The organism is Burkholderia sp. BCC1998, from assembly GCF_905339875.1.
Taxonomy (GTDB): domain Bacteria; phylum Pseudomonadota; class Gammaproteobacteria; order Burkholderiales; family Burkholderiaceae; genus Burkholderia.
The window spans coordinates 173015-230173 of sequence record NZ_CAJPHE010000009.1 but is presented as its reverse complement, the minus strand read 5'-3'; the positions used below and the strand labels follow the sequence as shown (position 1 = coordinate 230173).

General features: G+C 67.8%; 51 protein-coding genes and 1 pseudogene (2 of these 52 only partly in view). 25 read left to right on the top strand and 27 right to left on the bottom strand.

Annotation, left to right across the window (positions count from 1 at the left end):
* Window positions 1-1523, bottom strand: partial view of a methyl-accepting chemotaxis protein gene (locus tag U5A56_RS18310; RefSeq protein ID WP_321923898.1) — the 5' portion only. The gene continues 16 nt to the left of window position 1, outside the view; only the first 1523 of its 1539 coding nucleotides appear in the window; the start codon lies at window positions 1521-1523; the stop codon falls past the left edge of the window.
* A 212-nt stretch (window positions 1524-1735) separates the two neighbouring features.
* Entirely contained in the window at window positions 1736-2404 is a 669-nt protein-coding gene (locus U5A56_RS18305) for a haloacid dehalogenase type II (RefSeq protein ID WP_044844272.1), read from the bottom strand.
* A gap of 470 nt (window positions 2405-2874) precedes the next feature.
* On the opposite strand from U5A56_RS18305, the gene U5A56_RS18300 reads away from it, so the two are divergent.
* The 11 genes from U5A56_RS18300 (at window position 2875) to U5A56_RS18250 (ending at window position 14437) form a co-directional block, all read left to right on the top strand.
* A complete protein-coding gene (locus tag U5A56_RS18300; protein ID WP_321801968.1) occupies window positions 2875-3735 on the top strand; it encodes a GNAT family N-acetyltransferase in 861 nt (286 codons plus the stop codon).
* A 12-nt stretch (window positions 3736-3747) separates the two neighbouring features.
* Window positions 3748-4674 (top strand): 2-hydroxyacid dehydrogenase, encoded by a 927-nt coding sequence (locus U5A56_RS18295; RefSeq protein WP_257774280.1) that lies wholly within the window; start codon window positions 3748-3750, stop codon window positions 4672-4674.
* Between the two features lie 160 nt (window positions 4675-4834).
* The gene (locus U5A56_RS18290; protein ID WP_321923837.1) at window positions 4835-6235 is read left to right on the top strand and encodes an aspartate aminotransferase family protein; all 1401 of its coding nucleotides are present in this window, start codon (window positions 4835-4837) and stop codon (window positions 6233-6235) included.
* Between the two features lie 86 nt (window positions 6236-6321).
* Complete coding sequence (locus U5A56_RS18285; RefSeq protein ID WP_006749694.1) at window positions 6322-6813, top strand: Lrp/AsnC family transcriptional regulator; 492 nt, start codon at window positions 6322-6324, stop codon at window positions 6811-6813.
* A gap of 98 nt (window positions 6814-6911) precedes the next feature.
* Window positions 6912-8384 (top strand): NAD-dependent succinate-semialdehyde dehydrogenase, encoded by a 1473-nt coding sequence (locus tag U5A56_RS18280; RefSeq protein ID WP_321923835.1) that lies wholly within the window; start codon window positions 6912-6914, stop codon window positions 8382-8384.
* 201 nt (window positions 8385-8585) lie between these two features.
* Window positions 8586-10106, top strand: coding sequence for a GGDEF domain-containing protein (locus U5A56_RS18275; RefSeq protein ID WP_321923833.1), 1521 nt, complete (start codon window positions 8586-8588; stop codon window positions 10104-10106).
* Between the two features lie 237 nt (window positions 10107-10343).
* Entirely contained in the window at window positions 10344-12302 is a 1959-nt protein-coding gene (locus U5A56_RS18270; RefSeq protein WP_321923831.1) for a phosphatase PAP2 family protein, read from the top strand.
* Between the two features lie 297 nt (window positions 12303-12599).
* Entirely contained in the window at window positions 12600-12890 is a 291-nt protein-coding gene (locus tag U5A56_RS18265; RefSeq protein ID WP_321923829.1) for a hypothetical protein, read from the top strand.
* Between the two features lie 193 nt (window positions 12891-13083).
* The gene (locus U5A56_RS18260; protein ID WP_321923827.1) at window positions 13084-13935 is read left to right on the top strand and encodes an alpha/beta fold hydrolase; all 852 of its coding nucleotides are present in this window, start codon (window positions 13084-13086) and stop codon (window positions 13933-13935) included.
* Window positions 13936-14107: 172 nt separating this feature from the next.
* Complete coding sequence (locus U5A56_RS18255) at window positions 14108-14278, top strand: hypothetical protein (protein WP_185640854.1); 171 nt, start codon at window positions 14108-14110, stop codon at window positions 14276-14278.
* A 24-nt stretch (window positions 14279-14302) separates the two neighbouring features.
* Window positions 14303-14437 carry a hypothetical protein gene (locus U5A56_RS18250; protein ID WP_321923825.1) on the top strand — a complete coding sequence of 45 codons (135 nt, stop codon included), beginning with the start codon at window positions 14303-14305 and terminating at the stop codon, window positions 14435-14437.
* Between the two features lie 9 nt (window positions 14438-14446).
* Here the strand turns inward: U5A56_RS18250 and U5A56_RS18245 are convergent, their stop codons facing one another.
* The 5 genes from U5A56_RS18245 to xylA form a co-directional block, all read right to left on the bottom strand.
* Window positions 14447-15646 carry a sugar ABC transporter permease gene (locus tag U5A56_RS18245; protein ID WP_321923824.1) on the bottom strand — a complete coding sequence of 400 codons (1200 nt, stop codon included), beginning with the start codon at window positions 15644-15646 and terminating at the stop codon, window positions 14447-14449.
* On the bottom strand, window positions 15643-17202 hold the full coding sequence (gene xylG / locus U5A56_RS18240; protein WP_321923822.1) for a D-xylose ABC transporter ATP-binding protein: 1560 nt from the start codon (window positions 17200-17202) through the stop codon (window positions 15643-15645). Before xylG ends, U5A56_RS18245 begins: the two co-directional genes overlap by 4 nt.
* A gap of 84 nt (window positions 17203-17286) precedes the next feature.
* Window positions 17287-18315, bottom strand: coding sequence for a D-xylose ABC transporter substrate-binding protein (gene xylF, locus U5A56_RS18235; protein ID WP_044844281.1), 1029 nt, complete (start codon window positions 18313-18315; stop codon window positions 17287-17289).
* A gap of 133 nt (window positions 18316-18448) precedes the next feature.
* The gene (xylB, locus tag U5A56_RS18230; RefSeq protein WP_321923820.1) at window positions 18449-19927 is read right to left on the bottom strand and encodes a xylulokinase; all 1479 of its coding nucleotides are present in this window, start codon (window positions 19925-19927) and stop codon (window positions 18449-18451) included.
* Between the two features lie 4 nt (window positions 19928-19931).
* Window positions 19932-21254 (bottom strand): xylose isomerase, encoded by a 1323-nt coding sequence (gene xylA, locus U5A56_RS18225; RefSeq protein WP_321923817.1) that lies wholly within the window; start codon window positions 21252-21254, stop codon window positions 19932-19934.
* A gap of 266 nt (window positions 21255-21520) precedes the next feature.
* Here xylA and U5A56_RS18220 point away from each other — a divergent pair, with 266 nt between their 5' ends.
* The 4 genes from U5A56_RS18220 (at window position 21521) to U5A56_RS18205 (ending at window position 26312) form a co-directional block, all read left to right on the top strand.
* On the top strand, window positions 21521-22714 hold the full coding sequence (locus U5A56_RS18220; RefSeq protein WP_044844283.1) for a XylR family transcriptional regulator: 1194 nt from the start codon (window positions 21521-21523) through the stop codon (window positions 22712-22714).
* A gap of 27 nt (window positions 22715-22741) precedes the next feature.
* Window positions 22742-23830 carry an aldose epimerase family protein gene (locus U5A56_RS18215; RefSeq protein ID WP_321923815.1) on the top strand — a complete coding sequence of 363 codons (1089 nt, stop codon included), beginning with the start codon at window positions 22742-22744 and terminating at the stop codon, window positions 23828-23830.
* A 342-nt stretch (window positions 23831-24172) separates the two neighbouring features.
* A complete protein-coding gene (locus U5A56_RS18210) occupies window positions 24173-24751 on the top strand; it encodes a DUF4337 domain-containing protein (protein ID WP_124646205.1) in 579 nt (192 codons plus the stop codon).
* 394 nt (window positions 24752-25145) lie between these two features.
* Complete coding sequence (locus tag U5A56_RS18205) at window positions 25146-26312, top strand: arabinogalactan endo-1,4-beta-galactosidase (RefSeq protein WP_321923813.1); 1167 nt, start codon at window positions 25146-25148, stop codon at window positions 26310-26312.
* 126 nt (window positions 26313-26438) lie between these two features.
* Here U5A56_RS18205 and U5A56_RS18200 read toward each other — a convergent pair whose 3' ends face one another.
* The 6 genes from U5A56_RS18200 to U5A56_RS18175 all read right to left on the bottom strand — a co-directional run bounded on the left by U5A56_RS18200 (window position 26439) and on the right by U5A56_RS18175 (window position 34050).
* A complete protein-coding gene (locus U5A56_RS18200) occupies window positions 26439-27704 on the bottom strand; it encodes a sugar efflux transporter (RefSeq protein ID WP_321923811.1) in 1266 nt (421 codons plus the stop codon).
* Between the two features lie 4 nt (window positions 27705-27708).
* Window positions 27709-29679: a beta-galactosidase gene (locus tag U5A56_RS18195; RefSeq protein ID WP_321923809.1), complete on the bottom strand. Its 1971-nt coding sequence runs from the start codon at window positions 29677-29679 to the stop codon at window positions 27709-27711.
* 36 nt (window positions 29680-29715) lie between these two features.
* Entirely contained in the window at window positions 29716-30567 is an 852-nt protein-coding gene (locus U5A56_RS18190; protein ID WP_321923807.1) for a carbohydrate ABC transporter permease, read from the bottom strand.
* Window positions 30568-30578: 11 nt separating this feature from the next.
* Window positions 30579-31496: a sugar ABC transporter permease gene (locus tag U5A56_RS18185; RefSeq protein ID WP_321923805.1), complete on the bottom strand. Its 918-nt coding sequence runs from the start codon at window positions 31494-31496 to the stop codon at window positions 30579-30581.
* Window positions 31497-31593: 97 nt separating this feature from the next.
* Window positions 31594-32832 carry an ABC transporter substrate-binding protein gene (locus U5A56_RS18180; RefSeq protein WP_321923803.1) on the bottom strand — a complete coding sequence of 413 codons (1239 nt, stop codon included), beginning with the start codon at window positions 32830-32832 and terminating at the stop codon, window positions 31594-31596.
* Between the two features lie 63 nt (window positions 32833-32895).
* Window positions 32896-34050, bottom strand: a complete 1155-nt coding sequence (locus U5A56_RS18175) for a sn-glycerol-3-phosphate ABC transporter ATP-binding protein UgpC (RefSeq protein WP_321923802.1) — start codon at window positions 34048-34050, stop codon at window positions 32896-32898.
* Window positions 34051-34282: 232 nt separating this feature from the next.
* On the opposite strand from U5A56_RS18175, the gene U5A56_RS18170 reads away from it, so the two are divergent.
* Window positions 34283-35296, top strand: a complete 1014-nt coding sequence (locus U5A56_RS18170; protein WP_321923800.1) for a LacI family DNA-binding transcriptional regulator — start codon at window positions 34283-34285, stop codon at window positions 35294-35296.
* A gap of 120 nt (window positions 35297-35416) precedes the next feature.
* Here the strand turns inward: U5A56_RS18170 and U5A56_RS18165 are convergent.
* The 4 genes and pseudogenes from U5A56_RS18165 to U5A56_RS18150 all read right to left on the bottom strand — a co-directional run.
* Window positions 35417-35830: pseudogene (locus U5A56_RS18165) on the bottom strand (ShlB/FhaC/HecB family hemolysin secretion/activation protein); the annotation flags it as partial.
* A 40-nt stretch (window positions 35831-35870) separates the two neighbouring features.
* Window positions 35871-37055, bottom strand: coding sequence for a porin (locus tag U5A56_RS18160; RefSeq protein ID WP_321923798.1), 1185 nt, complete (start codon window positions 37053-37055; stop codon window positions 35871-35873).
* Window positions 37056-37110: 55 nt separating this feature from the next.
* A complete protein-coding gene (locus tag U5A56_RS18155; RefSeq protein WP_044844287.1) occupies window positions 37111-37905 on the bottom strand; it encodes an ABC transporter substrate-binding protein in 795 nt (264 codons plus the stop codon).
* 53 nt (window positions 37906-37958) lie between these two features.
* Complete coding sequence (locus tag U5A56_RS18150; protein ID WP_321923796.1) at window positions 37959-39128, bottom strand: M20 aminoacylase family protein; 1170 nt, start codon at window positions 39126-39128, stop codon at window positions 37959-37961.
* Between the two features lie 157 nt (window positions 39129-39285).
* Between U5A56_RS18150 and U5A56_RS18145 the strand changes: the two genes are divergently transcribed.
* The 3 genes from U5A56_RS18145 to U5A56_RS18135 all read left to right on the top strand — a co-directional run bounded on the left by U5A56_RS18145 (window position 39286) and on the right by U5A56_RS18135 (window position 41816).
* Entirely contained in the window at window positions 39286-40248 is a 963-nt protein-coding gene (locus tag U5A56_RS18145) for a LysR substrate-binding domain-containing protein (RefSeq protein WP_044844289.1), read from the top strand.
* Between the two features lie 125 nt (window positions 40249-40373).
* Window positions 40374-40649 carry a formaldehyde-responsive transcriptional repressor FrmR gene (gene frmR / locus U5A56_RS18140; RefSeq protein WP_044844290.1) on the top strand — a complete coding sequence of 92 codons (276 nt, stop codon included), beginning with the start codon at window positions 40374-40376 and terminating at the stop codon, window positions 40647-40649.
* Window positions 40650-40706: 57 nt separating this feature from the next.
* Window positions 40707-41816 carry an S-(hydroxymethyl)glutathione dehydrogenase/class III alcohol dehydrogenase gene (locus tag U5A56_RS18135; protein ID WP_124487304.1) on the top strand — a complete coding sequence of 370 codons (1110 nt, stop codon included), beginning with the start codon at window positions 40707-40709 and terminating at the stop codon, window positions 41814-41816.
* A 192-nt stretch (window positions 41817-42008) separates the two neighbouring features.
* On the opposite strand, the gene U5A56_RS18130 is transcribed toward U5A56_RS18135, so the two are convergent.
* On the bottom strand, window positions 42009-43034 hold the full coding sequence (locus tag U5A56_RS18130) for an AraC family transcriptional regulator (protein ID WP_321801942.1): 1026 nt from the start codon (window positions 43032-43034) through the stop codon (window positions 42009-42011).
* A 353-nt stretch (window positions 43035-43387) separates the two neighbouring features.
* On the opposite strand from U5A56_RS18130, the gene U5A56_RS18125 reads away from it, so the two are divergent.
* The 6 genes from U5A56_RS18125 (at window position 43388) to U5A56_RS18100 (ending at window position 49701) form a co-directional block, all read left to right on the top strand.
* A complete protein-coding gene (locus U5A56_RS18125; protein WP_321801941.1) occupies window positions 43388-44617 on the top strand; it encodes a dienelactone hydrolase family protein in 1230 nt (409 codons plus the stop codon).
* Window positions 44618-44684: 67 nt separating this feature from the next.
* Window positions 44685-45473, top strand: a complete 789-nt coding sequence (locus U5A56_RS18120; protein WP_321923793.1) for an SDR family oxidoreductase — start codon at window positions 44685-44687, stop codon at window positions 45471-45473.
* 64 nt (window positions 45474-45537) lie between these two features.
* Window positions 45538-46776 (top strand): styrene monooxygenase/indole monooxygenase family protein, encoded by a 1239-nt coding sequence (locus U5A56_RS18115; protein WP_321923791.1) that lies wholly within the window; start codon window positions 45538-45540, stop codon window positions 46774-46776.
* A 5-nt stretch (window positions 46777-46781) separates the two neighbouring features.
* Window positions 46782-47309, top strand: a complete 528-nt coding sequence (locus U5A56_RS18110; protein WP_321923790.1) for a flavin reductase family protein — start codon at window positions 46782-46784, stop codon at window positions 47307-47309.
* Window positions 47310-47342: 33 nt separating this feature from the next.
* Entirely contained in the window at window positions 47343-48302 is a 960-nt protein-coding gene (locus tag U5A56_RS18105) for a transporter (protein ID WP_321923787.1), read from the top strand.
* Between the two features lie 136 nt (window positions 48303-48438).
* Window positions 48439-49701: a serine hydrolase domain-containing protein gene (locus tag U5A56_RS18100; protein WP_321923785.1), complete on the top strand. Its 1263-nt coding sequence runs from the start codon at window positions 48439-48441 to the stop codon at window positions 49699-49701.
* Window positions 49702-49913: 212 nt separating this feature from the next.
* Here U5A56_RS18100 and U5A56_RS18095 read toward each other — a convergent pair whose 3' ends face one another.
* The 9 genes in view from U5A56_RS18095 to U5A56_RS18055 are tightly spaced (at most 38 nt apart) and all read right to left on the bottom strand, a layout consistent with a single transcriptional unit that may run on beyond the window.
* The gene (locus U5A56_RS18095; protein ID WP_044844343.1) at window positions 49914-50888 is read right to left on the bottom strand and encodes a type II secretion system F family protein; all 975 of its coding nucleotides are present in this window, start codon (window positions 50886-50888) and stop codon (window positions 49914-49916) included.
* Window positions 50889-50926: 38 nt separating this feature from the next.
* Window positions 50927-51904 carry a type II secretion system F family protein gene (locus U5A56_RS18090; RefSeq protein ID WP_321821371.1) on the bottom strand — a complete coding sequence of 326 codons (978 nt, stop codon included), beginning with the start codon at window positions 51902-51904 and terminating at the stop codon, window positions 50927-50929.
* Window positions 51905-51937: 33 nt separating this feature from the next.
* On the bottom strand, window positions 51938-53305 hold the full coding sequence (locus tag U5A56_RS18085) for a CpaF family protein (protein WP_321923783.1): 1368 nt from the start codon (window positions 53303-53305) through the stop codon (window positions 51938-51940).
* Between the two features lie 19 nt (window positions 53306-53324).
* Complete coding sequence (locus U5A56_RS18080; protein WP_321923781.1) at window positions 53325-54533, bottom strand: AAA family ATPase; 1209 nt, start codon at window positions 54531-54533, stop codon at window positions 53325-53327.
* A 21-nt stretch (window positions 54534-54554) separates the two neighbouring features.
* Window positions 54555-54998, bottom strand: a complete 444-nt coding sequence (locus tag U5A56_RS18075) for a TadE/TadG family type IV pilus assembly protein (protein WP_321923779.1) — start codon at window positions 54996-54998, stop codon at window positions 54555-54557.
* Window positions 54995-55528, bottom strand: a complete 534-nt coding sequence (locus U5A56_RS18070) for a TadE/TadG family type IV pilus assembly protein (protein WP_124487327.1) — start codon at window positions 55526-55528, stop codon at window positions 54995-54997. Before U5A56_RS18070 ends, U5A56_RS18075 begins: the two co-directional genes overlap by 4 nt.
* A 13-nt stretch (window positions 55529-55541) precedes the next feature.
* Entirely contained in the window at window positions 55542-56813 is a 1272-nt protein-coding gene (locus tag U5A56_RS18065; protein WP_321923777.1) for a pilus assembly protein TadG-related protein, read from the bottom strand.
* A 27-nt stretch (window positions 56814-56840) separates the two neighbouring features.
* A complete protein-coding gene (locus U5A56_RS18060) occupies window positions 56841-57137 on the bottom strand; it encodes a hypothetical protein (RefSeq protein ID WP_321923775.1) in 297 nt (98 codons plus the stop codon).
* 20 nt (window positions 57138-57157) lie between these two features.
* Window positions 57158-57159 carry a 2-nt sliver of a type II and III secretion system protein family protein gene (locus tag U5A56_RS18055; RefSeq protein ID WP_321923773.1) on the bottom strand. The gene runs 1993 nt beyond the window's last position, so a 2-nt sliver of its 1995-nt coding sequence is all that appears in the window; its start codon lies beyond the right edge, outside the window; its stop codon straddles the right edge of the window (only 2 of its three bases are visible, at window positions 57158-57159).

Below are 57159 nucleotides of genomic sequence, written 5' to 3'. Positions count from 1 at the left end.
AACACCGACACGGCGGTCCTCAACCGTGCCGCCTGTTCATCCAGCGAGGACGCGGCCGCGGCGGCCTGCTCCACCAGCGCGGCATTCTGCTGGGTCACTTCGTCCATCTGCGCGACCGCCAGGCCGATCTGCTCGATGCCGGTGCTTTGCTCGGCGGATGCCGCGGTAATCTCGCCCATGATGTCGGCGACCCGGTCGATCGACCGGACGATCTCCGTCATGCGCGCGCCGGCCGTCTCGACGAGCCGGCTGCCGCTGCCGACCCGCTCGACCGACGCCTCGATCAATCCCTTGATGTCTTTCGCGGCCGCCGCGCTGCGTTGCGCGAGCGAGCGGACCTCCGCGGCCACGACCGCGAACCCGCGCCCTTCCTCGCCGGCCCGCGCGGCTTCGACCGCGGCATTGAGCGCGAGAATGTTGGTCTGGAACGCGATGCTCTCGATCACGACGGTAATGTCGGCGATCCGCACCGATCCGTCCGAAATCTGCCGCATCGTTTCGACGACTTCCCGCACGGCCGCGCCGCCGAGTTCGGTAGCCTCCTTCGCGTGGGTCACGAGCGCATTCGCCTGACGTGCATTGTCGGCATTCTGTTTGACCGTCGACGTGATCTGTTCCATGCTGGCGGCCGTTTGCTGCAGCGACGCGGCCTGTTCCTCCGTGCGCTGGGACAGGTCCAGGTTGCCTTGCGCGATCTCGCCGGTGCCGACGGCAATCGAGCGGGTCGTGGTCTGGATGTCGGCGATGGTTTCGGTGAGTCGCGCCTTCATGTCGCCGAGCGCGACGAGCAGGCTGCCCGGCGCGGCGTGCGCCGTATCGAACTGCACGTCCAGTTCGCCGGCGGCGATGCGGGCCGCGATCCCGGCCGCCTGCGCGGGCTCGCCGCCCAGCGTCCGCCGGACGCTGCGCAACACACCCCACGCGATCGCCGCGAGCGCCGCGGCGATGACGAGCGTGATGGCGCCGAGCACCTGCGCGAGCCGCGCAAACGCCGCGTTGATGTCGTCGTAGAAGAATCCGGTGCCGATCCACCAGTCCCAGTCCGGAACGGCGACCACGCCCTGCAGTTTCGGCTCCACGTCCGCGTCCGGGCTGCGCTTGATCAGCACGTCGACGAGCGCGAAATGCGCCTGGGCCATTCCGGCGCGGTACGCCTCGCTGTCGGTCAGGCCGCTGGTCGTGCGGTTGCCCTTCGCGCGGGTGCCGATGAACTTCGCGTTCGGATGCACGAGGTTGACGCCGTCGGACGTCGTCACCCAGTAGTAGCTCTTCGAATTCGCATTGAGCGCGGACAACGCGGCCTTGGCCTGCTGCTGAGCCTGCTCCCGGGTGAGCGTTCCGCTCGCCTGCATCGCGCGATACGAGTCGACCAGATGCTCGGCTTTGGTCAGCAGAATGACGATCTCGTCACGACGGCTGTCGATCAGCGCGTCGCGCAGCGTGTGCAGCGACATCGCGGCGAGCAATGCAACGCCGAGCAGCGCCGCGACGACGAGCATCAGCAGTTTCGTGGACAACTTCATGCGGGGGCCTCGCGATATTAACCGTTCGGTACAGATATCGGCTCGGACGGCCCCGCCTTGAATGGCGCCGTATCGGTAATTACCCTTGGTTCGTGCGGTGAGCGAACGCGTAAAGCGGCAAGGCCGTCGCGCCCCCTCATGGCCGATCTCGACGGGCATGCCGGGACGGCCGCGCACGCAGCGCACGCCGCCGCCCGCCGGCGCGGCGGCGCTTACAGCCCGAGCTGCGTCGCGAGGTGGCCGATGTCCGACACCTCGTAATAGTTGTAGAACGGCGTGCCCGGCTCGTGCCCGCGATTGACGAACGCCTTGTGCTTGATGCCGAGATCCTCGGCCGTCATCAGGTCGTAGCGCAGGCTCGACGACACGTGCAGCACGTCCTCGGGCTTGCAGCCGAGCTTGCCGAACATGTATTCGAAGCCCTGCATGCGCGGCTTGTACGATTGCGCCTGCTGAGCGGTGAACACCGCATGGAACGGCGCGCCGAGCTTGTCGACGTTGCTCATGATCTGCTCGTCCATGGCGTTCGACAGGATCACGAGCTTGTACTTCTGCGCGAGCCGCGACAGGCCGGCCGGCACGTCCGGATGCGGGCCCCACGTCGGCACCGCATGATAGAAGCGCTCGGCCTCGGCTTCGTCGAACGGCGTGCCGATGCGCGCGCAGGTGCGCCGGATCGCGTTGACGACGACGTCGCGGTACGGCTTCCACGCCCCGAGCACCTCGTCGAGCCGATAGGCGGCGAACGCGCGCACGAAATCCTCCATCGCGACCGGCGACAGCCGGTCCGCGTAGATCTCGCGCGCCAGGTCCGCCATCTGGAAGCGGGTCAGCGTGCCGTAGCAGTCGAACGTGATGAACTTCGGTTCAAATTGGATCATGGTGAGGTCCTGTCGGTATGAAACCCCGGCAGGGCCGGGGACGGGCTGGGTTCAACGCAATTGAATCAGGGCAAAAAATCCGTCGCGCATCGTTCGACGCCGGTCGAAACGCAGATTCGCCGCGTGTTGCGGGCCGCGGGCAGCACGATCTGCGGCACGGCCGCGCGCGGCGCCGCGGGCCGCCCGGCATGCTTCGCGCAACCGCGGCGCGCCAACTACCCGGCGGCCCCGGCGCGGCTCGCCCGGGCGGCGCCGCTGCAGTTCCATCGTAGTGTCATTCCCACAGCAGAAGCTGTCGGATTGGCGTGCCGCGCCGGCATGAAGCGCGCGTTCGCGCGCGCCGATCGCGCCGGTTTGCGTCGATCTCGCCCGGCCGCCCGCCGTCGCCGGAAAACAGGCGAATCGTCCTATCCGCGCCGCGGTGTCGCTGGCAGAGTCGATATGTCATTCCTACCCATCCGGAGTCCGGCGTGTCCGATCTCAACCCTTCCAGCACGCTCATCTATCGTCCGTTCACCGACACCGACCTGCCCGCCGCGCATCGTCTGTCGGAAGCGGTCAAGTGGCCGCACCGTCTCGACGACTGGCGCTTCGCGCTCCAGCTCGGCCACGGCTTCGTCGCCGAAGACGAAGGCGGCATCGTCGGCACCGCGCTCGGCTGGCGCTTCGGCGACGCGCACGCATCGCTCGGCATGGTGATCGTGTCGCCCGAGCGCCAGAGCCGCGGCATCGGCCGCGAACTGCTCGCGCGCGTCGTCGACAGCCTCGGCGCACGCACGATCTTCCTGCATGCGACGCCGTCCGGCGAACCGCTCTACGTGAAATTCGGCTTCGAGGCGATCGGCACGATCGACCAGCACCAGGGTGCCGCGTTCCAGCCGCCGCTGATCTCGCTGCCGCCGGGCGAGCGCCTGCGCCCGCTCGGCACCAACGACGGCCCGCGCCTCGCGGCGCTCGCCTCGCGCGCGGCAGGTTATCCGCGCGACGCGGTGATCGATGCGCTGCTCGGCGTCGCGAACGGGATCGCGCTCGATCGCGACGGCGAACTGCTCGGCTTCGCGCTGTTCCGCCGCTTCGGCCGCGGCCATGTGATCGGCCCGGTGATCGCGCCCGACGCGCTGCGCGCGCAGGCGCTGATCAGCCACTGGCTCGCGCTGCACGAAGGGATGTTCGTGCGGCTCGACGTGCCGGGCGACAGCGGGCTGTCGGACTGGCTGCAGGGGCTCGGGCTGCCGCGCGTCGACACGGTCGTCGCGATGGCGCGCGGCGCGGCGCCCGCGCGCGACCCGGCGCTGCGCACGTTCGCGATCGTCAACCAGGCGCTCGGCTGAGCGGCACGCGCGATGAGCTTTCTCTACAAGGCCGACCCGGTGCGCGGCGCGCAATGGGCGCAGCGCTTCGCGCAACAGGCGCCCGACCTCCCGTTCCGGATCTGGCCGGACCTCGGCGACCCTGAAACCGTCCGCTATCTCGCCGCCTGGCAGCCGCCCGACGATCCGGCCGCGCTGCTGCCGAATCTCGAGGTCGTGTTCTCCGTCGGCGCCGGCATCGACCAGTTCGACCTGTCGCGCGTGCCCGCGCACATCCCGGTCGTGCGGATGATCGAGCCGGGCATCGTCGAAGGGATGGTCGAGTACGTGACGCAGGCGGTGCTGACGATCCACCGCGACCTGTTCGACTACGCGGCGCAGCAGCGCGCGCAGGTGTGGCGCGAGCGGCCGGTGCGCGCGGCCGCGTCGCGGCGCGTCGGCGTGCTCGGGCTCGGCACGCTCGGCCAAGCCGTGCTCGACACGCTGCGGCGCTTCGGCTTCCCGTGCGCCGGCTGGAGCCGCACGCCGCGCACGCTCGACGGCATCGACTGCTACGCGGGCGACGCGGCACTCGACGCGTTCCTCGCGCGCACCGACATCCTGATCTGCCTGCTCCCGCTCACCGACGGCACGCGCGGGCTGCTCGGCGCACGCGTGTTCGACGCGCTGCCGGCCGGCGCGTCGCTCGTGCAGGTCGGGCGCGGCCCGCAGCTCGACGAGGCCGCGTTGCTCGCGGCGCTCGCGAGCGGCCGGCTCGACAGCGCGATCCTCGACGTGACGGACCCCGAGCCGTTGCCGGCCGGCCACCCGTTCTGGACCCACGCGCGTATCCGGATCACGCCGCACATCGCGAGCGCGACGCGGCCCGATACCGCGGTCGACGCCGTGCTCGCGAACCTCGCGCGCCACCGCGCGGGCCAGCCGATGATCGGCGTCGTCGATCGCGCGCGCGGCTACTGACGCGCGCGCCCGGCCCGGCGGGGCGCGCAGCAGAAAATGCCGAAGCGTCCCGTGCAAACACCGTTTTCATACGTTTCAGGGCGCAAATTGAAGACACGTGCGGATTTCTCGCCCGGTAGCATGAACTCACGCTGACACCCGACGAGAGTCCCTCCCCGCCATGAACCAAGCCGCGCTGATCGAAGCCGATCGTCAACACCTGATCCACCCCGTCGTCAATTACCGCGTGCACGAGGCGCGCGGCGTCACCGTGCTCGACTCCGCGAGCGGCGTGTTCCTGCGCGACGCCGACGGCCATACGCTGCTCGATGCGTTCTCGGGCCTGTGGTGCGTGAACGTCGGCTACGGCCGCGACAGCATCGTGAAGGCCGCCGCCGACCAGATGGCGAAGCTGCCCTACGCGACCGGCTATTTCCATTTCGGCTCGCAACCGGCGATCGAGCTGGCCGAGCGGCTCGCCGCGCTCGCGCCGCCTTCGCTGAACCGCGTGTACTTCACGCTCGGCGGCTCGGACGCGGTCGACTCCGCGGTGCGCTTCATCACGCACTATTTCAACGCGACCGGCCGCCCGTCGAAGAAGCACATGATCGCGCTCGAGCGCGGCTATCACGGCTCGTCGTCGATCGGCGCCGGCCTGACCGCGCTGCCGGCGTTCCACCGTCATTTCGACCTGCCGCGCGCGGACCAGCACCACATCCCGTCGCCCTACCCGTACCGCCATCCGCTCGGCGACGATCCGCAGGCGCTGATCGGCGCGTCGGTCGCCGCGCTGGAAGCGAAAGTCGCCGAACTCGGCGCGGACAACGTCGCCGCGTTCTTCTGCGAACCGGTGCAGGGTTCCGGCGGCGTGATCGTGCCGCCGGCCGGCTGGCTGAAGGCAATGCGCGACGCGTGCCGGCGCCTCGGCATCCTGTTCGTCGCCGACGAGGTGATCACCGGCTTCGGCCGCACGGGGCCGCTGTTCGCGTGCGAGACCGAACAGGTCGACCCGGACCTGATGACCGTCGCGAAGGGCCTGACCGCCGGCTACGCGCCGATGGGCGCGGTGCTGATGTCCGACGAAATCTACGAAGGCATCGCGGGCAGCCGCGCGGAGTCTGCCGCGGTCGGTCACGGGCATACGTATTCCGCGCATCCGGTCAGCGCGGCGATCGGCCTCGAAGTGCTGAAGCTCTATCACGAAGGCGGGCTGCTCGCGAACGGCCAGGCGCTGGCGCCGCGCTTCGCGGCGGGGCTCGATGCGCTGCGCGCGCATCCGCTCGTCGGCGACGCGCGTTCGGCCGGCCTGCTCGGCGCGCTCGAGCTGGTGGCCGACAAGGCGCACAAGACGCGCTTCGACCCGGCGCTGAACGTGCCGGACAAGATCGCGGCGGCCGCGTACGCGAACGGCGTGGTGTTTCGCGCGTTCGGCGACGGCGTGCTCGGTTTCGCGCCGGCGCTGAGCTTCACCGCGGACGAGTTCGACCTGATGTTCGAACGCGTGCGCAAGACGCTCGACGACGTGCTGGCCGACCCGGGCGTGCAGCGCGCGCTCGACGTCGCGCACGCGCAGCCGGCCTGACGGGCCGAGGGAAAGCCGGGCTTGTGGCGGCCATCGTTCGACTCTAAAGTAACCGGACATTCCATTTTTTCCCCTCTCACGTAACCATGACGGACAGCAAGCTGGATCGCATCGACCTGCGCATCCTCTCCCAGTTGCAGAAGCGCGGCCGCATGACCAACGTCGAGCTGGCCGATGCGGTCGGGCTGTCGCCGAGCCCGTGCCTGATTCGCGTGAAGCGGCTCGAGAAGGCCGGCTACATCGGCGGCTACGGCGCGCACATCCAGCTCGAGAAGCTCGGCGACGTGCAGGTCGTGTTCACCGAGGTCACGCTGGCCGACCACCGGCGCGAGGACTTCGACCGCTTCGTCGCGGCGATCCGCAACGTCGACGAGATCGTCGAATGCCACCTCGCGAGCGGCGGCTACGACTATCTGCTGAAGTTCATCACGCGCAGCGTGAGCCATTACCAGACGATCGTCGAAGGGCTGCTCGAGCAGAACATCGGCATCGAGAAGTATTTCAGTTACGTGATCATCAAGTCGCCGTTCGTCAAACGGCACTACCCGCTCGAATCGCTGTTCGGCGAACGGCACTGACCGCAGCACGCGGCACCCTTGAACGCGGCAGCCCGCTGTCCGCGCGGGGTCGTCGCGCGCCGGCGTCGCCGCCGAACCGCCTCACCCAAGGACCTGTCATGCCGCTTACGCTGTCCCGCACCGAACTCGTTCGCACCGCCAACCTGATCGACGGCACCTGGCGCGACGCGCTCGACGGCCGTCGCTTCGACGTCACCGATCCGGCGACGCTCGACCTCGTTGCCCACGCACCCGACAGCGGCACCGCCGACGCGCGCGCCGCGACCGACGCGGCCGCACGCGCGCTGCCCGGCTGGCGCGCGACGCCCGCGCGCGAACGCGCCGCGATCCTGCGCGCGTGGCACGCGGCGATCGTCGCGCACACCGACGATCTCGCGAAGCTGATGTCGCGCGAACAGGGCAAGCCGCTCGCCGAAGCGCGCGGCGAAGTCGCCTATGGCGCGTCGTACGTGCTGTGGTTCGCCGAGGAAGCGACGCGCACGTATGGCGACCTGATTCCGCAGCAGCAGCGCGGCAAGCGGTTGAGTGCGGTGAAGGAGCCGATCGGCATCGTCGCCGCGATCACGCCGTGGAATTTCCCGCTCGCGATGATCGCGCGCAAGATCGCGCCCGCGCTCGCGGCCGGCTGCACGGTCGTCGCGAAGCCGGCGGAGGACACGCCGCTCACCGCGCTCGCGCTGGCCTTCCTCGCGCAGGAAGCCGGCGTGCCGCCCGGCGTGCTGAACCTGATCGCTGCGTCGCGCGAACGCGGCATCGACGCGGTGGCCGACTGGCTCGCCGACGGCCGCGTGCGCAAGATCACGTTCACCGGCTCGACGCCCGTCGGCAAGCTGCTCGCGCGCGAGTCGGCCGCGACGCTGAAGAAGCTGTCGCTGGAGCTCGGCGGCAATGCGCCGTTCATCGTGTTCGACGATGCCGAGCTCGACGCCGCGGTCGACGGGCTGATGGCCGCCAAGTTCCGCAACGGCGGCCAGACCTGCGTGTCGCCGAACCGCGTGTACGTGCAGGCCGGCGTCTACGAGGCTTTCGCCGCAAAGCTCGCCGCGCGCGTTGCCGCGCTGAAGGTTGCGCCTGCAACCGACCCGGCCGCGCAGATCGGCCCGATGATCAACGCGCGCGCGGTCGACAAGATCGCGCGCCACGTCGGCGACGCGATCGAGCGTGGCGCGCGCGTGCTGACGGGCGGCACGCGCCTGACCGAACTCGGGCCGCACTACTACGCGCCGACGGTGCTCGCCGACGCCACCGCCGACATGCAGCTGACCTGCGAGGAAACCTTCGGCCCGGTCGCCGCGCTGTTCCGGTTCGATACCGAGGACGAAGCCGTCGATGCCGCGAACGACACGCCGTTCGGGCTTGCCGCGTATTTCTACACGCAGGACGTGCGGCGCATCGCGCGCGTGTCGGCGCGGCTCGAAACCGGCATCGTCGGGATCAACGAAGGCGCGCTCGCGAGCGAGGCCGCACCGTTCGGCGGCGTGAAGGAATCGGGCTACGGCCGCGAAGGCTCGCGCTACGGGCTCGACGACTACCTGTCGATCAAGTACCTGTGCCAGGGCGGGCTCGACTGATCCCGCGTCGGCGCGTGCAGCCGCCCGGCGCTGCCGCGGCTGCATGCCCGTTGCGCGGTGCGCCGCTGCCGCACACGTTTGCGGCGCCGGGTGCGGTGATCGCGGCGCGAATCGGCCTCGATTTCCGGGCATACTTGCCGTTAACCCGGATTTGACCCGCGCCGCTGCTGACGCAGCGAGCTTCCCGCACGAGCGCCAGCCATGCCTGCACCCACTTCGATCGAGAAAATTGCCGACTGGGCCGGCCGCAATTACTTGATCGTCGGCGTGCTGGGCACGCTGATGTCGCTCGCGGCGCTCGGCATCAGCGCGGCCACGCTGTGGGCCGCACGCAGCGAAGTGGTCGAACATGCGCACGAGACGTCGCGCAACGTCGCCGCCGTCCTGGTCAGCGAGATCGGGCGCACCGTCGAAACGTCCAACAATGCGCTCGTCGCACTCGCCGCCAACCTCCGCAACCCCGCGGTCGCGCGCATCGACACCGGGCTGCGTCACGACGTGCTGTTCGAGCGCACGACCGCGCAATACATGACCGGCATGGGCGTGACGAACCGCGACGGCCGGCAGATCGACGGATGCTGCGGCCCGCTCCACAACTGGGATTTCAGCGATCGCGACTACTTCAAGGTCCATCGCGATGCGCACAACGTCGGCCTCTACGTGTCCGAGGCGTATAGCGCGCGTTCGCGCGGCGGCACGAGATCCATCGCGCTGTCGCGGCGCATCGAACGGCCGGATCACTCGTTCGACGGAATCGTGGTGGTCGCGATCGACCTCGCCTACTTCGATCACCTGCTGTCGCGCCTGAACGTCGGACCGCATGGCGTCAGCGCGATCCTGCGCGCGGACGGCACGATCCTCGCGAGAAACCCGCCGTTGAGCGATCAGCAGATCAGCCGGCTGCGCCGCACGAAGTCGTTCGTGCAGATGCTGAGCCGCGACTCGGGCTTCTATGCGGCGCGCTCGAGCATCGACGGCGTCGCGCGGCTTTATACGTACCAGCACGTGCCCGGCACGCCGTTGATCGCGGTCGTCGCCCCGGCCGAGGGCGACGTGCTGGCCGGCATCACGCGCCTGACGTGGACGGTCGGCGTGTCGGCGTCCGTCATCGGCGCGCTGTTCTGCGCGGTGGTGTGGCTGCTCGCGTTCGCGCTGCGCGACAACCTGCGCAAGCAGACGCTGCTCACCGACCAGACGCGCACCGATCCGCTGACGGGCCTGCACAACCGCCGCGCGCTCGATGCGGCGCTCGCCGACGAATGGGAGCGGCTGCAGCGCGGCAGCGGCGGCAGCCTGTCGGTGCTGTTCATCGACGCCGACCACTTCAAGCAGTACAACGACCGCTACGGCCATGCGCAAGGCGACACGGCGCTGCGCTTTCTCGCCGAATGCATCCGTGCGAACGTGCGGCGGCGCGGCGACATCGCGGCACGCTACGGCGGCGAGGAATTCGTCGCGGTGCTGCCCGATACGGACGAAAGCGGCGCCGCGGAAGTCGCGGAAGCGATCCGGCGCGCCGTCGAACACAGCCGGCTCGACGGCTTCGATGCAACGATTCCGCCGTTCACGGTCAGCATCGGCTGCGCGACCGGCCATCGCGCGCACCCGCGGACCGTGCATGCGCTGTCGCATCAGGCGGACCTCGCGCTCTATGCGGCCAAGCGGCACGGCAGAAACCGCGTGTGCCGCGCCGACGCGGATTCGGCCGCCGAGGCGGCGTGATCGCGCCGGTTATCGTCGTCGTTCCGGGGAACACCAGTCCGGCCGGACGCACGCATGGCCGGCGCGTTGCGATGCGCTGCCGATGGCCCGCTCGCCTCCCATCACGTTCAGTATCACGAATTCACCAAATAGTGAGCATTCGCGTGCTTCGACCGCGCCGCGCAACAAATCCTTAACGGCTGCGTCACGATCGCCCACGACAATCCGCCATCTTCAACACACCGGATGGAGTTTTGCATGTTTGCGTCACGAAGCCGTTTCCCGCTGCACGTCGCAGCGCTGTCGAGTGCGATCGTTCTCGCCGCGTGCGGCGGCGGCGACGATGTCGCGTCGACCACCCCGACCAGCGCGGCCATGCCGGCGCCGCCGGCCGACCCCGGCTTCGTCGACAGCGCACCCGTGCCGAGCGTGCCGGCCTTCGTCGACAACATCGCGACCAACCAGCGCGGCGACGCGCGCTATGCGACGCTGTCGACCAACGCCGCGGTACGCGTGGTGAGCCGCTTCCTCGACCTGTGGCAGCCGTCGACGATGCTCGTCGACGCGGGCGTGACCGCGGCCGCGAACGGCGCGTTTCCGGCGATCTCGCCGTCGACCTGCTCGGGCCTGCCCGGCAGCGGCACGCCGTGCGGCACGATCCTGAACGACACGGTGCTGGCGGCCAATGTTCAATACGTGATCAACGCAACGACCGCGCGCACGCAACAGCAGGCCGATGCCGCCTACTTCGACGACCGGCGCGGCAAGGGCTACAGCGTGACCGACGGCATGGGCCCGCTCACCGACGCGTGGCGCACGGCCGCGCAGCAGACGACCAGCATCACCAGCGTGCCCGCCGACGCCACCACGGTGCTGTACAACGACAGCGGCAACAACGTCGGCGTCGGCAGCAGCGCCAACGCGAACTTCGGGAAAGTCGTCGACCTGCTCAACGAAATGGGCAACAACGCGTCGACCGAACCGTCGAAGCGCTTCTACAAGTACGCACGGCCGTACCGCTGGAGCGCGAGCGTGGTCGTCGCGCCGACGCTCGTGCCGGCGGAAAGCACGACGCCCGCGACCGACGGCGGCTTCATCAGCGGCCACACGGCCGAAGCGATGCGCGACGCGATGACGATGGCGTGGCTCGTGCCGGAGCGCTTCCAGGAGATGGTCAGCCGCGGCCTCGAACTGGGCGAGAACCGGATCCTCGCCGGCATGCACTCGCCGCTCGACGTGATCGGCGGCCGCATGCTCGCGCTGGCCATCAGCGCGGCGAACCTCACCGCGTACGCGAGCGACGCGCAGGCCGCGTACGGTCAGGCTCACCAGGCGCTTCAGCAACTCACGGGGACGACCGGCGCAACCTTCGCCGCGTTCGCGCATTCGGGCACGACGGCCACCGACCGGTTCGCCGATTACGCGACCAACAAGGCCGCTTTCACGCGCCGCATGACGTTCGGCTTCGGCGCGATCGAATCGGCCGATGCACCGGCCGTCGTGCCGAAGGGCGCGGAGGTTCTGCTGCAGACGCGCTTCCCGTACCTGAGCGCCGACCAGCGGCGCGTCGTGCTGAAGACCACCGAAGTGCAGTCCGGCTATCCGGTGATGGACGATGCGGAAGGCTGGGGCCGCCTGAACCTGTTCGCCGCGGGCGACGGCTACGGCGCGTTCAACGGCAACGTGATCGTGTCGATGGATGCGTCGCAGGGCGGGCTCAATGCGGCCGACCAGTGGCGCAACGACATCGCGGGCGCGGGCAAGCTGACGCTGCAAGGCACCGGCACGCTGACGCTGGCGGGCGACAACCGCTATACGGGCGGCACGCAGGTCAGCGGCGGCACGCTCGCCGCGGCATCGGCAAGCGCGTTCGGCACCGGCGACGTGTACGTCGGCGCCGGCGGCAGCGTGAAGATCGCGGCCAGCGCACCCGTCACGATCGCGACGCGCTACACGCAGCTCGACAACACGACGCTCGAACTCGACATCGACGGCAACGGCGGCGGACGCCTGCGCGTGGGCGGCCCGCTCACCGTCGCCGGCGGCACGCTGCACGTGAAGTTCGTGAACGGCTATGCGCCGAAGGCCGGCGACACGATCGCGCTGATCGACGGCGCGGCGGCTTCCGCGAAGTTCTCGACCGTGACGGTCGACGGGTTCAAGGCGACGCCGGTTTATACGGCGACGGGGGTGTCGGTCAGGTTGTCGGCATCGTAACCGGCAGCGGCCGTCGGGTCACGCCGGGCGCACCGCGTAGCCTGTTTGCGTCGATCACTAACGCGTTTCAGTTCGATTCGGTTTGCCGTCGGCCGTCCCGTCGGCGGCAAACCGCCATTCTGCTTCGAAGGTCTCGGTTCTCGGTCGTCATGGTCCGACTGCATGTGTCCACCCGGACACTCATCATGAGCTTTCGCACAGATAATGACAAATTTCACATACTTTTATCGCAGCAGATTCGCTAGGATCATTTCCCTGCTTTTCCGATCCATATTTTCTCGCAGGGAATGGCGAAAAATGAAGAAACCTGTCCGACGCGCAATCATGGCATTTGCGCTTTTGATAAATGCGCAGCTTTCGAACGCGCAAGCCATTGCGGTTGACACGCCGCAATCCAATGGCGCTCTGCCCGTGACGCTACCTCAACCGGATTACGCTTCGCAGCGCGTGAAAGTCGGTTTGTCGAGCGCAGAAACGACGCTCGTCCTTCCGTGGTTCGTGGAGGAACTGATCGCGACAATCGACACCAGCCATTCACTGAATGAAGCAGCCAGTGATTATGCAGGGCGTTTAAAGCGTGGTCTTTAATCAATAGTCCGTCACCAAACCTGACGGTAACCAGACGCCAGAACGCCCGCTGCGCCGCATCGGGCATTTTCTGTTTCAGCGCGTACGACGGACATCCGTCATATTTTGAATTGTCGACGGAGCCTATAAGCCATTAACCGTCGGCATGATTGCCCGGCGTTGATGCCGGCACCTTTTCATCAGGAGGTAGCGCATGAACCGCATACCGGACGAATCGACCGCGTTCCGGATCGGTGCTCGTCGCGTTCGAACGATGCAGCTGGACGGCGGCATCCTGGCCGCACAGGTGGGTAGCGAACCACCCGCGGTCATCGTACTGAACGGCGGACAAGCCTTCGTCTCGAAGACGACCAAGCGCCGGCTGCGGCGCGACCTGCTCCGCGTCGCCGGTATCTTGCCGCCCGACACGCCATTCGTCCTGCTCGGGTATCCTGACAAGCCCGGTGCGCAATACCGAATCGCCGACATCGTCGAGCATCTCGCGCGCGGCATCGCCGCGCATTGGCAGTGCACGACGCTCATCGGCATCTCGTTCGGCGGCGTCGTGGCGGCGCGCCTCGCGGCCGCCCACCCGGAACGCGTCTCGCGACTCGGGCTGGTGTCGAGCGCGCATCGCCTCGCCCCGAAAGGCTACCGGCTCATCGAGCAGCAAATCGTGCATACGACCCGCTCCGATTTCGTCCGTCTGCTCGAAACGATGTCCGGATGCTTCCGCGCCAGCTGGCGCAACATGCTCCTGCGCGCGGCGCTGTTCAGTCGACGCCGCCACGTCGCGTCATCGGTCAACGAACGACACGTCATCGTCCGCACGCTGCGCGCATTGCGTGACGATGCACGCGACGATTCGCCGTGGCCGCGGCGGATCCGCGCGGATACGTTGATCGTCGGCGGCGCCGACGACCCGATCTTCGCCGACGCGGCGCTCGAAACTTCCGCGTGGGTGCCGTCGGTGACCCATCATGCGCTGCCAGGCGAAGGGCACATGGTGATGATCGAGCGCAGGAAGCAGGTTGCGCGACTCGTTCGGACTTGGCTCGCCGCGTGATCCTGATGTTCGCGTCCGAATAGACGCCTGCGCACAATCGATCCCTGAGATCTGGCGCACGACGCGGCCGCACCGGGTACGAAATATGCGCACATCCCGGGTTGCCGGTTGCCCGGCAGATATTGCAACGCAGGCAACCGGCGTCATGACCCACAATTACAGGAGAAAAGTGATGACCCTGCTTATCTACCTGCTCGGATGGATCGTTTTCATCGCCGGCGTGGCATGGGGCCTGATGACGCTGCATGTGTCGCAGCACATCATCGAGATCGTCGCCGTCATTCTGTTCGGCATCGCGGTAATCACGGGCGCGACGCGCGCGCGCCATCGCGACCGCACGTAGTCGCGGAACGGGCGCCGGATTTCGATGCATTCAGGCGTCGCGCAGGTCAACGGCCCGTCGCCGGACGCCCGCGCGGGTTATCCGTACTACCCGCGGCGGCGCTTCGTGCCGCCGCCGCCGCGGGCGTGCGTCGATTTCATCGAGGCGCAGGCGCGGTAGAACGCCGCCTCAGCGCCGGTTCGAGCGCGACACCACGTCGATCCACACGGCCAGCACCAGCACCGCGCCCTTGACGATCATCTGCCAGTACGCGTCGACGTCGAGCATCGACATCCCGTTGTCGAGGCTCGCCATCACGAGCGCGCCGATCAGCGCGCCGTAGACGGTGCCCGACCCGCCGCGCATCGACGTGCCGCCGATGAAGCACGCGGCGATCGCGTCGAGCTCGCCCATCGTGCCGGCCGACGGCGAGCCGGCCGCGAGCCGCGCGGTGTTGACGATGCCCGCGAACGCGCACATCAGCCCCATCAGCGCGAAGATCGCGAGCTTCACGCGATCGGTGTCGACGCCCGACAGCCGCGTCGCCTCCAGGTTCGAACCCACTGCATAGATGCGCCGGCCGAACACGGTCTGCGTCGCAATCCACGAGAACGCGCCGAGCAGCGCGAGCAGCAGCAGCACGGGCACCGGAATGCCGCCGTAGCGGTCGAGCGTCGCGACGAACGCGAACAGCACGGCCCCAGCGCCGACGACCTTCGCGACGTCCTGCCACAGCGGCGCGACGGCGAGCCGGTAGCGGTGCCGCGTGGCGCGCTGCCGCAGCACCAGCAGCGCGACGAGCGCGAACAGCAGCACCGCGAGGCCGTCGCCGGCCGCGCGCGGCAGATAGCCCTGGCCGATGAACACGAAGCCGTCGGACACCGGCGCGATCGTCGAGCCGCCCGTCACGCCGAGCAGGATCCCGCGAAACGCGAGCATCCCGCCCAGCCCGACGATGAACGACGGCACGCGCCGGTAGGTCGACCACCAGCCGTTGAACAGCCCGGCCAGCACGCCGAGCGCGAGCACAGCCGGCACCGTCACGGCGACCGGCCAGTGCCGATTGACGTCGAGGATCGCCGCGACACCGCCGAGCAGCCCGAGCAGCGAGCCGACCGACAGGTCGATCTCGCCCGCGATGATCACGAACACCATGCCGCACGCGAGCATCCCGGTGATCGACATCTGCCGCAGCAGGTTCGACACGTTGCGCGGCGTGACGAACGCGCCGTCGGTCAGCACCGAGAAGAACACCCAGATCGCCGCGACCGCGAACAGCAACGCGAGGACCTTGTAGCGCACGAACACCTGGCGCAGCGGATGGCCGTGCGTGCGACGCGCGTCGGCGCCCGGCGGCACGGCGGGAGAAGAAGACAGTTCGGTATTCATGGCGCACTCGCTGCAATGGGTTCGGACGGCTGCCGCGCGGGTTTCAGCGCGGCGCCGAGGATCTGTTCCTGCGTGAGACCGTCATTGACGAAATCGCCGCGCAGCTCGCCTTCGCCGATCACCAGCACACGATCGGCGAGCCCGAGCACTTCCGGCAGCTCCGACGACACGACGATCAGCGCGACGCCGCGTTTCGCGAGCGCGAAGATCAGCCGGTAGATCTCGGCCTTCGCGCCGACGTCGACGCCGCGCGTCGGTTCGTCGAGGATCAGCACCTGCGGGTCGGCCAGCAGCATCCGCGCGAGCACGGCCTTCTGCTGGTTGCCGCCGGACAGGCTCGCGATCGGCAGGAACGGGTGTGCCGCGCGCACCGACAGCCGCTGCATCTCGGTGTGGATCGCATCGAGCTCGGCGGCCGCGTCGATCCTCCCGCGCGCGGCGAACCGGCGCAGCACCGACAGCGTAATGTTGTGGCCGACCCCGAGTTGCGGCACGATCCCGTGGCGCTTGCGGTCCTCCGGCACCATCGCGATGCCCGCGCGGATCGCATCGGCCGGCGAGCGGATCGCGAGCGGCTGGCCGTTCATCCGCACGGTCGCCGTGCTCGCGCCCGGATACGCGCCGAAGATCGCCTGCATCAACTCGGTGCGGCCCGCGCCGACGAGCCCGGCGACGCCGAGGATCTCGCCGCGCCGCACACTGAACGACACGTCGTCCACGCGCTTGCGTCGCGGGTTCGCCACGTCGTGACAGGTCACGTTGCGCGCCTCCAGCACGACGTCGCCGATCTCGTGCGGCTCGCGCGGATACAGGTTGCGGATCTCGCGGCCGACCATCATCGCGATGATCCGGTCGGTGGTCAGCGCACGCATCGGCTCGGTCGCGACATGGCGGCCGTCGCGGATCACGGTCACCGTGTCGCACACTGCGTCGACTTCGTCGAGCTTGTGCGAGATGTATACGCACGCGACGCCGCGGCGCTTCAGGTCGCGCACGATGTCGAGCAGGATGCGCGTCTCGGCGGCACTCAGCGACGACGACGGCTCGTCGAGAATCAGCAGCTTCGCGCGCTTGTTCAGCGCCTTCGCGATCTCGATCAGCTGCTGATGGCCGCCGCCGTAGTTCATCACCGGCTGCGCGACGTTGATCGCGTCGATCCGCAGCTCGCGCAGCAGCGCTTCCGAACGCCGCACCATCTCCGCATAGTGCATGCGCCCGCCGGGCAGCGTGATCTCGTTGCCGAGGAAGATGTTCTCGGCGACCGACAGCTCGGGCACCAGCATCAGTTCCTGGTGGATGATCACGATGCCCGCGCGTTCGGTGTCACGCACGCCGGACGCAACGAGCGGCGCGCCTTCCCAGCGGATCTCGCCGTCCCACGTGCCGTGCGGGTAGACGCCCGACAGCACTTTCATCAGCGTCGACTTGCCGGCGCCGTTCTCGCCGCACAGGCCGACGCACTCGCCGGGGCGCACGGTCAGGTCGATGCCGTCGAGCGCCTTCACGCCGTCGAATGCCTTGACGATGCCGCGCATCGTCAGCAAGGGTTCGGTCATACGTTCATTGCCTCGCAGTGCGCACGCGGCCGGACCATGTGCGGCCGCACCTCGCCGGCCACGTGCATCATGCCCATCGAGCGGTTACTGGCTCGCGAGCTGGGCCTGGGTGTAGAAGCCGTCCTTCACGACGACGTCGACGTTGCGTTTGGTCAGCAGCGTCGGCTGCAGCAGCACCGTGTCGACCTTCATCTTGCCGTTGTCGTATTGCGCGTTGAACGCGGGCTTCGTACCCTTCGCGAGATCGACCGCGAGCTTCGCGGCTTCGCTCGCGATCAGCTTCAGCGGCTTGTAGACGGTCATCGTCTGCGTGCCGGCGATCACGCGCTTGACGGCCGCGAGGTCCGCATCCTGCCCGGACACCGGCACCTTGCCGGCCAGATGCTGCGCGGCGAGCGCCTGGATCGCGCCACCCGCGGTGCCGTCGTTCGACGCGACGATCGCATCGATCTTGTTGTTGTTCGCGGTCAGCGCATCCTCGACGATCCGCAGCGCGGTCGATGCGCTCCACTCCGGCACCCACTGCTGGCCGACGACCTTGATGTCGCCGCGCTCGATCGCCGGCTTCAGCACCTTCAGCTGGCCCTCGCGCAGCATCTTCGCGTTGTTGTCGGTCGGCGCGCCGCCGAGCAGGAAATAATTGCCCTTCGGCTTCGCGTCGAACACGCCCTGCGCCTGCAGCTCGCCGACCTTCTGGTTGTCGAACGAGATGTACGCGTCGACGTCCGCGTCGAGGATCAGGCGGTCGTACGACACGACCTTGATGCCGGCCTTGCGCGCTTCGGCGACGACGTTGCCGAGCGTCTTCGAATTGAACGGCACGATCACGATCACGTCGACGCCGCGCGAGATCAGGTTCTCGATCTGCGAGATCTGCCGCGCCTCGCTCGCGTCGGCCGACTGTACGGATACCTTGGCGCCGAGCTTCGTCGCGGCCGCGACGAAATAGTCGCGATCGCGCGACCAGCGCTCGACGCGCAGGTCGTCGATGCAGAAGCCGATCTCGGGCTTGTCCTTGCTCGCATGCGCGAGCGGCGCGCCCAGCGCGAACATCGCCAGCGCAGCGGCGCCGGCAAGCGAACTCAATACGGTACGACGCGTCACGGATTTCATTGTCTCCACTCCTTGTTATCGAACTTGTCGAACTACCTCACGAACATCGGGCAGGCGCGTGAGTGCGCCGCCCGCATCGAGTCCTCGCAACGCGCGGCATCGTGCGATGCGAACCGCGCGCGCCATCCACGCGTCACGCACCCGTCGCGAACACCGGTTCGAGCGCGCGATAAAGCGCACGAAACGTCGGCCGCCGCATGTCGCGATACCACGCGTGCCGCGCGAGATCGGGCTCGCGCACCGCGACGACCGGCGGTCGCGGGCACACGTCGCCGAGCGGCGTATCCGGTTCGAGCGCGAGGCGAGCAAGGCGCGCGGCACCGAGCGCCGGACCGACCTCGCCACCCGCGCGCAGCGTCAGCGCGCGTCCGCTCAGGTCGGCGAGCATCTGCGTCCAGTAAGCGCTGCGCGAGCCGCCGCCGATCACCGTGATGCCGGCGGGCTCGAGCCCGGCCGCATGCAGCGCGTCGATGCCGTCGAGCAGCGCGAAGCCGACGCCTTCGAGCGTCGCGTTCGCGAGATCCGCGCGCCGGGTATCGGGTGTCAGCCCGTAAAAGACGCCCTTCGCATTCACGTCGTTGTGCGGCGTGCGCTCGCCGCTCAGGTACGGCAGGAACCACGGACGGGTCGCGCGCGCGTTCGCCTCGGCATCGGCGAGCAGCGCCGCGACGCCGTCGTAACCGGTCAGTTGCGCGGTGAAGTCGACGCAGCCGGCCGCGTTCAGCATCACCGACATCAGGTGCCACGTATCGGGCAGCGCATGACAGAAGCTGTGCACCGCCGATTCGGGGTTGGCACGAAACCCGTCCGACACCGCGAAATACACGCCCGACGTGCCGAGCGACAGCAGTGCATCGCCGGGCCGCACGATCCCCACGCCGACCGCGCCGGCCGCGTTGTCGCCGCCGCCGGCCACCACCGGGATCTCGCGCAGCCCGAGTGCGCGCGCGACGGCCGGCAGCAGCGTGCCCGTCACGCGGTTGCCCTCGAACACCGCCGGCATCTGCGCGCGCGACAGCCCGCACGCGCGGAGCAGCGTGTCGTCGTAGTCGCGCTTCGCGACGTCGAGCCACAGCGTGCCGGCGGCATCCGACGGATCGGTTGCGAACGCACCGGTCAGCCGGTAGCGCAGATAATCCTTCGGCAGCAGCACGTGCGCGATGCGTGCGAACACATCGGGCTCGTGCCGGCGCACCCACAGCAGCTTCGGTGCGGTGAAGCCCGGCATCGCGACGTTTCCTGCCACCGTGCGCAGCGCGGGCGCGAGCCGCTCGAGTTCCGCGCACTCCGCATCCGCGCGGCCGTCGTTCCACAGGATCGCGGGACGCAGTACGTCGCCATGCGCGTCGAGCAGCGTCGCGCCGTGCATCTGGCCGGTGAGCCCGAGTGCGGCGATGTCGCGCGGATCGATGCCGCCCGCGCTGGCATCGGCGACGACCGCGGCGAGCGCGCCGCAGGCGGCGTCCCACCAGTCCTGCGGCGCCTGTTCCGACCAGCGCGGCCGCGGCCGGCTCACCGTCAACGGGTGGCTCGCGCTCGCCCGCACCGCACCGTCGCGGTCGAGCAGCACCGCCTTCACGCCCGACGTGCCGAGATCGAGTCCGAGATACATGGCGTCAGCGCAGCCCGTAGATGGCCTGGTTCACGATGTTCTCGAGCCGCTCCTGCGCGCCGCTCGCGTGCCGCGGGTCCACGCCGCGCGCGAGCGCGTCATCCGCGAGCGACTGCAGCGTGTAACCGCCCGACAGGATCTTGCGGCCGAACGCGTCGTCCCACTGCGCGTAGCGCTGCCGGCGCAGCGCGTCGATCCGGTCGTTCTCGACCAGCACCGCCGCGCGTTCGAGCGCGAGCGCGAGCACGTCGATCGCGCCGACATGGCCGTAGAACAGGTCTTCCGGATCGACGCTCTGGCGCCGCACCTTCGCGTCGAAGTTCATCCCGCCGGTCGTGAAGCCGCCGTGGCGGAGCATCTCGTAGAACGCGAGCGTCAGCTCCTCGACGCTGTTCGGGAACTGGTCGGTGTCCCAGCCGTTCTGCGGATCGCCGCGGTTCGCGTCGACGCTGCCGAACACGCCGAGCGCGAACGCGTTCGCGATTTCGTGATGGAACGAATGACCGGCGAGCGTCGCGTGGTTCGCCTCGATGTTCACGCGGATTTCGTTCTGCAGTCCATACTGCACGAGAAAGCCGTGCACGGTCGCGACGTCGTAGTCGTACTGGTGCTTGGTCGGCTCCTGCGGCTTCGGCTCGATCAGCAGCGCGCCCGTGAAGCCGATCCGGTGCTTGTGCTCGACCACCATCGACAGGAAGCGCGCGAACTGCTCGCGCTCGCGCTTCAGGTCGGTATTGAGCAGCGTCTCGTAGCCTTCCCGGCCGCCCCACAGCACGTAGTTCTCGCCGCCGAGCCGGTGCGTCGCGTCGAGCGCGTGGCACACCTGGGTCGCGGCCCACGCGAATACGTCCGGGTTCGGGTTCGTCGCGGCGCCCGCCGCGAAGCGCGGGTGCGAGAACAGGTTCGCGGTGCCCCACAGCAGCCGCACGCCGCTCGCCTGCTGGCGCTCGCCGAGATAGTCGACCATCCGCGCGAAATTGGCCGCGTATTCGCGCAGGGTGTCGCCTTCCGGCGCGACGTCGGTGTCGTGGAACGTATAGAAAGGCGTGCCGAGCTTCGTGAAGAACTCGAATGCCGCGTCCGCCTTCATGCGCGCACGTTCGAGCGCGTCGCCAGGCTGCTGCCACGGCCGCTGGAACGCGCCCTGCCCGAAGATGTCGTGCCCCGGCCACACGAACGTATGCCAGTAGCAGACGGCAATCCGCAGATGCTCGGCGAACGTCTTGCCGAGCACGCGCTTCTCGGCGTCGTAATGGTGGTAAGCCAGCGGGTTGTCCGACTGCGGGCCTTCGTAGCGAATCGCGGGAATGTGTTCGAAATACGACATGGCGTCTCCGTGCAGGGTCTTGTTGCGGCGCAACGCGCGTCGCGACGACGACGCACGCGGCCGAATCCGGTTGGCTGGATCGTGCCCGCGCGCCTGCCGGCCGGCAATTGCGAAATTGCGCAGCATGCTTAACGTTTCTTGCCAGCCGCTGCGCGCGGTGCGCGTTCCGGCCTACAATCGCCGGACACCAGAGCATCGCGCGGCACCGTCCGCGCGCCCCGGAGACAACGGCAAGACGCCCGAGCGGCGCCCGCCCCGAGACCGACATGACCCGCGCCTCTTCCGCCCAGACACCGCACCGCATCGCGCTGCTGTTCAACGCGAACAAGGTCTACGACCGCGAGATCATCAGCGGCATCGGCCAGTACCTGCACACGACGCGTGTCGTGTGGGACCTGTTCCTCGAGGACGACTTCCGCTGCCGGCTCGCCGGCATCGAACGCTTCGACGGCGACGGCATCATCGCGGACTTCGACGATCCGGCCGTCGCCGACGCGCTCGCCGGCTCGCCGCTGCCGATCGTCGCGGTCGGCTCGTCGTACGAGGATCCCGCGCAGTATCCGCACGGCGTCCCATATATTGCGACCGACAACCCGAAGCTCGTGTCGCTCGCCTATACGCACCTGATCGGCGCGGGGCTCGCGCATTTCGCGATGTACAGCCTGCCGGTCGCGCAGGAGAACCGCTGGGCGCAGCAGCGCGAGCTCGCGTTCGATCGCCTCGCGCGCGCGGACGGGCTCGACGCGCCGATCTACCGCGGCCTGTCGACGAGCGCGTCGGGCTGGAATCACGCGATCGAGCAACTGATCGGCTGGCTGCATGCGCTGCCGAAGCCCGTCGGCGTGATCGCGGTCACCGATGCGCGCGCGCGGCATCTGCTGCAGGCGTGCCTGATCGCCGGCATCGCGGTGCCGGAACAGGTCGCGATCATCGGCATCGACAACGATCCGCTCACGCGCACGCTGACGCGCATTCCGCTGTCGTCGGTGATCCAGGGCACCGAGGAAATGGGCCGCACCGCCGCGCACCTGCTGCACCGGATGCTGCGCGGCGCGCGTTTTCCCGGGCAGCGCATCCTCGTGCCGCCGGTCGGCATCAACGTGCTGGAATCGACGCGCCACCAGCCGCTCGCGAGCCCGCACGTGATGCGCGCGCGGCATTTCATCCGGCAGTACGCGTGCCAGGGGATCAAGACCGAACAGGTCGCCGACTATGTCGGCGTGTCGCGCTCGCTGCTCGAAGAACACTTCCGGCGCGAACTGCAGCGCACCGTGCACCAGGAAATCCTGCGTCACAAGCTCGAGGCCGCGCAGGCGCTGCTCGCGAGCCGCAACGCGTCGAGCGCGGAAGTCGCGATCCGCTGCGGCTTCACGTCGTTGCAATACATGTACGCGGTATTCCGCCGCGAACTCGGCTGCACCCCGCGCGAATACCAGGAGCGCACCGCGCCCGCCCACTGAATTCACCGCTCACGAGCGAACCCACTCATGCATATCGACACCGACTCTCCCCGCCCGGCATCCGACGCGGGCCGCATTCCGTCCGAACCGTGGGGCACGCTGCCCGGCGGCGATCCGGTGCGGCGCTACACGCTGCGCAACGCGCACGGGATGCGCGTCGTCGTCAGCGATCTCGGCGCGACCGTCGTGTCGTGGCTCGCCCCCGACCGCACCGGGCGCTTCGCCGATATCGTGCTGGCGCACGACACGCCGGCCGACTACGTCGAGTCGGGCGCCTACCTCGGCGCGACGGTCGGCCGCTGGGCGAACCGGATCGCGAATGCGCGCTTCGCGCTCGACGGCGTCGACCACACGCTCGACCGCAACGAGAACGGCAACCTGCTGCACGGCGGCGCGAGCGGCTTCCACCGCGCGCGTTGGGACGTGGTCGACGACCGTGGCGGGCTGACGCTGCGGCTCGATTCGCCGGAAGGCGATGCGGGATTTCCGGGCAACGTGACGGTGCAGGTGCGTTACACGCTCGACGACGACGGCACGCTGACGATCGACTACGCGGGCGTGACCGATGCGCCGACGCCGCTGAACCTGACCAATCACAGTTACTTCAACCTGAGCGGGCGCGCGGGCAGCGACGTGCGCGGCCATCTGCTGCAGATCGACGCCGACGCGTTCGTCGAAGTGGACGATGCGCTGATCCCGACCGGCACCGCCGACGTGACGGGTAGCGCGTTCGATTTCCGGCAGAGCGCGCCGCTCGGCGCGCGCCTCGATTGGCCGCATGCGCAGCTCACGCGCGGGCGCGGCTTCGATCATTGTTATGTGCTGCGCGAGCCTGGGCGCGGCGTGCGGCCCGTCGCATCGATCTACGATCCGGAAAGCGGTCGCGAACTCGCCGTGTCGACTGATCAGCGAGGGCTTCAGCTGTATACGGGCAACTATCTGGACGGTGTGCGCGTCAGCGGCGGCGGGTCTTGCGTACGACATGCGGCGCTGTGCGTCGAAGCCGGGTGCTTTCCGAACCAGGTCAACATGGACGCGTTGCGCGACGAAACCATCCTTCGTCCGGGCCGGACCTATCGCCAGACGACGCGGTATCGGGTCGGCGTTCGCGGGTAGCGGTAGCGGACACGTCGGGTCGGGCCGGGTCGGGTCGCATGCGAACGCGCCAGTCCGCAAACTGCCATGTACACCGGTCGGCATGCCCGCTCCGAAATCACGTCAGCCGGTATACGGAATCCGTCCAGGCAGCGGCCGCCTGAGGTTTATCGTTTATCCGCCGCGATGCGGTCCCAGAGGATCCGGATCCGTCGCTGAACATGGCGCGAGACGCGCCGGCTGGCGCGTCGCGCGAAAGCATCGCCAGCACGCAAACCTGTGTCAGACTCCCATGTGCGATCGAGCGTCCGTGCGCAGTCGGCCGGCGCCGGATTTCATTCAACTCTTGCGGGTTCCTTACGGATGTCTGAAGAATACGAAGTTCATGGCCCTCACGACCATGCGGTGGAACATCATGCGGCTCACGGCGGCGATCAAGGTACGTCGCGCATCGCCGTGCTGACGGCCGTGCTTGCCTGCTTCGGTGCGATATCGGCCTACCAGAGCGGTGCCGACGAAAGCCTCGCGCTACTGTACAAGAATGACGCCGCGATCCGGAAAACCGAGGCTGCGAACCAGTGGGCCTACTATCAGGCGAAGGGCAACAAGCAGAACCTCGCCGAACTCGGCGCGGCGTTGAGCCCGGACGCGTCGCCGCAGCGCAAGCGGTTCGAGGCGGACGCCGCACGATACCGCGCCGACAAGGAACCGATCCGAGCGCAAGCCGAGGCGCTCGAAAAGGAAGTCGAGAAGAACAACGCGGCCAGCGAGGCGCGGATGCACCGACACCATCGGTGGTCGCAGGCGACGACCGTCATCCAGATCTCGATCGCGCTGGCGGCGATCACGATCCTCACGCGCCGTTCATGGATGCAGGGTCTGTCGATCGGCGTGGCCGCGATTGGCATCGTGATCGCGGGGCTGGCGTTCTTTGGGGTTTGATCGACGGCGAGGCCGTCGCAGTCCGGTCATATCCCGACCATGCCGTGTTGCCTACGTGAAGCCACGCGCGCATCGGACCCAACGTGCTCCCGGCGCGGCGATCATCGCCGTGGTCAGCGGGGCTTCATGCAGTCAGACGGCTCAGGATTCGCCACGAACGGCACCTGAGAAAAAGCACGACTCTGCGCCGGGCGCAAGATTGATCCGCCTGTCTCTCCTCACCGTCCCCACGCCTGTCGCCAGATAGTAGGCAACGCACGCGTTCTTTGCGTGGGCATCGGCGGCTGCGCTACGCTCGATCCGGCCTCGTGTCGAGGCCGAAATTTAAGCGCTTAAACCGATGGAGCCCGCGATCCTGCGATCGATCGACCGGGCCCGATACTGGAGGATGACGATGAACAGACGATCGATGTTGCGCTGGAGTGTCTCGACCGCGGCGCTCGCGTGCGTCGACCTGGCCGGCGCGTTGCCGGCCGTCGCGCAAGGCGTCGCGCGCGCCGCAGGCAGCGCGGGTATCCCGTTCGCGATGGGCGCCGACGTGTCGACGCTGCCGGAACTCGAGGCGCACGGTGCACGGTACTTCGACCGCGGGCATCCGCGCGACTGCCTGAAGATCCTGCATGCGCATGGCGTCGATTCGATCCGCATCAAGGTGTGGAACGATCCCGGCAATCCGCATTTCTTCCCCGCGAACCAGAGCGATGCGGCCGGCTACAACGACGCGGCCCATGTCGTGGCGCTCGCGAAGCGCGCGGCCGCGCTCGGCACGCGCATCCTGATCGACTTCCACTACAGCGACTGGTGGGCCGACCCCGGCAAGCAATACCCGCCGCATGCATGGGCCGGCAAGAATCTCGCCGATACGTGCGCGCTGCTGTCCGCCTATACGACCGACGTGCTGCGCCAGCTTCAGCGCGCCGGCGTGCGGCCCGAGTGGGTGCAGATCGGCAACGAGATCACGGGCGGCATGCTGTGGCCGCTCGGCCGCTACGACCAGTGGGATAACCTCGCGCAACTGCTGAAGACGGGCCACGATGCGGTGAAGGCCGTCGATCCGCGCATCAAGGTGATGCTGCACATCGACAGCGGCGGCGACAACGCGAAAAGCCGCTGGTGGTTCGACAGCGCGACGCAACGCGGTGTCGCGTTCGACGTGATCGGCCTGTCGTATTACCCGCAGTGGCAAGGCGCGCTCGACGACTTGCGCACCAACGCGAACGACCTCGCCGTGCGCTACGACAAGGAACTGATCGTCGTCGAGACCGCGTATCCGTGGACCACCAGCGACGGCGACTCGGAGCCGAATGCGATGACGAACACGGGCTCGACCGCGTTCCCGCCGTCGCCGGCCGGCCAGGCGCAGTTCCTCGCGGCGGTCGTCGATATCGTGAAGGGCGTGCCGGGCAATCGCGGCAAGGGCGTGTTCTGGTGGGAGCCGGAATGGATCCCGACACCGGGCGTCGGCTGGAAGCTGGGCGCGGGCGATCAGTGGGACAACAATACGCTGTTCGACTTCCACGGCAATGCGCTGGCGTCGCTCGACGCGTATCGCAAGCGTTGACGCTTCACGGCATCGTCGATTCACCGCACCGGCGCATCGTGCGTCAGTGCGGTGGGTTGAAGCGGTGTCGTGCGGGCGGTGTGGTGTCGCTTGTGTCGCTTGTGTCGCTTGTGTCGCTTGTGTCGCTCATACCGCTCGCTGCGCCGTTCCGCTCACACCGCCCCGCTCGCCGCGCGCATCCAGCGCGAGCAGCACGCACGCCACGAGTGCGAGCCCGCAGCACCCCGCGAACGTCGCGCGATAGCCGAACAGGTCGACGCACGCCCCCGACAGCACACCCGACGCGATCGAGCCGACGCGCGCGGTGCTGAAGAACATCGCGGTCGCGGTACCGGGGCGCGTGGGCATCAGGTCGCATACGCGCGTCATCCCGAGGCACGACGTGATCGCGACCACGCAGGCGCTCAACAACTGCAGCGGCAGGATCAGGTCGACTCGCGTCACCGCCACGAGCCCGATGAAATACGCCGCATGCACGACCGCGCATGCGGTCAGCCAGCGTGCCTTGTCGAGCCGCGTCGAGCGGATGCCGAGCCACAGCATCATCGGAATCTCGAGCAACGCGGCCAGACCCAGCGCAGCCGACACGTTCGCCGGCGTGCCGCCGAGCCCGCGCACGATGTACAGCGGCAGCACGATCATCGTCGCGTTCGCCGCGAGCCCCATCAGCGTGAGCGCGACGAGGGTCCGCAGCACGCGTGCGCGCGGCGCGACGACGACCGACGCAGCATCGCCCGACGACGCCGGAGCGTAGTCGACCGCGCGCACGTGAACGGCGGCCGGACGCCGCGCAGGCTCCGGAATCCGCGCGACGATCGCCGCGCACGCGACGAAGCCCGCCGAAGCCGCGAGAAAGAGCCCGGTGAAACCCGTCTGCGCGAGGATCATTGCGCCGAGTGCGGGCCCGAACACCCACGCGACCGACAGCATCGTGCGCAGCGCGGCCGACGCGAGCTCGCGCTGTGCATCGTCATCGACCGGCAGCACCGCGCGCGCGAACGAGAAGATCTGCGACAACGACACGGCCCCCGCGCCGAGCAGGATCGTGCCGGCCGCGATCACTGGCCCGTGCGCGCGTAGCACGCACAGCAGCGCGAAGCCGAGCGCGGCAGCGGCGAGCGATACGACGAGCAACGGCCGGTGGCGGTCGCGGCGATCGGACCAGCGTCCGGCCCACGTGCTGGCGACGACACCGCTCGCCGCGATCAGCGTCATGAATACGCCGGCCAGTGACGGCGACATTGCTGCCGCCTGCACGCCGAACAGCGACAGGTACGGCGCCGTAAACGACATCGCGAAGCCGAGCATCAGCGCCGCCGCGGACAGCGGCACGAAATGCGCGATCCCGGCGAGGCGCGCGATACGTGACCGCAGCGACGGCAACGACTGCATCGCGTCAGTCCGGCTCGACCCATGCGGCGACGTCGACCGCGCCGAGTTCGCGGCCGCCGAGCACGAAACGCGCACCGTCCGGCGCGGGCAGCGTGCACGTTGCGTCGCCGTAGTTGAACGCGAACACGACGCGCCCGCGCCGGCGCAAGCGCACGCCGTCCGGCAATGCACGCACCGGCAGTCCGGCGTCGCGCGCGCAGCGGCCGACGATCGCACGCAACAGCGTGCGATCGAAGCAGGCGGTCGCCATCGTCACGTGGCCGCGCCGCACGAGTGCGGGCACGCCGTCGTCGCAGGCCGCGAGCACGTCGATGCCGGGCTCCGCATCGAGGTCGACGTGATCGCGCCATTTCAGCGCATGGCCGTCGACGCCGTCAAACGAAACGCGCGGCGCGAGCGACGGCCGCAGCGACTCGACCTGCGCGATGCGCATCGGCAGCACGTCACGCAGCTTGCCGGGGGCGAGGCCCGGCGCGATCGCGAAGTCCGCGGTGCGCGAACCCGTGCGCGGTCCGAACAGCCACTGCGCATCGCCACGCGCGGCCTGCTCGACGATGCGATCCGTGACGACCGGCAGCGTCGGCGCGACGACGAACGCATAACGCGACACGTCCGCACCGGCCGCGACGATATCGACGTCGATCCCGAGTTCGCGCAGCGCGCGATACCAGTCGAACGCATGTTGCTGATAGTCGAAGTCGGCGCCATGCGGCTGGATCCGGATCATCCAGTCCGCCTCGTAGTCGAACAGCAGCGCGACGCGCGCCGGACGCTCCGAACCCGCGAAGCACCCGGGATCCAGCGCAGCCAGTTCACGCGCGACGCGCGCCACTTCGTGGCCGCCCGGCGACAGCCGGTCGTCCGGCGCGTTGAGCCCCGAATGCAGTTGCTCCTGCGCATGCGGATACTGCCGCCAGCGGAAATACGATACGAGTTCCGCGCCATGCGCGAACGCTTCCCATGTCCACAGCCGCACCGCGCCGGCATTCGGCACCGGGTTGTACGGTCCCCAGTTGACGGGCCCCGCCTGTTGCTCCATCACCCACATCCGGCCGTTGCCGACGCCGCGATACAGGTCGTGCGAGAACGCCGACACGTCCGGGTGCCCGGTGCGGGCCCAGCGCCGCTTGTCGGATTCGTCGAGCGGCAGCACTTCGGTGCGCGGCACCGGGTAGCTGTCCCACGCGGCCACGTCGAGGCCGCCGCGCGCGAACGCGTAGTGATCGAACTCGGTGAAAAAGCCCATGAAGTTGTGCAGCACGTCGCGGCCCGGTGCGTGCGGGCGGATCGCATCGACCTGCACGGCATGGAACCGCGCGACCTCGTCCGACTGATAGCGGCGGAAGTCGAGCAGATGCGCGGGATTCGCATCGGTCGGCGTATGGCGCGGCAGTTCGATCTCGTCGAAGCCGCGATACTCCATGCTCCAGAACACGTTGCCCCACGCGCGGTTCAGCACGCCGATATCGCCGTAGCGCACCGCGAGCCACGCGCGAAAACCTTCGAGCGCCGCGCGCGTATAACTCGGCAGCGTGTTGTGGCAGCCGAGCTCGTTGTCGGTCTGCCATGCGATCACCGCCGGATGCGCGCCGTAGCGCCGCGCCATCGCGTCGACGATGCGCACGCAGTGCTCGCGATACACGGGGCTCGCGATGTCGTAATGGCGACGCGAGCCGAACTGCCACACGGCGCCGTCCGCGCCGACGGGCAGGATCTCCGGATGACGATCGACGAGCCATTTCGGCGGCGCGGCGGTCGGCGTGCCGAGCACGATCTTCAGTTGCTGGCCGGCGAGCGTGTCGATCGCTTCATCGAGCCACGCCCAGTCGTAGCGACCCGGTTCCGGCTCCATCCGGCTCCACGCGAATTCGGCGATCCGCACGCGGGTCAGGCCCAGTTCGGCCATCCGCCGCGCATCGCGCTCCCATTGTTCGAGCGGCCAGTGTTCGGGGTAATAGCAAACGCCGAGGTGCATCGTGGATTCCTTGCAGATGAAAGAGGATGGGACGGGTCAGCCCTTGGTCGCGCCGAACGTGAGCCCGGTGACGAAGTGCTTCTGCATCGCGAAGAACATCAGCACCGACGGCAGCGCCGCGAGCACCGAGCCGGCCGACACGATGTTCCAGGCGGTCGTCCACTGCCCCTTGAGCGCGGCGACGCCGACGGTGATCGGCGCCGCGTCGTCGCCTTGCGTGAGGCACAGCGCCCAGAAATAGTCGTTCCACACGAACGTGAACACGAGGATCGCGAGTGCGGCGAGCGCCGGCCGCACGAGCGGCAGCACGACGCGCCAGTAGATCGCCCATTCGGACGCGCCTTCGACGCGCGCGGCCTCGATCAGCTCGAACGGCAACTCGCGGATGAAGTTGCGCAGGAACAGCGTGCAGAAGCCGGTCTGGAACGCGGTATGGAACAGCACGAGCGCCCACACGGTGTTGTATAGGCCGACGTCGAGCATGATCTGCCGCACCGGGATCATCAGGATCTGGATCGGCACGAAGTTGCCGGCGACGAACAGCCCGAGCAGCACGAGATTGCCGTGGAACCGGTAGTTCGCGAGCGCATGCCCCGCGAGCGACGCGAGCAGGATCGACGCCGCGACCGACGGCACCGTGATCAGGATGCTGTTCGCGAAGTAATGCAGCATCGGCGTCTGCGTGAGCGCGGTGCCGTAGTTGTCGAGCAGCGCGAACTGCTTCGGCCAGTCCCAGTAATGACCGGCCGTGATTTCGTCGGTCGAGCGGATCGACGTGACGAGCACCGCGAGCAGCGGCACGAGCCACAGCGCGAGCGCGCACGGCAGCGACAGGCGGTACAGCAGGCGGGCGGGACGCCCCCAGCGGGACACGGGCATCGGATACATGTTGGTGATCCTTAAGATTCGACGCGCACCAGCTTGCGCAGCTGCCACACGATATAGACGAGCATGATCGCGAACAGCACGACCGCGATCGCGGCCGAATAGCCTTCGCGGTAGTACTTGATCGCCTGGTCGACCATGAAGTACGCGAGCACGGTCGAGCTGTCGAACGGGCCGCCGCCCGTCATCACCGAGATCAGGTCGAAGCTGCGCAGCGCGCCGATCACGGTCAGCACCACCGCCATGAAGGTCGCGGGCCGCAGCTGCGGCAGGATCACGTGCCACAGCAGCGTGAAGCCGCGTGCGCCTTCCATCCTCGCCGCTTCGACGATCTCGCCGTTGATGCCGGTGAGCCCGGTCAGGTAGAGGATCATGCAGAACGGAATCTGCGGCCACAGCGCGGCGACGATAACGCCGTAGGTCGCATAGCGCGGATCGCCGAGCACCGGGATCCCATGCCCGACGATCAATTTCAGCAGTCCGAAGGTCGGATCGTAGAACCACGAGAACACCAGGCCCACGACGACGCCGGGCAACACGAACGGCGCGAAGAACAGCGACTTCACGAGCCGGATGCCGAACACGTTCTGGTTCAGGTACAGCGCGAGCGCGAGGCCGAGCGGCGGCGCGGCGAGGAACAGCGCGAGCCACAGCACGTTGTTCTTCAGCGCGACGTAGAACGTATCGGACTGCAGCAGCTCGCGATAATTGTCGAGCCCGGCATACGTCATCGGCGTCATCCCGTCCCAGTGATGGACGCTCAGCCAGATGCTGCTGACGATCGGATACAGCACGAACACGGTGAAAAGCGCGAATCCCGGCAGCACGAACAGCAGGGCCGCGCGGTTGCGCCGGCGCGCGAGCGACGCGCGCGCATGCCGCTGCGGGCCGGCATCGCGGCGCGCGGCGCTTTCGGACAGGCTGGTTGACATGAGTGACCTTCGACGAAACGAACCAAACGAACCCAACGAACGAGACGGTGACAACGACGCACCGGACCGGCATGCGCCGGCCCGGCCGCGCGGCGCGTTATTTCCGGTAGATGCGCTTGCGAGTCTGCTCGAGGCGCTGCAGGATCGCATCGAGCTGCGTCGGGTCCGACACGAACTGCTGCATCGCCTTCATCCCCTCGTCCGCCATTTCCTTCGTCATGTCGCGATCGTAGAACTGCGCGATGCCGCCGGGCGTCGTCGCGAGCGTGCGGAAGCCGATCTTCGAGATCGGGTCCTGCGGCTCGGGCGCCTTGTTGTTCGACGGCAACTGCCCCATTCCCTTAGCGAACTCGCCGCTCACCGCCGGCTGCCCCATGAACGCGAGGAAGCGGCGCGCGTCCGTCTTGTTGTGCGCCTTCGCCGGCACGATCAGCACGTTGACCGGGCCATCTTCCGCAAGCGGCACCGACGCGTCGATCACCGGGAAGCGGAAGAAGCCGATCGGGTTGCGCGCCGCACTCAGCAGGCCCGCCGAATACCAGGTGCCCATCAGCGTCATCGCGGCCTGGCCGTTGACGATCAGCGGGCTCAGCGAATCGACGTCGTAGGACAGCGCGTTGTCGATGAAATACTTGTCGTCGATCAGCTTCTTCCAGGCCGCGTACACGGCCCGCACGCGCGGATCGGTATACGCGACGTCGCCGGCCATCAGCTTCTGGTGGAACGCGTAGCCGTTGATCCGCAGGTCGAGATAGTCGAACCACGCGGCAAGCGTCCACGCATCGCGCGCGGCCACCGCGATCGGCGCGATGCCGGCCGCCTTCAGCTTGCGGCATGCGTCGAGAAACTGCGGCCAGTCGGCCGGCTCGCCATGAATGCCGGCCTTCTCGAACAGGTCCTTGCGGTAGAAGAGCCCGTACGCGTCGTAACCGAGCGGCAGACTGTAGAGCTTTCCGCCGTAAGTCGACGACTGCTTCACGGCCGCATACGTGTCGTTCCAGCCGTTCTTCTGCCAGTCGGAACTCAGGTCCTCGATCAGCCCGCGCTTCGCGAAGTACGCGAGCCGTTCGCCGTTGTTCCAGCTCAGCACGTCGGGCGGATCGGTCGCGAGCCAGCCCGACATCTGCACCTTGTACGCCTCCTCGCCGACGTAGCTGACCTTCAGGTCGATATCCGGATTCGCCTTGTGGAACTGGTCGAACGCCGCCTGCCACGTCGCACGCTGGTTGCCGCGCGCGGCGACGTTCACCTTCAGCGTGCCCGCCTCGGCCGTCCCCGCGGCGCATGCCGCGGCAGTCGTCAGGGCAAGCAGCAATCGGCTCGCACGAAGTCTCATCGTTGTCTCCTGGTATTGGTGTGATGGGTGCCGCGTCGTGCGCGGCCGGTCGGCAGTGCGCCGCTACGCGAACGCCGCTTCGCCGTGGGCGGCAGGCAACGCGATGCCGGCCTCGTCGAACAGGTGGCAGCACGACGGCGACACGCGGAATGCATGCCGCTCGCCGCGCCGCAACGCGGCTTGCCCAGGCAGCTTCGCGAGCAGCGGCACGCCGCCGGGCTGGTCGAGATGCACGTACGCGGCTTCGCCGAGCTGCTCGACGAGTACGACGTCACGCACGATCGCCGGCAGGCCGGCATCGCCCGCCGTAGCGACCGTCAGATGCTCGGGACGAATCCCGAGCGTCACGCGCGCGCCGCTGCCGACGTGGCGCGGCAACGGCCGATCGCGCAGCGTCAGCGTTTCGCCGGTTCCATCCAGGCGCAGCCGGCAGCCATGCGCATCGCCCGCTTCGACGACCGCCGGCAGGAAGTTCATCCGCGGCGAGCCGATGAATCCCGCGACGAAGCGGTTGGCCGGCCGGTGATACAGCTCGAGCGGCGCACCGGCCTGTGCGATGCTGCCGAAGCGCGCGACGTCGTCGCCCGCGTGCAGCAGCACGATCCGGTCGGCCAGCGTCATCGCCTCGATCTGGTCGTGCGTCACGTAGACGGAGCTCGATTGCGTGAAGCGTGCGTGCAGGCGGGCAATCTCGACGCGTGTCTGGCCGCGCAGCGTCGCGTCGAGATTCGACAGCGGCTCGTCGAACAGGAACACGCGCGGCTCGCGCACGATCGCGCGGCCGATCGCGACGCGCTGCCGCTGGCCGCCCGACAACGCCTTCGGCTTGCGGTCGAGCAGCGCGTCGAGCTGCAGCACGCGCGCGGCTTCGGTCACGCGGCGGCGGATCTCGTCCTTCGGCGTGCCGGCGATCCGCAACCCGAAACCGATGTTGTCGAACACGGTCATGTGCGGAAACAGCGCATAGCTCTGGAACACCATCGCGACGCCGCGCTCGGCAGGCGGCGTGTCGTTCATGCGCGCACCGCCGATCCGCAGTTCGCCTTCGGTCACGTCCTCGAGCCCGGCGATCATCCGCAACAGCGTGGACTTGCCGCAGCCCGACGGGCCGAGAAACACGCAAAACTCGTGCGACGCGATCTCGAGGTTCACGTCGCGCAGCACCGGCGCATGGTCGCCGTAGCGCTTCGAGACGTCCTTCAATGAAATGGCGGTCATCGCGCTCTCCTCTCCCGGTCAGGCGCTTCGGATCGAAAAATTTAATCGCTTAAATTTTGGTGGTGCAGTTCGTCCGGTTCGCCGTACCATGTCGTCTCCTTGTTGATGTGTCGAGAAATTAGCGTATCGCCTGTCCCTGTGCAACTAGTGGGACGCACTCCCAGAATATGAGCAGACACTCCCCCGCTTCGCTTCCGTCGCGCCTCTTCTCCCGACCACCCGGAGGCCGCACATGGTGACGCTCGCGCAAGTCGCGCAGCGCGCGAACGTCACTGCTGCGACCGTCTCGAACGTGCTGCGCAATCCGCAGAAGGTGAAGCCGGCGACCGTCGAGCGCGTGATGGCCGCGATCCGCGAACTAGGCTATCGGCCGAACCTGACCGCGCGCGCGCTCGCCGAGGGCCGCACGTCGACGCTCGCGCTGATGCTGTCGAACATCACCAACCCGTTCTATCCGGAGTTCGTGCTGGCCGCCGAGCGCGAGGCGCGCAAACGTGGCCATTACCTGCTCGTGTCGAATACCGACGACGATCCGGCGATCACGCGCAACTACCTCGAACGGATCGCGGGCACGCTTGCTGCCGGGGCGATCGTGATGAACACCGATCTCGCCGAAGCCGAACTCGCCGACATCGCGCGACACGGCGCGTCGATCGTGCTGTGCATGTGGGAGCACGTGCATGCGTCGCGCACGCTGCCGTGCGTGACCGTCGATTTCGCGGCGGCGGGCGCGCTGGCGGCCGCGCATCTGTCCGGGTTGCGGCACCGCGCGTTCGGCGCGCTCGTCGGCAGGGGATCGGGCGGCCCGCAATCGGTGCGGCTGCGCGGCTTCGCCGACGAACTCGCGGCGCGCGGCCATCCGGCGGACGCGTTGACGACCGTGTCGGCGCACGACTCGATCGAAGGCGGCTACGAAGCTGCTGCTGCGTTACTGAGGGCGCAGCCGGGCCTCACCGCGCTGTTCGCGACCAACGACCTGATGGCGATCGGCGCGATGCAGGCGGCCGCCGATCTCGGCTTGCGCGTGCCGGTCGATCTGTCGGTGATCGGCATGACCGATATCCAGCTCGCGCACCAGTTCCGCCCCGCGCTGACGACGGTGCGGTTTCCGACGTCGCAGATCGCCGCGCGGGCGATCGCGCTGACGCTCGACATGATCGACGGGATCGAACCGGCTGCCGCCGTGCATACGATCGGGACGCCGGAGCTCGTCGTGCGGGAGTCGACGGGGGTGGCGCGGGGGTGATGGGCAGAGGCCGGCGCGGTGAAGCAAATGCTGGTGTTACTCGGACGCGGGTCGACTATCGGTCCTCGTCGGCGTCGTCTCCTGACGCAGCGAAGCGAGTAGCGGATCACGCTCACTTTTTCAGAACTGCGCCGTGACCTGAAAACCGATCGTCACGCATGCCGCAGGAAACCCGGACGGCTTGCAGATCGGCGTGCCGGCAAACAGGTCGTAACCGTAGGCGCCCAGTCGGGTCGCGATGCTGTCCTTCACGCCGATCACCGCGCTCGCCAGTTGCGTGCCGACGAGCGTGACTGGCTGTGGGCCCCACACGCGGCCGTAATCGACGCCCGCATAGACCGCCTGCCCGGTTTGACCGATCGGCGCCTGCAGTTCGTTGCGCCAGTAGAAGCCACGGGAGGTGGCCAGCATCGTCTCCCCGTCGAATCCGCGTACGGTGTAACGGCTGCCGATCGTCAGGTCGTCGATGTAGTACAGCGTATTGCCCGTGTACTGACCGTGGAACGTCGTCACGTAGCGGAGCGGTCCGTACGCCGAAGGCGGCGTCACCGCGCCGCCCCGCGTCGCGATTCCGTCAGAACTTATGCCGGATCCCCGCATGCACCATCAACTGCTTCGACGTCGACGACAAATCGGCCGCCCCCGGGATAAGCGCCTGATCGAGCGACGAGCCGGTCGCGTCGCCGGCAACCCGCTGGTACGCGCCCATCAGGTAGACGTCGGTGCGCTTCGACAGGTTGTAGTCGGCCATCAGCCCGATCGAATGGATCTTCGGTTTCGCGCTGCCGGTGGTCGCTTCATAACGCACGGTCGTATACACATACTGCGCGCCCACGAAGAACGCCGGCGTGAACTGGTATTTACCGTTCACTTCGAAGTTCTGGTACTTGATCGCCGTGACCGTGCCGCCCGCGAGCGGCCCCGTGACGGGTTCGATCGTCTCGTCGCCGAACAGGTAGCCGACGTTCGCGGTCGGTCGCGTGACGTTGCTGTTGGTATACGCGAACCCGACCGTCGCGGGCCCTGCCGTGTAATTGACGCCCGCCCCGAAAATCCGCAGCCGCGCCGACGCGAAGTTCGCATCCGCGCCGACCGACCCCGAGCCCGCGATCGCGCCGCCGGCCGTCGCGCCCGGGTTGTCCGCATTCAGGAACGCCGCGCCGACGAGCAGGCCGCCCTGCTCGTACTGCGCACCGACGCTCCACTGCCGGTTGTTCGCGAACCCGGTGTCGTTGCTGAAGCTGTACGTACCGCCGAACGAGAAGCCGGCAAAATCCGGGCTCGCATACTTGACCGTGTTGTTCACGCGGAACGTGTTGCCGGTGTTGTCGTTGTCGAGCGGATGCGAGAACGGATAGGTGCCCCAGCTGCCGTTCGCGGTCGTCGGCGCGAGATAGTCGACGACCGAGTCGTATTGCCGGCCGAGCGTGAGCGTGCCGAAGCGCGTGCTGCCGAGTCCGACGTAAGCCTGCCGCCCGAACATGCGGCCGCCCTGCGCGAGCGTGCCGCTGTTCACGTTGAAGCCGCTCTCGATCTGGAACAGCGCGCTGTAGCCGCCGCCGAGATCCTCGGTGCCCTTCAGCCCCCAGCGGCTGCCCTGCGCGAAACCGCTCGCCATCTGCCAATCACTGTGGCCGCCGACGTTGTTCGTATAGTCGATGCCCGCATCGATCAACCCGTACAACGTGACGCTGCTTTGCGCAAACGCCGGTGCCGCGCACAGTGCCGGCATCGCGACGAAAAACAATCTCCAGTTCATTCGTTTTCCTTATTGATTTGACGATTCCCACTCGCTCGCCACGCTGCGGTTCGGCTTACTTCGTGCCGTAGATGTCGAAGTCGAAGTACTTTCGGTTGATCCGCTGATACGTGCCGTTCGCGAGGATCGTCGCCAGCGCGCGGTTGAATGCATCGCGCAGCTCGGTGTCCTGCTTGCGCAGCCCGAGGCCGTCGCCCTGTCCGAAGTACTTCGCGTCGTCGATCGCCGCGCCGACGAACATGAAATCCTTGCCCTGCGGCTTCTTCAGGAAGCCGTCGCTGGCCGCGATCGACGCCTGGAACGCCGCGTCGAGCCGCCCGCTCACGAGATCGGCATAGACCTGGTCCTGGTTCTGGTACGACTCGATCTGCACGCCGGCCGGCTGCCAGTTCGCGATCGCATAGTCGGCCTGCGCGGAACCCTGCTCGACGCCGACCCGCTTGCCCTTCAGCGACGCGGCCGTCGGCAGCAGCGGCGAACCCTTGCGCGCGACCAGCCGCGCCGGCGCGTTCGAGATCCGGTTCGTGAACGCGATCTGCTGCATCCGCTTCGGCGTGATCGTCATCGACGACGCGATCACGTCGAACTTGCGCGCGAGCAGCCCCGGAATCATCCCGTCGAAACTCGACTCGACCCACACGCAGCGCGCATGCAGCTCCGCGCACAACGCGTTCGTGATGTCGATCCCGAAGCCGGTCAGCGTGCCGTCGGGCTGCTTGTATTCGAGCGGCGGATAGGTGGGATCGACCGCGAGGCGGATCTCCTTGCCCGTCCAGTCGCCCGCATGCGCGGCGCCTGCCACCGTCGTTGCCGTCAGCGCCACCGCGAGCGCCGCCATCCATTGTTTCATTGCCAGTCTCCTTGTTGCCGTCGTTGAAGGTAAATCGAATCGGTCCGGCCGCGTCACGCGAGGTAGCGCTCGGCGAGCGCGATCCAGTAGCTCGCGCCCGTCGCGAGGCACGCATCGTTGAAATCGTAGCCGGGGTTGTGCAGCCCGCAGCCGGCCGCGCCGTCGCCGTTGCCGATCGACAGGTAGCTGCCCGGGCACGCGTCGAGCATGAACGCGAAATCCTCGCTCGCCGCGATCGGCCGCAGATGCGGAATCAGCGCATCGTCGCCGCCCCATTCGCGCGCGACATCGCGCGCGAACGCCGTTTCCGCCGCGTGATTCACGAGCACCGGATAACCGTGGCGATAGTCGATCTCGGCCGTCGCGCCATAGCTGTCGGCCTGGCCGTGCACGATCGCGCGAATGCGCCGTTCGAGCAGCACGCGCACGTCCGGCGACAGCGCCCGCACGCTCAGTTCGAGATCCGCATGCGGCGGAATCACGTTCGATGCGGTGCCCGCGTGGATCGAGCCGGTCGTGACGATCGCCAGTTCCTGCGGATTGACGTTGCGCGACACGACCGTCTGCAGCGCCATCACGATCGACGCGCAGACGACCACCGGATCGATCGTCGTGTGCGGCGCCGCGCCGTGGCCGCCGCGCCCGGTCACGCGCACGCGCACCTCGTCGGCCGACGCCATCGCCGGGCCGTCGCAGAAGCCGAGCACGCCGGCCGGCAGGCCCGGCACGTTATGCATCGCGAACACGGCATCGCACGGGAACTGCGTAAACAGCCCGTCGTCGAGCATCCGCTTCGCGCCGCCGAGCCCTTCCTCCGCCGGCTGGAAAATCAGGTTCAGCGTGCCGCTGAAGCGCCCGCGCTGCGCGATGCAACGGGCGGCGGCGAGCAGCATCGCCGTATGGCCGTCGTGGCCGCACGCATGCATCACGCCGTCGTGCCGGCTCGCATGCGGCAGCCCGGTCGTCTCGCGGATCGGCAGCGCATCCATGTCCGCGCGCAGCCCGAGCCGCTTCCCTGCGCCGCGCGTGAGCGTGCCGACCACGCCGGTGCCACCGAGGCCGCGCGTGACCCGATAACCCCATGTTGTCAGGCAATCGGCGACGAGCCCGCTCGTCGCGTGTTCGTCGAAACCGAGTTCCGGATGGGCATGCAGCCGGCGGCGCAGCGCGATCATCTCCGTCTCGATGGCCGCCATTTCAGGCGGAATGCGTACTCGATCCAACCCCGTTACTCCTTTCCAGGTGCCGCGTGGCGACTGCCGGAATGGCAGGTCGTGGGCGAGATCGTAGGCAGCGAAAAAGCCGGCGAACAGCCGCAGTTTCGTTATGATGACAACCTTTCGTTGTCGGCTATCACACCCTTTCGCACCCTTTCACACCATGAGCACGATCAAGCTGCATCAGTTGCAGGCGCTCGTCGCGAGCGCGGAGGCCGGGAGCATCCGCGGCGCGGCACGCACGCTCGGGCTGTCGCAGGCGGCCGTCACGCGTGCATTGCGCGAGCTGGAGGCCAGCGAGCGCCTGCCGCTGCTGGTGCGCGCGCCGGAAGGCATCGGCTTCACCGAATACGGGAAGACCCTGCTCACGCACGCGAAACTCGTGCTCAAGCAGCTCGAGCATGCGCAAAGCGATCTCGAACGGATGCGCGGGCGCGTCGAGGGGCGGCTGAGCGTCGGCGTCACGCCGTGGCTGACGATGACCTTCCTCGCGGAAACCGTCCTGCAGTTTCGCGAGCGGATGCCCGACGTGCGCCTCGAACTGTACGAAGCGCTGATGGCCGTCGCGCAACCGCTGCTGCGCGACGGCAGCATGGATTTCGCGCTCGGCCACGTGCAGGCCGGCAGCGGCGCGCAGGAGTTCGCGTTCGAGCCGCTGCTGCGCTACGAGACGTCGGTGATGGTGCGCGCCGGGCATCCGCACGAACGCGCGACGTCGGTGCACGACCTGCTCGATTGCGACTGGGTGCTGAATTCGTCGGCCGACGGCCAGGCCGCGCTCGTCGACTACCTGTTCACGCGGCACGGCGCGCAGATCGACGAGCGGCGCATCGTGCGCGCGCAGTCGGTCGCGATGCTGCAGACGATGCTCGAACAGGCTGGCATGTGCACGTGGTGCCCGACGATCCTCGCGGCAGTGCCGCCGTTCGGCGAGCGGATGCGCGTGCTGTCGCTGAAGGAGACCTTCGAGCCGAGCGAACTCGGCGTCGTCACGCGCCGCAGCAGCACGCTGAGCGACGCCGCGCGCTGCTTCATCGACTGCCTGCTGCAGGTGATCCGGCGGCATGCGCGCTCGGCGCGCAAGGACGATCTCGCGCTGTTCCGCACGCTGTCGCTGCTGATCTGACGCCGATCGCGCGCCGGCATCGGGAACCCGCCGGCGGCGGCCCTGCGGCATCCGGGCACGACCGGGTATACCTCCGGCACCGCATTGTTCTATACTGCCCCCCAGTATCTGGAAACCACGATCCCATGCCGCATTCCCCCGCAGAGAAGAAACGCGTCCTGACCCGCGTGCGCCGCGTCCGCGGGCAGCTGAATGCGCTCGAGCAGGCGCTCGAGGAAGGCGCCGACTGTGGTCCGGTACTGCAGCAGCTGGCGGCGATCCGCGGCGCGATCAACGGCGTGATGGCCGGCGTGCTCGAAAGCCATCTGCGCGAGGAATTCACCCAGCTCGCGGAGGCCCCGCGGCCTGCTTCCGAATCGATCGACGATATCGTGACCCTCGTCCGGTCCTACCTGCGTTGACCGGCGCAGGATCGTCGACGCTCCGCTCCATTCGATGATTTTTTCAACAGGATTGTCATGAAATCACGTGCCGCAGTTGCATTTGAAGCGGGTAAGCCGCTCCAGATCGTCGAAATCGACGTCGAACCGCCCCGCAAGGGCGAAGTGCTCGTCAAGATCACCCATACCGGTGTCTGTCACACCGACGCGTTCACGCTGTCGGGCGACGATCCCGAAGGCCTCTTCCCCGCCGTGCTGGGTCATGAAGGCGCCGGCATCGTGGTGGAAGTCGGCGAAGGCGTGACCAGCGTCAAACCCGGCGACCACGTCATTCCGCTCTACACCGCCGAATGCGGCGAGTGCCTGTTCTGCAAGAGCGGCAAGACCAACCTGTGCGTGTCGGTGCGCGCCACCCAGGGCAAGGGCGTGATGCCCGACGGCACCACGCGGTTCAGCTACAACGGCCAGCCGGTCTATCACTACATGGGCTGCTCGACGTTCAGCGAATACACCGTCGTCGCCGAAGTGTCGCTCGCGAAGATCAACCCGGACGCGAACCCCGAGCAGGTCTGCCTGCTGGGCTGCGGCGTCACGACGGGCCTCGGCGCGGTGAAGAACACGGCGAAGGTGCAGGAAGGCGACACCGTGGCCGTGTTCGGCCTCGGCGGCATCGGCCTCGCGGTGATCCAGGGCGCGAAGCTCGCGAAGGCCGGCCGCATCATCGCGATCGACACCAACCCCGGCAAGTTCGACCTCGCACGCGTGTTCGGCGCCACCGACTGCGTGAACCCGAAGGATCACGAAAAGCCCATCCAGCAGGTGATCGTCGAAATGACCGGCTGGGGCGTCGACCACAGCTTCGAGTGCATCGGCAACGTCAACGTGATGCGCGCCGCGCTCGAATGCGCGCACCGCGGCTGGGGCCAGTCGGTGGTCATCGGCGTCGCCGGCGCCGGCCAGGAAATCTCGACGCGCCCGTTCCAGCTCGTCACCGGTCGCCGCTGGCTGGGCACGGCATTCGGCGGCGTCAAGGGCCGCTCCGAACTGCCGGGCATGGTCGAGGAAGCGATGGCCGGCACGATCCAGCTGGCACCGTTCGTCACGCACACGAAGCCGCTCACCGGCATCAACGAAGCGTTCGACCTGATGCACGAAGGCAAGTCCATCCGGACCGTCGTGCATTTCTGAACCACGCGCGAGGAGGCCGGTTGCCGCAACCGGCCCGTTGCGCGCGTGCGCCGGCAAGCCGCATCGCTTGGCCGGCGCGATGCATGCTCCAACCCCCATCCTCTGTCCAGCCGGTAACGATCGCCGTTGCGTGATCCGTCGCCCGGCGCGCGACTCGGCTTTCGACCGCGAGCCTGTGTCGCGGCTGCCCCGTCAGCACCGCACGCGCCGCATGCGGAGCGTGGCCGACGGCGATTCCCCGAACGCGCGCTTGTAGTCGATCGCGAACCGTCCGAGGTGCGCGAAGCCCCATTTCAGCGCGATGTCCGTCACCGACGCGAGCCCCGGTGTCGCATCGTCGAGCAGTTCGTCGCGCACACGTTGCATCCGCAACTGGCGCACGAATGCCATCGGCGTGATGCCGTGGCGATTGCGGAAGCCGGCGAACAGCGTGCTCGGGCTGACGCCCGCGAGTTCGGCGAGCCGTTCGATCGTCAGCGGCTCGTCGAGATGCGCGCGGATGTATTCCTCGACACGCCGCACGTAGAACGGCGCGAGCGGCGCCGGCGCGTGGCGCGTGCCGTTGCGCGCGGTGTTCGGGTGGCCGTACAGCAACAGGTTGAGCAGCGTCGATTCGAGTTGCTCGAACGCGAGCGGATGGCGCAGCGGATGCCCGTCCGTCGCGATCGCGTCGGCCAGCATCGGCAGCATCTGTGCGAGGCACGCGCCCTGCTGCGACGACAGGCTGAATTCCGGCTCGAACTCCACCGGCGCGCGCCGCTCATCGCCGAAATGCCGCTGCGCATGCCGCTCCATCACCTCGCGCTCGATCCGCAGGATCACTTGCGGGCACGCCTCGCCCCACCGCATCCTGAGCGACAGCGTCGGCGACAGCAGCGACGCGGTGTCGGGCGACGACACGAAACGCGTCGCGCCGCACTCGATCTCGGCGTCGCCGCGCAGCGGAATCTGCAACAGATAGAAGTGCTCGAGCGGCCCGGGTTCGATCGACACCTCGCCGCCGTAGTCGAGCAGATTCAGCGAGAGGTTGCCCCAGCGAGCATGGTGCATGCGGCTGTGCAGCGCGCGCGAATCGCCGGTCGGTGTGAGCCGGTGCGGCTTGAACACGTCCGCTACCCGCGCGCGCACCTCGTCGACGTCATCCGACTGCAGCAGCAGCGTGTCGTGATTGAAACAGGCGGCGTCACCCAGCCAGCCCGCTCCGGAAAATTGCCCCATCGAAGTTCTCCCGTCGTGCTCGATCGCACTTGCGCTGTGCACGCGTTCCCGATTCCGGGGAATCCCGTCGCACGATCCGGATAGCGGCCGGAGTATCCGGACAGTCCGCCTCGTTACACTACGCAAGCCCTGCGCACCCGATGCAAGAAGCGGACCGTTCGCGCATCGTAGAAAACTGTGCGGCGCTTCCGCATCCGCACAAACCCGCAGAGCGCCGTGCCCGGCCCCGCTGCGGCGGGCCGGTCCGCAGGTTTCCGGAATTCGCGGATACCGGTCGAAGAAAGCGGATAGAAGCGCGCGTTTCGTCCGCCAATACTGGGCCCATGCCAGTCACGAACAGAATGGAGAGACACATGCAAGGACGACACATCGAGATCCCATCGCCGGACGGCGGCGCGTTTCGCGCGTACCTGAGCACGCCGGCCGGCGGCACGGGGCCCGGCATCGTGCTGTGCCACGAGATCTTCGGCGCGAACGCGACGATGCGCGACGTGGCCGATTATTACGCCGAAGAAGGCTACACGGTGCTCGTGCCCGACCTGTTCTGGCGCCAGGCGCCCGGCATCGAACTCGGTTACACCGCCGCCGACTTCGAGCGTGCGATGGCGCTGTACCGCGAATACGACGAAAACAAGGGCGTCGAGGACATCGCCGCCGCGCTGGCCGTGCTCACGCAACGGCCGGAATGCACGGGCCAGGCCGGCGTGCTCGGCTACTGCCTCGGCGGCAAGCTCGCGTATCTCGCCGCGTGCCGCCTGCCGGACGTGGCCGCCGCGGTCAGCTATTACGGCGTGGGCATCGAGCACGCGCTCGACGAGGCTGCTCATCTGCGCGGCCGGCTCGTGCTGCAGATCCCCGCGCAGGACCGCTTCTGTCCGCCCGACGCGCAGCAACGCATCGCCGCGGCGCTCGCGGGGCGCGACGGCGTGGAAGTGTATGTCTACCCGGGCGTCGATCATGCGTTCGCACGCGTCGGCGGCGATCATTTCGACAAGGCGGCCGCTGTGATGGCGCACCAGCGCGCGATCGCCGCGTTCCGCGCGGCGCTCGGCCCGCGCTACGACCTGTCCGCGCTGTGGGAAGAACATCTCCGGCACGAATTCGACACGCGCAACGTCGACGCGACGATGGACACGATGGTCGCGCAGCCCTACGTGAACCATATTCCGACACTGACGGGCGGCGTCGGCTACGACGAACTCAAGCGCTTCTACACGCATCACTTCGTGCATGCGAACCCGCCGGACACCACGATCACGCCGATCTCGCGCACGATCGGCGCGAGCCAGATCGTCGACGAACTGCTGTTCTGCTTCACGCATACGACCGAGATCGACTGGATGCTGCCCGGCGTCGCGCCGACCGGCAAGCGCGTCGAGATCCCGCTCGTCGCGATCGTCAAGTTCCGCGGCGACAAGCTGTATCACGAGCACATCTATTGGGACCAGGCGAGCGTGCTCGTGCAGATCGGCCTGCTCGACGCGGCCGGGCTGCCCGTCGCCGGTGTCGAAACGGCGCGCAAGCTGCTCGACGAAACCGTGCCGTCCAACGGCCTGATGCAGCGCTGGCGCGACAGCGCGTAATCGACGGATACCCGGGCGGCACGTCGAACGCGCGCCGCCTGCGCTCAATCATTCCAGGAGACTCCCCATGACTGCCCTTGCTGGCAAAGTCGCGATCGTCACCGGCGGTGCCACGCTGATCGGCGCCGCCGTCGCACAGGACCTGAGCCGCGCCGGCGCGTGCGTCGCGATCCTCGATCTCGACGCGGAGAACGGCGCACGCGTCGCCGCTACGCTCGGCGAACGCGGCACGTTCATCGCGACCGACATCACCGACGACCGCGCGATCGAGCGCGCGGTATCGGCCGTCGCCGAACGCTTCGGCTCGATCGACCTGCTGATCAACCTCGCGTGCAGCTACGTCGACAACGGCATCCAGGCCACACGCAACGACTGGCTCGCGGCGATGGACGTCAACGTCGTCTCGGCCGCGATGCTCGTGAAGGCCGTTCATCCCTACCTGACCCGGCGCGGCGGCGGCGCGATCGTGAACTTCAGCTCGATCTCCGCGCAATGCGCGCAGACCGGCCGCTGGCTCTATCCCACATCCAAGGCCGCGATGCGCCAGCTCACGCGCAGCATGGCGATGGATCTCGCCGCCGACCGGATTCGCGTCAACTCGGTGTCGCCGGGCTGGACGTGGTCGCGCGTGATGGACGAGCTCACGCACGGCGACCGCGCGAAGACCGATCGCGTGGCCGCGCCATTTCATCTGCTCGGGCGCGTGGGCGATCCGTCGGAAGTCGCGCAAGTCGTCACGTTCCTGTGCAGCGATGCGGCAAGCTTCGTGACGGGCGCCGACTACGCGGTGGACGGCGGCTACTCCGCGATGGGCCCCGAGCAGGCGGTGCCGGCGATTCCGCGGCTGGTCGAATAACCGCCGGCCGTTCGTTCACGCCCACATTTCATTCCATTTAATTCGTCATGCAAAGGATTGCATCATGAAACGCATCGCTATCGTCGGCGCCGGCCAGTCCGGCCTGCAACTCGCCTTCACGCTGCTCGACCAGGGTTATCACGTCACGCTCGCGACCAATCGCGACGCGCAACAGATTCGCGCCGGCAAGGTCATGTCGAGCCAGTGCATGTTCCATACCGCACTGCAGATCGAACGCGATCTCGGCCTGAACGCCTGGGAAGAAGCGTGCCCGTCCGTCGACGGCATCGGCATCGCGGTGCCGCATCCGCAAGGCAACGGTCGCAAGGCGATCGACTGGTCGTCGCGGCTGACACGCTACGCGCAATCGGTCGACCAGCGCGTGAAGATGGCCGACTGGCTCGACGCGATCCGGCGCCGCGGTGCCGACGTGCGCATCTGCGACGTCGGCGTGCCGGAGCTCGAGGCGCTCGCACGCAGCCACGACCTCGTGCTGCTCGCGGCCGGCAAGGGCGAAATCGTGAACCTGCTCGGCCGCGACGACGCACGCAGCGCGTTCGAGCGCCCGCAACGCGCACTGGCCCTCACCTACGTGACGGGCATGACGCCTAGCGAGCCGTATTCGCGCGTGCGCTTCAACCTGCTGCCCGGGATCGGCGAATACTTCGTGTTTCCGGCGCTGACCACGACGGGCCCGTGCGAAATCATGGTGTTCGAAGGGATCCCCGGCGGCCCGCTCGACTGCTGGGCCGACGTGAAGACGCCCGAGCAGCATCTCCACCGCAGCCTGTCGTTCCTGCAGCAGTACGTGCCGTGGGAATTCGAGCGCTGCCGCGACGTTGCGCTGACCGATCCGAACGGCACGCTGTCCGGGCGCTTCACGCCGACCGTGCGCAAGCCGTTCTTCCGCCTGCCGTCGGGCCGTACCGTGTTCGGCATGGCCGACGCGGTGGTCGTCAACGATCCGATCACCGGACAGGGTTCGAACAATGCGGCGAAATGCGCGAAGGTGTACGGCGACGCGATCCTCGCACGCGAAGCCGAGCCGTTCGACGAAGCCTGGATGCACGACACGTTCGAACGCTACTGGGCCTACGCACAGCACGTCGTGCGCTGGACCAACTCGCTGCTCACGCCGCCGCCGCCGCACATCCTCGAGCTGCTCGGCGCCGCCGGCCGGCTGCCGTCGCTCGCCGCGACGATCGTCGACGGCTTCGACGATCCGCGCCGGTTCGCGCCGTGGTGGTTCGAGCCGGCGGCCTGCGCCGCGCTGATCCGCGAACACGCCGCACGTTCGGAGTAAGCGACATGGACACCACCGCTTCCAGCAAGCCGGGCCTCGACCCGCTGCAATTGCGCGCCGCGTTCGGGCAGTTTCCGACCGGCGTCACCGTGATCACCACGCGCGCGCCGGACGGGCGCAAGGTCGGCCTCACCGCCAATTCGTTCTCGTCGCTGTCGCTCGACCCGCCGCTCGTGCTGTGGAGCCTGCGCAAGGTCGCGCCGAGCCGTCCGGATTTCGTCGCGGCCACGCACTTCGCGATCAATATCCTCGCGCACGACCAGATCGAACTGTCGCGCCGTTTCGCGACGCCGAGCGCCGACAAGTTCGACGGCGTGCCGCACGTGGATGCCGATGCGGGCGGCGTGCCCTGTCTCGACGGCGCAAGCGCGCGTTTCGTGTGCCGCCATGTCGGCCATTACGAAGGCGGCGACCACCTGCTGTTCATCGGCCAGATCGAGGCATTCGATGCGTTCGGCCATGCACCGCTCGTGTTCCATGCGGGCCAGTATCGCGCGATCTCGGCACACCCCGATCTTTCTCGTGCCGCTTGATTAGTTATACAAATAAATATTCAGGAGGTGGTGATGATGAATTGCGGCTCTCGCCTGCTTGCGATCGCAGGCCTCGTGTGCTTCGGCCTGACCGGGCACGTGCCGGCGCATGCGACCGACCTGCCATCGGTCAACCTGGGGATGACCAGCTTCCTCGACGGGATGCCGCCGGCCGGTGCCGGCTGGTACGGCACGCAGTATCTCGAGTACTACACGGCCGGACGCGTCAACGACGATGCCGGCAACAAGGTCGGGCTGCCGAAGCAGGACATCGACCTGTTCGCGGGGCTGAGCCAGCTCGTCTACCAGTCGCCGCTGGCGTTCGGCGGCATGCATCCGGGGCTCGACGTGATCCTGCCGTGGGTGGCGTCCGTGCACACGAACGACGGGATCGGCAACGTCGCGCTGAATTCGCGGGCCGGGTTCGGCGACCTGCTGATCGGCCCGTTCATCCAGTTCGATCCGGTGATGGGCCCGCAGGGGCCGCGCTTCGCGCAGCGGGTGGAATTCCAGTTCATCGCGCCGACCGGCGCATACGACCCGGCGCGGGCAATCAATCCGGGCAGCCATTTCTGGTCGTTCGATCCGTACTGGGCCGCGACGTTCTGGGTCACGCCGAAGTGGACCGTGTCGTGGCGCCTGCACTATTTGTGGAATGCGACCAATCACGAGCCGGCGACCGCGCTCGGGCCCGACGTGACGTCGACGCAGGCCGGCCAGGCCGTTCATGCGAACTTCGCGACCGAGTACGAAGTGCGGCCCGGGCTGCGGTTGGGGCTCAACGGCTACTGGCTGCGCCAGACCACCGACATGAAAGTGAACGGGCAGGACGTGTCCGGCACACGGGAATCCGTGCTCGCGATCGGGCCCGGTGCGATGGTCAGTTTCTCGCCGCAGGATCACCTGCTGTTCAACGCGTACTTCGAGGTCCTTGCGCGCAACCGGCCGCAGGGTTCGCGGATGGTGTTGCGGTACGTGCATCATTTTCAGTGACGCGCAATCCCGGCCGGCCTGGCCGGCCGATATCGTATGACGAATGTATCGCACACCTTCGGAGCCTGGATGCGTGTCCTATAGTTTCGGGGATGGCAAGGAGACCACTGAAACACAACAAGGAAGGGAACACGCGATGGCGACCTCTGCTCCTCCCCGGCTTTACCCGCGCGCCGCGCAGCGGCTGGTGCATCACCTGGCGACGGTTGCACCGGCCCTGGCCGTCGGCATCGCCGTTTCCGCCTGCGGCGGCGACAGCTCGCTGAACAGCGACGAGCCTGCCTACGCCACCCAGGCACGCCCGCAGATCAATGCGCTGCTCGCGAGCACGATGACGCCCGGCGCGGTCGTCTACGTGCAGTCGCCGCAAGGCAACTGGCTCGCGTCGTTCGGCACGGCCGTGCGCGGCACGAACTCGCCGATCCCGACGAACGCGCACTTTCGCATCGGCAGCGTGACGAAGACGTGGACGGGCACCGTGATCCTGCAACTCGTGCAGGAAGGCAGGCTGCGCCTGACCGATCATGTCAGCCAGTACGTCGCGAACGTGCCGAACGGCGACACGATCACGATCGAGCAGTTGCTGACGATGCGCAGCGGTCTCTACAACTACTCGACCAGCCTTGCGTTCAACCAGTCGCTCGACGCGCAGCCGGACAGGGTGTGGACCATCGACGAACTGCTGGGCATCGCGGAGAACCAGCCCGTCTATTTCGCGCCGGGCGCGGATTTTCGCTACTCGAACACGAATACGGTGCTGCTCGGCCTGATCATCGAGCAGCGCACCGGCATGAGCGCCGCCGATGCGATCCGGACGCGGCTGTTCGCGCCGCTCGGGCTGACCGAGACATCGCTGCCGCCGCAGGACAACACGGCGCTGCCCGCGCCGGCGCCGCGCGGTTATCAATGGGGCACCAACGTGGAGACGATCGACGGCGACGCGCTGTCTCCCGCGCGCCAGGCCGCCGCGAAGAACGGCACGCTGCAGCCGACCGACGTGACGACGGTCAATACGTCGTGGGCATGGACGGCCGGCTCCGGCATCTCGACCGCGGCCGAACTGGGTGCGTACGTGCAGCGGATGGTCGGCGGCGGCTACCTGATTGCGGACCTGCAGGCGCAACGCCTCGCGAGCTGCACGCCGATCGATCCGTCGAATCCGGCGTCGGCGAGCTACTGCATGGGGCTCGCGAAGTTCGGCACGTTCTACGGGCACACAGGGGAAATACCGGGTTTCAATACGTTCGCGGGCTACGATCCGGTCACGAAGACGACGATCGTCACGTGGGCGAACACGGCGTCCGGCCCGGACGGACGCGCACCGGCCAACGAGATCGCACGGATCATCATGGGCGAGCTCAGCAAGGCGGCCGATGTGCCGAGCGAAGGGCGGCCTTGAGGGGAAGCCGTAGGGGGCCACCCGCGCGGGCAGTGGACTACGGCTGCGTCCAGGGTCGACCATGGGTCCGGGTTGCGTTGACGCCGCTATGATCGACCTGTCTCGCGGCGCCGCCCGGGGGGGAGAAGGAGCCTCCCATGAAGACGGTGACCGTGCCGCCAGGCGACGCCGGGCCGGCACGCACATCCGGTTCGCGCGGCACCCCCGCCGCGCTACTGCCCGATGCTGGTGAAGGTCGGCAGCAGCACGCGATACACGTGAATCATCGCCGGCCCGAGCAACACGCACATCAGCGCCGGGAAGATGCAGAAGATCAGCGGGAACAGCAGCTTCAGCGCGATCTTCGCGGCACGCTCCTCCGCGCGCATCCGCCGCCGCGTGCGCAGCATGTCCGAGAGCACGCGCAGCGATTCCGCGATGCTCGTGCCGAAGCGATCGGCCTGGATCAGCATCGCGCAGAACGATTCGATATCCTCGACGCCGGTCCGCAGCGCCAGGTTGCGCAGCGCGGTATCCTTCGTGAACCCGGAACGCATCTCGAGCAGCAGCAAGTCGAGTTCGCCCGCGACCACTTCGCTGCGAAAGCGCAGCTCCTCGCTCACCCTCATCAGCGCCGCATCGAGCCCGAGCCCTGCTTCGACGCATACGGTCAGCAAGTCGAGCGCATCCGGGAAGTCCTCGAAGATCACCTGCTGACGCTTCGCGATCCGGCGCCGGAGGATCACGTTCGGCACGTAGTAGCCGATCCCGGCGAGCGCCACGAGGACGAACGACAGCAGCATGCGTTGACCCGCGAGGCGGGTCGTGGCGAGCGCCAGCAGCGCAGCGCCCGGCAGCGCCAGCGCGAGTACCGTCTTCGCCGCGAAGTAAAGCGCGCCCGCGTTCGCATCGCGCCAGCCGGCATTCATCAGCCGGATCCGCAGCGGCGAGTTCTCCCAGCCCTCCTGCGGCAGCGACAGCCGGGAAATCGGTTTCGACAGTTCGACGAGTTTCGCGACCCAGTGCGATGTTTGCCCGCCGCCGTCGTTCGCACCGGTGCCGATGCCCACGCTCGCTCCGCTCGCCTGCTGGATCCGGCGCTCCATGTTGCGCGGCGCGAACAGCAGCATCGCGACCAGCACGCCGCCGGCGACGAAAAGGAACAAGCCGGCCAGCATCACGGTATGTACTACGCTCAGGTTTTGCATGACAGCCTCGATTCGGTTCGTGAAGCCCGGGACACGCGTCAGACGCGAATGCGGATGATGCGGCGAATCCACAGCAGGCCGAATGCCATCGACCCGAGCATCACGCCAACCATCTTGATGCCGGCCGGATCCTCCCAGAGCACCGACAGGAACTCGCGGTTCAACACCGCCATCATGCCCGCGGTACCGAACGGCAGCAGGCCAAGGATCCAGGCCGACAACCGCCCTTCCGCGGACAGCACGCGGACCTTGTCGAACAGCTTGAAGCGTTCGCGCACCAGCGACGCGATGCTGTCGAGCAGTTCGGCCAGGTTGCCGCCGGTCTCGCGCTGGATCAGCACCGCGATCACGAAGTAGCGCAGGTCATGGGCCGGCACGCGCGTGGCGAGGTTCACCAGCGCATCGTGCAGCGATACGCCGTAATTGATCTCGTCGAACGTGATCCTGAATTCACTGCCCATCGGATCGGGAAACTCCTCGCCGACCATCCCGAGCGCGCTCGTAAACGAGTGGCCGGAGCGTAGCGCGCGCGCGATCATGTCGCAGACATCCGGCAGCTGGCGCTCGAGCTTGAGCATCCGCCGGTTGCGATGCCGCATCACGTACATTACCGGGATGCATGCGGTCAGCAGTGCAATCGGCACCACGATGATCAGCGGCAACGCGGTCAGGGTCAGGGCCAGCATCGTCGCCACCGGGAATGCGGCGCAGAGCGTGACCAGTTTCGCGACCGTCCAGTCGAGCCCGGACTGCTGCAGCAGGAGGTCCAGCGACTGCACGCGCGGCATGCGCAACAACAGCCGGTCGAACGGCTTCGACTCGTCGAGCATCCGCTTCTTGAGAATCGACAGCCGCTCCTGCTGCACGCTGCCGCCGGCCGACATCGCGCGCAGGCGCGACTCGATCCGGCGCGCCGCGGCACCGTGGCGCGTGTTCCACCATTGATAGACGCCCTCGATCGCGAGCACGACCGCGACGAAGGTGAGAATCACAAAACCGTAAAAGATCGAGTCCATGAGGCCTCCCCGGAATCAGACGACCGCGCGTCGTCACTTCGTCTCGTAACGCTGCGCCGGGTCGTACAGCGAATCCGGCAGGTCGATGCCGAACGCCTGCAGCCGCTCGGCGAACTTCGGCCGCACGCCGGTCGCGCAGAAGTGTCCGCGCACCGTGCCGTCGCGATCCATGCCGGTGCGCTTGAACGTGAAGATCTCCTGCATGTTGATGATGTCGCCCTCCATCCCGGTCAGCTCCTGGATGCTGACGATCTTGCGCTTGCCGTCGGTGAGCCGGGTGGCCTGAACCACCACCGAGATCGCCGACGCGATCTGCTGGCGCATCGTCTTCGGCGGCAGCGTCAGGCCGCCGACGCTGATCATGTTCTCGAGCCGGGTGAGCGCATCGCGCGGCGTGTTGGCGTGGATCGTCGCGAGCGAGCCTTCGTGGCCGGTGTTCATCGCATTGAGCATGTCGAGCGCTTCCGCGCCGCGCACTTCGCCGAGAATGATCCGGTCCGGCCGCATCCGCAGCGCATTGCGCACGAGCGTGCGTTGCGTGATCTCGCCCTTGCCCTCGATGTTCGGCGGCCGCGTTTCGAGCCGCAACACGTGCGGCTGCTGGAGTTGCAGCTCGGCGGCGTCCTCGATCGTCACGATCCGTTCGGATCGCGGAATGAAGCCCGACAGGATATTGAGCAGCGTCGTCTTGCCGCTGCCGGTGCCGCCCGACACGAGCACGTTCACTTTCGCCTGGGCCAGCGCATCGAGCAGTTCCGCCATCGGCGGCGTGAGGCTCTGATAACTCACGAGGTCGTCCATCTTCAGCGGGTTGACCGCGAAGCGCCGGATCGACATCAGCGGCCCGTCGATCGCCGACGGCGGAATGATCGCGTTCACGCGCGAGCCGTCCGGCAGACGCGCATCGACCATCGGAGTCGATTCGTCGATGCGGCGCCCGACCCGCGACACGATCTTCTCGATCACCTTCATCAGGTGCGCGTCGTCGTAGAACGTCACGTCGGTCAGCTCGAGCTGGCCGGCGCGCTCGACGTAGACCTGTTTGTACGTATTCACGAGGATGTCGGAGATGCCGGGGTCGCGCAGCAGCGCCTCGAGCGGGCCGAAACCGAACATCTCGTCGTACACGTCGATCGCGAGCTGGCGCCGCTCGATGTCGTTCGCGAGCAGGCGCTCCTCGTCGAGGATGCGCGAGATCAGCGCCGAGATTTCCTGCCGGACCTGTTCCTGCGGCAGGCGCGACAGACGCTCCAGCTCGACGCGTTCGAGCACCGCCATGTGAATTTCGCGGCGCATCTTCTGGTAGGCGTTGCGTACCGACGAATGCGTCGCACCTGCCGGTTCGGTGCCCGCCGCCTGCGGCTGCGTCCGGTACAAGGACATCTGTTCGCGCAATGACATGATGGTTTCCCCGAAAGATTCACATGGACTTGAGCTTCGGCGTGGCCTTGCGGCCGAACAGCCGGGACATCAATGGTTCGCTGCTGGACGCGCCGTGCTTGGTGCGCACGTCCCCTTCGACGATCTGCTTCGCACAGGCCTGCAACGCACGCGTGACCGCCGCGCCGCGTGCGACGCGCGAGGCCGGATGCCCCTGGTCGAGCGCTTCGCGCACGGTGTCGGCGTCGTCGGGTATCGTGCTGCTGGCGTGCAGGCCGAGCACTTCCTCGAGCGCGGCGCGGGACCGCTCGCTCGCGCGCGTCATCCGGTTCACCACCAGCCGCAACTGGTCGGTCGGGTAGCCGAGCGACACGAGAATCTCCAGCAGCCGGCGGCCCGCGCGCACGTGCGGCATCGCGGGCTGCAGCACGAGCTGGATCTGGTCGCTGCGATCCAGCGCGATCATCGACAGCGGATTGATGCTGACGCCGATGTCGAAGATCACGAAGTCGTAACGCGGCGCGGCGACGCCGAGGATCCATTCGAGCGCATCCTCGCGCATCTCCGCGGCCTTGACCGGGTCGCCCGCGCCGGCGAGCACGTGAAACGTCGACGTCACGTGCGCGACGCTCGCGTCGAGAAACGCGCCGTCGAGCCGTTCGATCTGCGCGCACAGCTGCGGCAGCGTCGATGGCGGCGTCTCGTCGCTGACGAGGAACGCAGCATCCGCGAACTGCTGGTTCAGATCGACCAGCAGCACGCGGCGCTTGTGGCCTTCGGCGATCTCGTACGCGACGTTGCTCGCGACGAAGCTCGTGCCCGCGCCACCCTTGCACGACATGAACGACACGAAGCGCGTATCGTCGCTGTCGCGCCGCGTGCTTTGCGCGGCCGCGCGTTCGAGCGCGCGGGCGAGCGCCGCGGGGTCGATCGGCCACTGCAGCACGTCGCGCGCGCCGGCGCGCATCGCGTCCAGCAGCACGTGCGGCGCCGCATCCGCGGTCACCAGGATGCCGGTCAGGCCCGGGTGCAGCCGGCAGATCCGCTCGAGCGCCGACAGCTCGGCCGCGTCGGACATCGCGCCGTCGATCAGCAGGATGTCGAACGAATCGAGCCCGTCGGTTCGATGCTCGATCTGGGACGGCCGTCCGTGCGCGCGCGTCACGCGATAGTGTCCGCTCTCGGTGACCAGGCGCGCGATCTGCGTGAGCCGGGCGGTATCGTCGGCAGCTACGAGGATATTGATCATGACAGTGCCTCGTCGGTTCGATTATTGACAGGCGGTGCCGCCCGTCGACGAATTCAGGCTTTCCCGCGACAGCGTCGTGGTGAACGACGGCATCGTGATCGAGACGTTCGCGATCGGAATCATCGTCCTGACCGTCACGTTGGTGATGCTGACCGTCACGAACGAGCAGGAGCTCACGTCGCAGCCCGACGGCGTGTAGCTCACCGACACGTTCGCGTCCGACAGCATCGGCATCAGCGACTTCACGCGCTTCACGACGCCGGTGGCGTTCACGTCGCAGACGATCGCCGTGCGTGCACCGAGCCGGATCGCCTCGGTCGCGGTGTTCCAGTAGAACAGCACGCGCCCGAATTCGAAGACGCCGGTCAGCAGCATGATCAGGATCGACGCGATCAGCGCGAACTCGACAATCGTCGCGCCGCGTTGGGCGCGCCGGCGCGACAGCGGAAAGGGGCGCGCGTTCATGACACTTGCCTCATCACGGTGACGATGTTGCCGAAGGTGATCGAGGACAGCCCCGGGTAGGCCGGAATCGGCTGGTACTGGTAGCCCTTCACCTTCACCTCGACGACGTTGATGCTGCCGGTCGCCGTGCCGCTTGCCGCATTGTTGGTCGAGTCGTACGTCGGCAGGTTCGCGAACTGCGGCGGGTCGGACGCATCGGCGCAATCGGTCGAATGCGCGGCGTCGCAGACGATCACCATCGACGTCGTGAGCCCCGGCACCAGCTCGGTGCCGGCGGAGCCGCACGTGGTGCTGCCGTATACGACGAGGCACTGCGCCTCCGCGAGCGGATACGCGCTGTCGGTCGGCAGAAAGACCGACAGGTAGCGCGCCGCGTTGCGCGTCGCCTTGGTGAGGGTCTCGTACTGGTAGATCGCGCGGCCGAACTCGGCCACGCCGGTCGCGAGCACGATCATCGGCATCAGCACGAGCGCGAATTCGACCGCGGCGACACCGCGCATGCGTGACCGGCGAATCGGGAGCCTTTTCATGATCGCGTCTCCACTATTGAACGAGCATCGGCACCTTGATGCCGGCCGAACTTCCGGTACCCGGCAAGCCGTGCGTCGCGCAGGGCGTCGTGCCGGATGCCGTCGTGCCGAGGTATTCGAGGTGCGCCGTCACGCCGCCGGCGCCCGGGCTGAACGGCAGCGGATCGAGCATCAGCACGCAGTCCCACTGCGTGACGTGAAGCTTGCTGCTGCTGCCCGACAGCGTCGAGCAATCGCCTTCGGGGGCGAGCGCGAGCCGGCGGTCGCCGCCATAAGTCTGGTAGTTGCTTGCCGTGGCGGTCCCGTTGGTCGCGATGCCGCTGCCGGCGGGCGGCGTGCCGTCGCCCTGGTAGATCTTGAAGCTCTCGCGATCGAGCACGAACTGCGTGTACGCATCGCCGACGATGCCCGCGGTTCCCGGCGGCCCGTAGTTGGGGCCGACGTACGCATAGCCGGTGAAGTCGGGCTGGCCGCTCGAGCCGTTGGCGCCGCTCGTATAGATGCCGAAGCGGGTGTTCCAGGCGCGCAGCGCCGCGGACTTCAGGCCCGTCGACCCGAGGTCGGGCGGCGACGTGATGTTGCAGCTATTGCCGGACAGTTCGCTGGCGATGGTCGTCTCGTTCGTCGATCCGTCGAGCGCGGCCCAGCCGAAGTTGCCGGGCCCGTAAGTCGACTTCGAACCGGACGGCGACGAGATCCAGTCGCCGACCTTGTAGGGCGCGGCGGCCGCCGCACGACACACGAACACCGGAATCGCGCAGGCCGTCTGCCCCGCGCCGACCGTCGCGATCGCGCTCGCCGCGACCTGGGCCGCGTTCGCGACCTGCACGCCGGGAATCGTGTTGAGCATCTCGATGAACCAGTGCGCGATGTTGCTCAACTGCGCGGTGCACTTCACGTACTTGATGTTCGCCGGCGTGGTAACCGCCGTCTTGGTCAGGAACGGATTGGTCAACGAATCGCTGAACGTGACGTTCGAATCCGTCTGCATCTGAACCGCGTTCTGCTGAAAGAACGCGAAATTCGAGTGGCCGGCGGCGATGCCGTCCGCTTCCGAGACCTGCAGGCTGATGGCCGACGTAAGGTCGCGCGCAGCGGACAGCGCGCATGCGTCGGCGCTGTTCTGCAGTTCGCTGCGCGTGACGTACAGCTTGCCGAGGTCCAGCGCGAGACCGACGAACCCGATCATCACCGCCAGTGCGAGACCGACGATGATCGCGACGGCGCCTCGCTGGCGATGCATACCGCGACGCGTGAGCTTCGGATGACGAGCTGCGCTGGACATGGCGTTCTCCCTGAGCTTGCCTGTGTGTTACTGCGCCGACTTGCCGATCCCGATCACGAATGCATTGGCTTTCGGCTCGGGCTGCTTGAACGACTTGTCGTAGTTGTCGAGCGCGGACGCGGCTGCGCTGCCGCTGACCCCCAGGTTCGATGCCGCGTGTTCGGCGGCATGCGGATCGATGATCTGGGCTTGCGTGACGGCGCGGACCGAGTCGCCGAAGCGGGTGTCCCACACCGGCGTCGACGACATGCAGCCGGCGAGCGCGAACGCGAGCGGGACGGCGAGCGCCGCGCGGCGCACGAATACGAGGTAGGCGGATTTCATGAGCTTCCCCTTGAATGGCTTC

Bases quoted from the DNA above. Each gene is read 5' to 3' on its own strand.
- U5A56_RS18305 (WP_044844272.1), bottom strand. From the start codon at position 2,404: ATGATCCAATTTGAACCGAAGTTCATCACGTTCGACTGCTACGGCACG.
- U5A56_RS18295 (WP_257774280.1), top strand. From the start codon at position 3,748: ATGAGCTTTCTCTACAAGGCCGACCCGGTGCGCGGCGCGCAATGGGCG.
- U5A56_RS18290 (WP_321923837.1), top strand. From the start codon at position 4,835: ATGAACCAAGCCGCGCTGATCGAAGCCGATCGTCAACACCTGATCCAC.
- U5A56_RS18285 (WP_006749694.1), top strand. From the start codon at position 6,322: ATGACGGACAGCAAGCTGGATCGCATCGACCTGCGCATCCTCTCCCAG.
- U5A56_RS18280 (WP_321923835.1), top strand. From the start codon at position 6,912: ATGCCGCTTACGCTGTCCCGCACCGAACTCGTTCGCACCGCCAACCTG.
- U5A56_RS18275 (WP_321923833.1), top strand. From the start codon at position 8,586: ATGCCTGCACCCACTTCGATCGAGAAAATTGCCGACTGGGCCGGCCGC.
- U5A56_RS18270 (WP_321923831.1), top strand. From the start codon at position 10,344: ATGTTTGCGTCACGAAGCCGTTTCCCGCTGCACGTCGCAGCGCTGTCG.
- U5A56_RS18265 (WP_321923829.1), top strand. From the start codon at position 12,600: ATGAAGAAACCTGTCCGACGCGCAATCATGGCATTTGCGCTTTTGATA.
- U5A56_RS18260 (WP_321923827.1), top strand. From the start codon at position 13,084: ATGAACCGCATACCGGACGAATCGACCGCGTTCCGGATCGGTGCTCGT.
- U5A56_RS18255 (WP_185640854.1), top strand. From the start codon at position 14,108: ATGACCCTGCTTATCTACCTGCTCGGATGGATCGTTTTCATCGCCGGC.
- U5A56_RS18250 (WP_321923825.1), top strand. From the start codon at position 14,303: ATGCATTCAGGCGTCGCGCAGGTCAACGGCCCGTCGCCGGACGCCCGC.
- U5A56_RS18245 (WP_321923824.1), bottom strand. From the start codon at position 15,646: ATGAATACCGAACTGTCTTCTTCTCCCGCCGTGCCGCCGGGCGCCGAC.
- xylG (WP_321923822.1), bottom strand. From the start codon at position 17,202: ATGACCGAACCCTTGCTGACGATGCGCGGCATCGTCAAGGCATTCGAC.
- xylF (WP_044844281.1), bottom strand. From the start codon at position 18,315: ATGAAATCCGTGACGCGTCGTACCGTATTGAGTTCGCTTGCCGGCGCC.
- xylB (WP_321923820.1), bottom strand. From the start codon at position 19,927: ATGTATCTCGGACTCGATCTCGGCACGTCGGGCGTGAAGGCGGTGCTG.
- xylA (WP_321923817.1), bottom strand. From the start codon at position 21,254: ATGTCGTATTTCGAACACATTCCCGCGATTCGCTACGAAGGCCCGCAG.
- U5A56_RS18220 (WP_044844283.1), top strand. From the start codon at position 21,521: ATGACCCGCGCCTCTTCCGCCCAGACACCGCACCGCATCGCGCTGCTG.
- U5A56_RS18215 (WP_321923815.1), top strand. From the start codon at position 22,742: ATGCATATCGACACCGACTCTCCCCGCCCGGCATCCGACGCGGGCCGC.
- U5A56_RS18210 (WP_124646205.1), top strand. From the start codon at position 24,173: ATGTCTGAAGAATACGAAGTTCATGGCCCTCACGACCATGCGGTGGAA.
- U5A56_RS18205 (WP_321923813.1), top strand. From the start codon at position 25,146: ATGAACAGACGATCGATGTTGCGCTGGAGTGTCTCGACCGCGGCGCTC.
- U5A56_RS18200 (WP_321923811.1), bottom strand. From the start codon at position 27,704: ATGCAGTCGTTGCCGTCGCTGCGGTCACGTATCGCGCGCCTCGCCGGG.
- U5A56_RS18195 (WP_321923809.1), bottom strand. From the start codon at position 29,679: ATGCACCTCGGCGTTTGCTATTACCCCGAACACTGGCCGCTCGAACAA.
- U5A56_RS18190 (WP_321923807.1), bottom strand. From the start codon at position 30,567: ATGTATCCGATGCCCGTGTCCCGCTGGGGGCGTCCCGCCCGCCTGCTG.
- U5A56_RS18185 (WP_321923805.1), bottom strand. From the start codon at position 31,496: ATGTCAACCAGCCTGTCCGAAAGCGCCGCGCGCCGCGATGCCGGCCCG.
- U5A56_RS18180 (WP_321923803.1), bottom strand. From the start codon at position 32,832: ATGAGACTTCGTGCGAGCCGATTGCTGCTTGCCCTGACGACTGCCGCG.
- U5A56_RS18175 (WP_321923802.1), bottom strand. From the start codon at position 34,050: ATGACCGCCATTTCATTGAAGGACGTCTCGAAGCGCTACGGCGACCAT.
- U5A56_RS18170 (WP_321923800.1), top strand. From the start codon at position 34,283: ATGGTGACGCTCGCGCAAGTCGCGCAGCGCGCGAACGTCACTGCTGCG.
- U5A56_RS18160 (WP_321923798.1), bottom strand. From the start codon at position 37,055: ATGAACTGGAGATTGTTTTTCGTCGCGATGCCGGCACTGTGCGCGGCA.
- U5A56_RS18155 (WP_044844287.1), bottom strand. From the start codon at position 37,905: ATGAAACAATGGATGGCGGCGCTCGCGGTGGCGCTGACGGCAACGACG.
- U5A56_RS18145 (WP_044844289.1), top strand. From the start codon at position 39,286: ATGAGCACGATCAAGCTGCATCAGTTGCAGGCGCTCGTCGCGAGCGCG.
- frmR (WP_044844290.1), top strand. From the start codon at position 40,374: ATGCCGCATTCCCCCGCAGAGAAGAAACGCGTCCTGACCCGCGTGCGC.
- U5A56_RS18135 (WP_124487304.1), top strand. From the start codon at position 40,707: ATGAAATCACGTGCCGCAGTTGCATTTGAAGCGGGTAAGCCGCTCCAG.
- U5A56_RS18130 (WP_321801942.1), bottom strand. From the start codon at position 43,034: ATGGGGCAATTTTCCGGAGCGGGCTGGCTGGGTGACGCCGCCTGTTTC.
- U5A56_RS18125 (WP_321801941.1), top strand. From the start codon at position 43,388: ATGCAAGGACGACACATCGAGATCCCATCGCCGGACGGCGGCGCGTTT.
- U5A56_RS18120 (WP_321923793.1), top strand. From the start codon at position 44,685: ATGACTGCCCTTGCTGGCAAAGTCGCGATCGTCACCGGCGGTGCCACG.
- U5A56_RS18115 (WP_321923791.1), top strand. From the start codon at position 45,538: ATGAAACGCATCGCTATCGTCGGCGCCGGCCAGTCCGGCCTGCAACTC.
- U5A56_RS18110 (WP_321923790.1), top strand. From the start codon at position 46,782: ATGGACACCACCGCTTCCAGCAAGCCGGGCCTCGACCCGCTGCAATTG.
- U5A56_RS18105 (WP_321923787.1), top strand. From the start codon at position 47,343: ATGATGAATTGCGGCTCTCGCCTGCTTGCGATCGCAGGCCTCGTGTGC.
- U5A56_RS18100 (WP_321923785.1), top strand. From the start codon at position 48,439: ATGGCGACCTCTGCTCCTCCCCGGCTTTACCCGCGCGCCGCGCAGCGG.
- U5A56_RS18095 (WP_044844343.1), bottom strand. From the start codon at position 50,888: ATGCAAAACCTGAGCGTAGTACATACCGTGATGCTGGCCGGCTTGTTC.
- U5A56_RS18090 (WP_321821371.1), bottom strand. From the start codon at position 51,904: ATGGACTCGATCTTTTACGGTTTTGTGATTCTCACCTTCGTCGCGGTC.
- U5A56_RS18085 (WP_321923783.1), bottom strand. From the start codon at position 53,305: ATGTCATTGCGCGAACAGATGTCCTTGTACCGGACGCAGCCGCAGGCG.
- U5A56_RS18080 (WP_321923781.1), bottom strand. From the start codon at position 54,533: ATGATCAATATCCTCGTAGCTGCCGACGATACCGCCCGGCTCACGCAG.
- U5A56_RS18075 (WP_321923779.1), bottom strand. From the start codon at position 54,998: ATGAACGCGCGCCCCTTTCCGCTGTCGCGCCGGCGCGCCCAACGCGGC.
- U5A56_RS18070 (WP_124487327.1), bottom strand. From the start codon at position 55,528: ATGAAAAGGCTCCCGATTCGCCGGTCACGCATGCGCGGTGTCGCCGCG.
- U5A56_RS18065 (WP_321923777.1), bottom strand. From the start codon at position 56,813: ATGTCCAGCGCAGCTCGTCATCCGAAGCTCACGCGTCGCGGTATGCAT.
- U5A56_RS18060 (WP_321923775.1), bottom strand. From the start codon at position 57,137: ATGAAATCCGCCTACCTCGTATTCGTGCGCCGCGCGGCGCTCGCCGTC.